This is a genomic window from Mesorhizobium sp. B4-1-4, from assembly GCF_006439395.2.
Taxonomy (GTDB): domain Bacteria; phylum Pseudomonadota; class Alphaproteobacteria; order Rhizobiales; family Rhizobiaceae; genus Mesorhizobium.
This window is the reverse complement of record NZ_CP083950.1, coordinates 6016032-6073311: the sequence shown is the minus strand read 5'-3', so window position 1 is coordinate 6073311 and position 57280 is coordinate 6016032. Positions and strand designations below refer to the sequence as shown.

The following is a 57280-nucleotide window of genomic DNA, read 5'->3' as shown; positions in this document are numbered from 1 at the left end:
TAGAGCGACGCCGGCGTCCGGACAGCGATGTCCGTCAGAGTCTCCTTGTCGAGCACTCGCTCGACCAGCCAGCGGGAGCAATCCGCGTAACTCATCTGGCGATGAAGCCGGGCACTGACGCGAGGCCAGTCGGATCCCCAGACGAGGCGCTTCGGTCCAAAGGCGGCGAGTAGTTGCGCGAACACCCAATCGGACTGCTCGATCGGCAGGCGCGAAGAAGCCGAGAGCTTCACCCAGACGCGGCCCGTATCCGCTGCACTCAGGAGAGCCTGGAAATCCGGGCTCGAGGTCGGATCGTCCGGGCTTCGCGCAATGCCCATATGCTCGACGACGATGTTTATCCCGAAGCCAAGCAGTTGTTCGAGGCTCGCAGCGACGTACCGTGCGGGAATGCCGAGTTCGGCGTGGAGGCCGAGCCTGCCTGCAACGCCCAGCATCTCCGCAAACATCTCCCAATCCGGCAGGTCGGTGTAGAAATACGGAAGGCGCAGGCCCGCGACACCGCGCGCCTTCAGTGTTTCAAGCTCTGGCCTTGAGGTTTCGGGTGGCAGCCAGACAGTCGCCCGGACGCGGTCCGGATATCGTTCCGCCGCCGCCAGGACCTCGCCGTTGTCAAAGCCGAAAAAGCTCGGCTGCGTCAGCACGATCCGCCGTGAGCCTGCCTCTTCAGCCAGCGAGAACAATTCATCGGCGGTCGAAGCATAGGCCGGCTGCCGCGGCAGCAATCCGGCGGTGAAGACATGTGCATGGGCATCGATCGCGTCTTTTGGGAGGATCGTTTCGGCCATCATGGTCTGCGCAGCCCCGCTTTGACAACCTTCGCCAGGTACGGCGAGTTTCGGCACGAACATCGTGGGAATGACCTTGCGCAGCCGGCATAAATGTTACGTTCCATCGCTTCCGATGGTTCTTGGCGCAAACGCGGGAATCGGCACCTCGCCTTCGAGAGCGAGATGAAACACAGTCCGCTCCTGATTTGACTGCCACCCTTCTCGATTGTGCAAAACCGCTCGATTATCAAAAATAACGAAATCGTTCGGTCTAAGTGCAACCTGCCACTGCTCATCGAGCGAAAAAACGGCGGCCCAAAGACGTTCGAGCAAATATCGACTTTGTTCGGCGGAATAGCTTTCAATCAGAGCATCGCGCCGCCTCGGCAAATACAGAAAAGGACGGTTCGTCGTTGGGTGAAGCCGCACAAGAGGATGCCTCGGGCCCTCGGCTCGCCTCTCTTCATCCAACGATGGCCCGGTCAAAAAATTGCTTAGATCTTGGGATCTGTTGTGAATGCTGAATACGGCGCGAAGGTTGGAAATTTCGTTCTTGAGATCCGCAGATAGCTTCTCATACAATGTGTATGAGCTCATAAAACCGGTGTGCGGCGGATTGTCGGGGGCCTTGCGAGCGTAAAGTACCGAATATGCATTTGGCGTGTCGCGGTGCGAGCCATCGGTGTGCCAAATCTGCGCAGCGGTGCCTTTATCGCCGATCGGGCGGCCATCAGGAGTAAAAGCGCTAGACAAGACCTTCAGCTCGGCTCTACCGGTTGGCTGAAGGGACGCCATCTCTTCGCTGTTTTTTCTATCCGAAAGGATCGCTCCAAAAAGGCTTGCAAATCCGACAATTTCATCATCATCGAGAGCCGGCTGTCTAAAGCGTAAAACAAGAAACTGATCGAGCGCCTTTCTAAGGCTTTTCACTACAGTTTCATCTCGTGACTCAACGAGATCCCTTATTCGAATCCCATCAACGTCGGCTCCAAGAAACGGTGACGCTGGAGCGACCACCGCAGACTTTCAATCAAAATCGTTCATTTCTTCTCCATTTTTCATCAGCGTGCTGATCTCGATCACACGGATCGCTGCCGGTCCCGGTCCTGGATGGATTTTGAAACATCGAGCGACGTTGGGACTGCTTAGGCATCTGTCTGCAATTGAAGGCGCCTCTCTCATTGGCAGCGTCGCTGGCAATATCCCTCACGCGGCTTTTAAGACTGCCGTGACGCCTTCCAGTGCCTGTGTCAGTTCCTCTTGGTTGCGCGGGCTGCCGAGCACGATGCGGATCGCCGGCGAGGCTTGTTCCTTAGAAACGGCGAACATTTCGCCGCTGCGCAGGATGACGCCCCGCTTGTCGCAGGCGGCGATGAAATCCTCCTGCGTATAGCCGCTCGGCAGGTCCAGCCAGAGATGCAGGGATTCGGGCTTTGACGCGTAACTGGCACCGTCGAGGATCGAACGGGCAATCACCTGGCGAGCCGCCGCCTCGTCGCGCACCGCTTCCAGAATGCGGGTGCCGGTACCGTTCCCGACCCAGTTCTCGGCGATCGCCGCCGAGACCGGCGAAACGAACCAGGTGGAGGTGGTGTTGAACGGCTGGAAGGCCTTTGCGGCCGCCGCCGCATCCGGCGCGACGAGATAACCGAGGCGTAGGCCGGGTGCCACGCATTTGGCAAGTCCGGTCGCATGCCAGGTGACATCGGGCGCAAGCGCTGCGATCGGCGGCGGCGCATTGCGCGGCAGGAGACCGTAGACGTCGTCCTCGATGAGGATCACGCCATATTTTCGGGCGATGTCGGCGAGCGCCAGCCGGCGTTCACGCGACATTATGATCGTCGTCGGATTGTGCAGCGTCGGCGACAGAAACAGCGCCTTGGGCTTGTCGGTCTTGCAGATCGCTTCGAAAGCGTCCGGCAGCGCGCCGTCGCCATCCATATCGATCGCCTTGATATCGATGCCGAGGAAACCGGCGAGACGGCGGAAGCCGTAATAGCTCAGCCGCTCGGTCAGAAGCAGGCCACCGCGGCCGACCATTGTCGCGAGCGTGATGAACAGCGCATTCTGGGTCCCGTTGGTGACAATAATACGTTCCGGGTCCGGCGCCGCGCCGAAACGCTGCTTCAGCCACTGGCTGCCCACGCGCCGGTCTTCCGGCGTCCCGTTGAACTTGTGCAGGCGGAGCAGGGTCGAAAGATCGCTGCGGTTGGAAAGCTCGACGAAGACTTTCGAAAATTCGCAGCCCAGCCAGTCGGGCGTTGGCGGTGTGGTGCGGATGAGGCTGATTGGTTCGCTTGACATGGGATTGACCTTGGGTCTGGTGGAGGGGAACCGCGGCCGGGAGCCCTGCCGCGACGTGTTCGGCAGAAATCAGTTCTTCGGCAGCATGGCTTCGGCTTCGCTCGCCATCAGCTTCATCGCGTCTTCCGGCGAGCGCCGCAGCGTGACGACAGCTTGCAACTGGTCCTGAATTACTTTGGTGATCTTGACAGAGTTCTCGCCGGGGAAAGAAAAGAAGCCGTTGATCTGTGAAAGCTGGGTGACCGGAACGAGAAGGTTCAGGTTCTTGGCATAGTAATCGCCGAGCAGTTTCGGATCCTGCACTGCCTTGTCGCTGATCGGAATATAGGAGGTGGCGGTGGCCATCACTGTCTGCGACTGGGCGCTGGTGGCGAACTTTATGAACTCCCAGGCGAGCTTCTGCTTGGCAGCATCCTTGGTATGGACCATCAATGCGTTGCCACCGGCCGGCAATCGCCCCTTGTCCGAGGGAACGGGGAATTGCGAGACGATGATAGGAAAGCGGCCGGCAGCCTGTTGCGTGTAGAGCGTTACATCGGAGCTCGAAGTCACCAGGATGCCTATGGAACCGGCCGCGAACGCCTGTTTTGCCTGGTCACGGCTCATGTCCTTCATGCCAGCTTCGCCAATCGCCTTCAGCAGATTGAGTGCGTCCATGCCTTCTTTCCCGTCGAAGGCAATCTTCTTCCTATCGGGCGTCATCATCTGGCCACCCGCAGCCTGCACGAGGGCGATGAAAGTCCAGTTGCCCGTCGGCGCATAATCGAAATAGATGCCGCCGCTCGGCGCTTTGATCTTCCTGGCGAGTTTGAGAATGCCATCCCAGGTCTTCGGCAGGTTGTTGGGATCGCCCCCCGCCGCTCTCACCAGGTCACCGTTGAAATAGACCGTCGGGATCGAGATCGCGAAGGGAATGCCGTAGGTCTTGCCGTTGATCTGGCCGATCTCGGTGATGGACTTGAAATAACCGAGGTTCTTCCAGTCCGGCTCCGTCTTGATGAAATCGTCGAGCGGGACGGCGAGGTTCCGGTCGGCGAAGAGCTGCAGAAAGCTCGTCCCCTGGAAGGCGACGTCCGGCATGCCGCCGGTGATCGCCGCGCGCAGCATGAGCTGCGTCATTTCCGAATAGCCCTTGACGTCCGACAAGTTGATCTTGGTACCCGGATGGCTCGCCTCGAAACCCTTGGCGATCACCTCCATCGGCGCCTTGAGGACGTAGGCGTTCGAATAGAGGACATTGAGGTCCTCGGCGGCTGCATAGGTCGAGAACAGGACAGGAAGTGAAATCGCAATAGCTCTGAATATGGTCATGGACATCGGTCGTCTCCATTCGAGTTAAGGCGGGTGTTCACGGCCGAGACGTATCGGCCATGTGATTGAAGGATAAAGGTCTAATCGACGGTCGCTCGGGCCGTCCGCCAGTCAAGCTCGCTCCAGCCCTGCTCCGGCATGTGAAACCGCTTCGGACGCGCCCCATCCGCCATCGAGGTAGACCGTGCCGCCGACATTGGTGCGCCGCAGCTGCTGAGAATAGCCGTTCAGGCCAGTCTCGAAGACTTGCGGAGCGCCGACGACGGAGATATCGACGGACCTGACGCCGCCGGCGAGCACTTCGGTGAGGGTTCTGCCGGTCATGCTGTCGGGAATGGCCATGCCGGTAAGCGATAGGATGGTCGGGGCGATGTCACAGATGCCAGAGGGCACGGCGGAGACATGGCCCTTGCCCAGGAACGCCGAGCCCGCGACGATACCGACGGAGGCAAGCTCCTTTGGGTGCAGGCCGCCGTGGACGCCAAGACCCGGCCGCCTGTCATTGTCGTAGAATGTACCGCCGATCAGCCCGAATTCGTCCACGCTATCGTCGGCGCGAAAGGCGAAGTAGACGTCCGGCGCTCGTGCATGATCGGCAAAGACCAGATGGCTGGCGAAGCTGCCCGGCGCCAGGCCTTCAACTTCGTTCTTTGCGGCCGTAAAGATCGGGCCGGCCCAAGGCTGCTCGATCAGCGTTTCGACCAATCGGGTGATCTGGTTCGGCGAACGGTCAGCGAGATAGAGCGCACCGACCTGCCCCGGCACGACGACGACATCCACGCCCGCCCCCGGTGCCGCGGCCGGGGCGAAGCCGGAAGCTTTCAAACTGCCGGCGACCGAAACCCGCGTATGAGCGGTGATGTGACCGTGATCGGACAGCGCAATGATCTGGACGCCGGCGGCCATTCCCTCGGCTTCCCACCAGTCGAGCAGCCGGCCGAACTCGGCATCGCAATGGGCAATTGCCTGGCGAGTTTTAACTCCGCCCGTGCCGTTGAAATGCGAGGCTGTATCCGGCTCCCCATAAGAAAGGACGGTTACATCCGGCGCATGCTTCGGCCACAGATAATCGAGGAATATCGAAGTGATCAGCGTCTGGGCCTCAATATCTGGCTCGCCTTGCGGCGGCACCGGTGGCAGGGAGCCGAAACGCTGCTCAACCTCCGCCAACACATCACCTGGCGTGCAGGCTTCTGGAAAATGCCCCGACAGGCGGATATGGCCGAACTCCTCAGCCTTGTGATGGAAAAAGCGGGTGGTTCCCGGCGTGTTGGTAGCCAGGACCGCCATGCTCCTGCCGGCCCGTCCCAAGATCTCGCCGAGCGTCGCGGCGCTCATCAGCGCACCGCCGCTCTCGCGGTTGATGCGATCAAGCAGGATGGCATCGGCGGTATCGACATAACGCTGCGGCACTGTGGCCCTGTCGACATATTTGTTTCCGACCATGCCATGGCGGCTGGAGGTCGCACCGGTGACCAAGCTCGGGAAGGCCACCCGGGTTTCGCTCGGATAAACGGTACGCTGTGCCGCAAGGGTTGCGCCAAGCCGCTGCAATCGGGCAATATTGGGCGTCTGAACCGAGTCAATCAGGTCAGGCCGTAGACCATCGAAGCTAACAATTAGAAATTTGTGAGAAAAGGAAGCCATTGGGTGGTCCATTGCGTTGCGGTCTAGACTACTAGTAGACTAAGCGGATGACGCTTATGTGACAAGCGGAAAATCCGGAGTGTGTGAAGTTAGATTTTTGAGGATTGTGAATGCAGAAAGAAGGAATCAATCTGTGGCGGCAGATCGGCGAAACGCTGGCAGACGAGATCACCAACGGCGTCCTATCGCCCGGCACGCGCGTGCCTGCAGCTCCCGACCTTGCGTTGCGTTTTGGCGTCAATCGCCACACCGTACTAAGGGCCCTCGCCCATCTTCAGGATGAAGGCCTCGTGCGTATCGAGCGCGGCCGCGGCGCCTTCGTCGTCGACAATCCCATCCTCTACCGAATGGGCGCCCGCACTCGTTTTGAAGAAAACCTAACCGGCCTAAACAAGGTACCGGGCCGCGAACTGACCGCGCTCGTCAACTTGCCGGCCCCCAAACTTGTGGCTGAAAGCCTTGCCATCCCACTCGGCGAAACGGTAACTTTGGTAAGCCTGCTTGGCGATGCAGACGGCATCCCGCTGAGCTATAGCCATAACTACTTCCCAACCTTCCGGCTCCCGGGCATTCGTGAAGCATTTCAGACGGCAGTGGAACAAAAAAGGCAGCGTATGTCGATCACCGCCTGTCTAAAGAAAGTGGGCGTAGCCGATTTCCGGCGGAAATCGGTGCGGGTCCGCTCTCGCCAGCCGACTGCCGACGAAGCCCGACATTTGCAAATGCCGCCGACCGAGAGCGTCCTGGAACTGATCGTCATAAATGTCGACCAGAGCGACGTCCCGATCATCTTTGCCGAGACCTGCTTCTGCTCCAGTCGCGTCGAATTCGTCATGGATATGTAACCGGCCGAGATTGAAAGACGGAATTTCAAGGTACCCTCGCCAGACCGGGGAACACTTATCAATGTCAGCGGTCCGAAAAGCTGCCGAGCTCGCGGCTATGCTACCTGCGCTCGTAGAGATCGAAGCTATCGCGGTGGCGTCGACCTAACCGTCGTCAAGACGGAGCTTGAGCTGCCAGGTGCAAGACAAGCTCGCATCCATCGGCTTGATCCCAAATTTCAATTGGGCGTGGAATCGGAGAACCGTGTTTGGATCTGGACACTAGACTAGAATGATCGTTCCCCGCCGAAAGTTCAAAGGGATTGATCTATTATTTTCGAGTTCTCGAGATGGCGACCGACATGGCTTGGGCAGCCTTGATGAATTGAACCGATGCTCTTCACGGGAAGAGGGGCCGGACTAACGCTATTACAAACTTACGAGCCAGTTTTAGAATAGCTCGCGGCGGCTTCCCCCACCTGCGTGGCCCTGTTCTGCTTGAGGAGATCCAACGGGATTTTTGCCGTCGAGCAGAAGGCATGGACGAACCAGCCAAAGCCAAGCGGAGCGTGGATCCTGTATCTCCGCCAATACCCGGCTAATGCCATCGACCGGACGACCGTCGACGAACTGCGCCAACGGGAACACGTGCGTTCGCCTGCCTTTCGGCAGTGCGATTACCTCATTGCGCCGTTTCCACAGATGTAGCGTCGATCGCGGAATGTTGAGTTCGTCCTCAATAAAGGTTTGGCCACCACCTCGCCCGCCCAGCTTCGCACTAAGGCAAACCGGCCCGGGTAGGGCTGAGGTTTGGTCTCGGCGTCGGCCCGGGCGGCAATTTTGCCCCCTGACCAGGATTGGTCGCACCGTTGCAACTCGCCCATCTCTATGGCCAGCGATAGAACAAGTCTCGAGATCGCATCGGAAAGGAGCTCGTTGGCGCTATCCAACGCTAACCGGTGCTCTGAAGGAAGGGACGTAACTGCAACAAGCACCTCGCCAGCCAGCCTGCCCGCAACGTCCAATGTCTCTCGTGTCATCGGCACATTCTGACGGCGCAGGGCAAGCTCGACCTCGACAGCCATCAGCCGTGCGGCCTCATTACGCCAATGTCAGCTCAGACGGCTCTCCTGCCGAACAGCGGCTGCCGCTGCCAGCCCGACAGCCGCCGCATCCTGAGCGGCAGGCCCATGTTCTGAGCCACGGTCATGTGCGATAAAGCGCCTAGGACTAGAACACTATGGCGACGTCGCGCCGCTCCGGCCGGACCCCGTCGACCACACGCTCGCCGATCGTAACCGAGCCGCCCATCTGCACCCAAGGCCGGCGAGAATCCGAAGCAAGGTCCAATTCCCACGGCCCCAGCAGCGTCAGAAACTCGCCGTCCGCGATGGGCAGGGATACCTCGCGAAGGATCGATGTCGCGCCGAAGGATTTCTAGACTGATTAGATCGTTATGGGTGCCATTGCGTTTAAGAATCCGTCGGAGACAAAAGATCGAGTTTGATCGTGAGCATCGTGGCCAAAACCTCGATTGCGATGAGCGCGGTAAATGCGACCACGGATTTCGATTCCGTGAGAGGAGAACTTACGCCGGCGGTCAGCAAAACCTCGTCAGCGTACTTGGCAATGGGAGCATTGGTTCGGTGGGTTATAAGGGCAGTGAATGCGCCCGCTGCTTTGGCGCGTTTCAACGCCTCAATGGTCTGTTCCGTCATACCTGATTCCGACACGGCGATCGCGACGGATGTTGGCCCCAACCCGCTCGCCACGTAGGCGGCGTAGGTCGTGTCGACGATGCCATGGGCAGGCAATCCGATCCGAAGAAGCCGGAAGGCGAGGTGCTGCGCGATGAGTCCAGAAGCTGCGGCTCCGTAGACGTCGATTCTTCGGGCCGAGATCATGGCGTCGGCAAGTCGCTCGACTGCTCCTCGATCGAGCAAGAATTCGGTTTCCCTAGTTGCATGGACGATGCGCTCGGTCAGTTCGTGCATCAGACCCGCTCCCGACCGCGTAGTCTCGTCAGAAGGAACGCGATGGGCTGCGAGGTCTCCTGCCAGAGCCAGCTTGAAATCCTGCAATCCCTCAAAACCTAAGACCTGACAGAACCGCACGATGCTTGCGCCGCCGCTGTTCGTCACGCTGCCAAGTTCGGATGCAGTCTGGCGCACGACCAGGTCCGGGTTCTCAAGAACGTATTTTCCAATCCGCTGAAGCGCGCGGGGAAGTGACTCCATATGGGCGTTGACGAGCGGAAGCGCCCTATATCTTTTCGACGTATGCCCCTCGTCCGTTGAGACTGGCAGTCTATCGATCTCCGAGTGTTCCACGCGCGCTGTCATCCTATTTCCGCTCCACTACGACATGCCAATGCCAGTAATCCGATAGCGCCGTATTGTGATAGTCTCCAACCCGTAGCCACTCAAATCCTACAAAAAGTTCGTTCAAGGTCTTCGTGTCAGAGAAGAAATGCGGATGCTTGTGGTCTTCGTCTCCATCGTCCCAGACGAACGTCTGGGACGCTACCTCGCGCCCTTTGCAAGGGGCCGTGCTGCGCAAGGACAGTAGTGTGGCGTAGAGGATGCCACCGGGTTTCAGCACGCGGCGAGCTTCTTCGATGGCGCACCTGACGATCCCCTTGTCACCATGACTAAAGACGTTGAAGGAAACCGCGAAATCAAAAGTCTCATCGGCGTAGGGAAGCTCGGTCATCGACCCTACTTTGGCATCAATTTCCAGACGTTTCTCCCGCGCAAAGGCTCGGACCTGTTCAAGTCCAACGTTCGACATGTCCGTCGCCGAAACGGTGTAGCCCATTTCTGCAAGCCCGAGAGCATGACGGCCGACACCGCAACCGATGTCTACCGCTGTGCGAGCACCTTTGTCGAACGCCTGCTTCGCAGCCGCGATGACCGTTTCCTCCGCCATGAGCCATCTTGCGCGGCCTTCGTCGGAGCCCCACAGTTCATCCCAAGCGTTATGCGCCGTATCGGTCTTGGGGTTGGTTGGCAAAATTTCATTCATCGTTTTGTATGACCACCTCCATGGGCACTCGGTTCTCAATTGCGCGGCAGCAGCGCTGAAACATCGGCACTCATTTTCCTGAGCGCGCTTTCCGGGGGAATCCTGAGCGTGATGACGCTGCGCAGATGGTCCAGGATAACGTCGCTGATCTTCACCGCATTGTCACCTGGGAAGGAGTACCAGCCACTCACGAAAGGCAGTTCGTCGATGCCCGCTTTCGCTTGCGGCGTGCGATCGTAGTATTCCTTGAGATTTTGGGCGGCATTCGCGTTTCCAGGCAAAGCTCCGGTCATCTGCGTGATCATCGCCTGTCCGACCGGGCCCGTTGCGAACTTCATGAACTTCCAGGCTGCAGCCTGCTTCCCCGGATCACTCGTGGTCAGGCTGAGAAAACCGCCGCCGACAGGAACCCGGCCACCGTCGGCGATGGGAAGCAGAGCGGCCTGGACGTTGAACCGGCCGCCTATGCCCTTCTGAAGGGTGCCGAGGCGACGGTTCGAGGTGAATATCATTCCAATGGTTCCACTGCCAAATGCTTGCATCGCCTGACTGACGGTCATATCGATCTGGCCGGCCCTACCGAAATCACGGATGACGTCCATTGCCTTCACGCCCGCTGCGCTGGTGAACGCGACGCTCGTTTCGTCGGGCGTCATCATCTTGCCGCCGAGAGAGAAGAGAAGCGCCTGATAGTTCCAATTGCCATCGGCTGTGTAGTCGTAGAACGATCCCGACAAGCCTCCACCGAGGTCCGTGATCTTTTTAACAGCTGCGGTGACGCTGTCCCAGCTCGCATTGAAGGTCTTCGGTTCGACGCCCGCCTTCTTGAAGAGATCCGGATTATAGTAGACCACCGGCACCGACAACTGGAGTGGCAGCCCCCACTGCTGGCCTTTGAATTCACCTAGATTGGTCAGCGCGTCAGTATAGCCCAGGCCCTTCCAATCTTTTTCTTTTGCAATCAGATCATTGAGCGGAATGGCTGCCTTGTTCTCGGCTACGATCCGGAGGCGGTTATATCCTTGAACTGCCAGATCGGGCGCAGTGCCCATCTTCACATCCAAGATTGTGCGCTGAAGCTGTGCGTCCCATGTCGTGGTCGGAGTCTGCATGCTGATCTCAATCTCAGGATTCGTTTCCCGGAACTTGTCAATCAGTGCCTGCATCACCGGCTGGAATGCCGCATCGAAGAAGGAAATCTGCAGCTTCATCGGCTGGACGTCCGCAAGAGCGGCTCCGCCCAGAAGATTCAAGATCAATACAGTGCCAGCGGCAAACGCCATGCCAGATCCACAGAAACGCCTTTTGTTCATCGTGAGCCTCTCTCAAAAAGGTGTCGCGTTCGATTGCAGCCGCAGCAAGCGGCTTGGTGCACTGATCCAGTATCAGAACAATATTTCACTTTTGCGACAATTTTTTGGAATGACATTCCATTCATATTCCGCTAGAGGAGAGCAACCATGCAAATCGGTTTCAGGTCCAGCCATGCCGAAGATCATTCAGGTTTCCGATCTCCATCTGACGCCCGCGGGTGTTTCTCACCTCGGATGCAATCCTCGCGTTCGCCTCGAAGCGGCCATTGACAGCATAAACAATGAGCACGCCGATGCGGATCTCGTTGTCTTCACCGGAGATCTGACGGCGCTGGGGCAAGGCGCTGCCTACGTCGCGTTGGCAGAGTGCCTCAAGGCGCTACGAGTGCCCTTTCGACTTTGCCTCGGCAACGGCGATCACCGAGGCCGCTTTCTCGAAGTCTTCAAGGAGGTACCCATCGATGAGGCCGGGTTCGTCCAGACGGCAGTGAAGATCGGCCACCATACCGTGATTTGCCTCGATACGTTGTCCTCCGATGGAGGCCACTCAGGCGAACTATGCGAGCGGCGTCTGGGGTGGCTCGACGCTCGGCTGAAGGACTGCGCTGGCGGCCCAGCCCTCCTATTCATGCATCATCCACCATTCGAGGTCGGTATGCCCTTCCTCGATTCACTCGCCCTCAAGCATCCCGAGCGACTAGCTGCGGTTCTCGCACCCCACGACATCACGCACATCTTCCTAGGCCACCTTCATCGCCCGATTGCAGGTTCGTGGCGGAGAATTCCGATGTCCGTCGTACGAAGCACCGTTTCCCAGTTCGCGTTGCGACTTGGAGGTCCGCCGGCAAGATGTCTTGAAGCACCATTTTATGCAGTGGCCTTGGTGTCCGACGAATCTGTGGTCGTCCACTTCCACGACTACATGTTCGACGGAACGGTGATGAAATACGAGCCTGTGCCTGCGGTTATCGTCGACAATGAAGCAGTTGCCTATGAATATCAGAAAGGCAGATCTTGATGGACCCATGCTACGGTCCTCGTTCGGTCGAATGCCGCAACTGCCCAGTGTCGGGGACTGCGACGGCGTCCTATCAGCTCGGAGCGGATTGCGGCACGCACTCATACCCACGTCCTGAGCCGAATCCTTGGCCTGTCGCCTGATGAAAGTGTCAGCAACTTTTCTGCTGCGAGCGACACATATCTGCGCCGCGCCTTCGAAAAGTCACTCGGGACGGTTGGGAAAGCGTCGGTTGGTTGTGTTCAACGAACCGCCCCGAATGGGCATTGAAGCTGAGTTTAAGAAATGACAGACAACAACGTCCCAAAACTACCCCTCTGGAGACAGGTTCAACTGGAAATCGAGCGCCGGATCAAAGAGGGTGATCTTTGCGCGGGAGACAGGCTGCCGCCTGAAGAGGAACTCGCGGCTTTGTTTGGTGTGCACCGTCATACCGCCCGCAGGGCGTTGGCACGCCTTCAGGACAAGGAAATCGTGACCGTCGTCCATGGGAGTGGAACTTTCGTTTCCGATACGCATATCTCGTATCGGTTCGGCGCAGAGACGAGCATGACGGCCGTCATCTTGCGAAACGGCAAAGTGCCGAGGCGCGAGCTGCTTTCGAGTGATGAAGTCGCTGCAAGCCGTGAGATTGCCTCGTTCTTGTCGCTCAGATCTGGGCGCCCCGTTTTCCGCGTCCGGACGCTACGTCTGATCGACGATCTCCCTGTCTCCCTGAACACCAACTATTATCCTCTTCCGCAGTTCGCCGGGATAGATAGGGTGATTGCCGAGACCGGCTCAATATCCCAGGCATTGCGGCGGTACGGAATCCCAAAGCTGTCGCGCAAAGAGCTTTGCGTCCGAGCCTCCCTTCCGTCAGTGCAGGAAGCTCGGAGCTTGCGGATCAGCCGGACAAAGCCGCTGATCGAGCTATTAAGCGTTAACCGCGACGAGAACGGCCTTCCTGTTCAACATGTCCATGGCAAAATCATTTCTGAGCATCTCGATGTGGTGGTCACACTCGGAGACTGAGGCTCGCGTTAGGCAAGGATCACTTCTACAGGATAATGGTCAGATCCCTTCGCATCCCGAAGTACCCGAGCCGAGACGACACGACTGGAGAGCGACTCGCTGACGAAGCAATAGTCGATCCGACGCTTGCCGTCGCCGCTGGTAGCGCTGTCCGAAGTCTCACCCGTTCCATCGAGTTCGTCATGCCCCGCCGCGCACCAGGCATCGACAAAGCCCCCGATGCGGGTAACCCGACCCCAGCGGTCCCCCGTGTCGCCCGCAAGAATGGAATAGGATTTCGTAGTCGAGAGAAAATTGAGATCGCCGAGCAGCACTGCTTTTTCTGGAACCGACACAAGCGCGGGCTCTCCGGCAAAACTCTCATCACCGGGATGAATGCCACTTAGGGCCGGGCCCTCAAGGCGAGCCCGCCGATCAATTTCAAGAAAGATTTCAAGCTGCAGACTGCGCTGTTTCTCCGAAAGATGGCAGAGGTGAGTGTTGTACACCCGAAGCGGACCTAGGGGTGTCTCCACACTTACCTCCAGCAGCGCCTTCTGGATGTCAAGCTTGCCGCCGCCAGAGCCATACTTCGGAAGAGGAAAGTTACGCACGGAAAGGATCGGATAACGGGAGAGGATCACATTCCCCGACCGCCGCCGCGGTCCGCTCACCATCTCTCCGGATTCTTTGGAGCGTTTGGCGATTTCAAATCCAGCACCATACGCCATGTCGTGCTCCGGCATGAGTTGGCGGATCAGTTCGACCTGGTCGATATTGCCGGACCGCTCCCAGAAGCTGTCAACTTCCTGGAGTCCGATGATGTCGGCATTCTTCACGGCATCGAGCGCGCGAGCGAGATCGCAGTGCCCGTCCTGACCGACACCGAAGTGAACATTGTAAGTTACGAGTTTCATTACGAGCTCCTGGCAAGTTGAACTTCCTCAGCCAGGCCGCTCTGCAGACGGCGCGTCAGTGATCATATTTCGAGCCGCCGGCTGTCGGTGACACATGCGATTGATCTGCTGGCTGCGGTATCGGCACCGACTAACTTTCCTGCCATGACACTTCGGTGACACGCTGGACAGGTTTCGTAGACCTCTGCCGGCGTCGTCCGCCATCAATATACGTCAAGCCAATCACCTGCTGCTGGGCGAAAATCTGGAACAGTATTCTAATCTGAGTGTCATAAGCATGAAACATAGTTCTATTATTTCGAGTCCAGCTCATTCAAGGAGATGGCTTCATGCCCGGTTTGCGGATTGCACTCGTAGCCGACATCCATGCAGGGGAGACGCGTTCCAATATCGAAAGCGCAAAGGCATTTCCTCTTTTGACGGACGTCGTGCAACAGGCCAACAATGCCGGTGTCGACCTATTCGTCACTCTCGGCGACAATGTAAATGCGACCAATCGTGAAGAGGACTTTCGGCATCTTTGTGCTGTGAGGGAGATCCTCGACCGTGTGAGAGCTCCTGTGGTTCCTCTATTCGGCAATAACGAGTTGAAGTTTCTTGGGGCTGAGCGGGCTGCCGAAGCTCTCGGATGCAAGGCGACGTCGGAAGTCCTGTCATTGCGCGAATGGACGCTGATCTTCTGGCGACCAACATGCGAACTCTCACTTTCGAATGGCTTGTTGCTATCCGACGAAGACTTTAGTTGGCTGAGGGATGCGGTGAAGGAGGCAACCTATCCGTCGGTTCTGTTTCTGCACGCTCCGATCGATGGCAATGCAATGGTGGGCAATTATTATTTTTCAGAACGGCCGGACCTCGCCTCATACCGAAATGCTGCTGAAGCCCGCTCAATCATCGAAGGCTCCGGGAAGGTGGTGCTCGTGCTGGGCGGGCACGTTCACTGGCATTCTACATCGACCATTGATGGGATCCATCACAAGACGATACCGTCGCTGACAGACACTTTCAAAGCCGATGACAGCGCGTCGGAAGCATGGGCCATTCTCGAACTTTCGCGGGAACGGATTTCATTGGACGTTTTTGGTCGCGAGCCGATGTCGTGGGCGGCGGCGCCACGCTTAGCCGGCACGAGATGGTATCGTCCCCTCACGAAAACCGAGTTCGAGGCACGCATGGGCGGCCTCTGGTCTCAAGGTCCGACTTCGTAACCACTGAAATCGAACTGTCGCCATTTCGAGAGGCGCTAGACGCATACCACCACCCAAGACCGGCTTTCCACGTCAACCGACATACGCCGCAAGCTCCTAACCCGAGGATTTCTCACAGGAGCCACCTGCCCTAAGTCGAAGGAAAAAACATGAAGATCACCAAACTCAGCACGGCGGCGTTATTGGCAGCGCTTAGCTGGTCCACGTCAGCTTTGGCCGAAACCAGCATAAACGTCTTGTATGCCTTTCCGAGCCAGTTCAAGGAGCTGCAGGAAAAGCTTGCCACCGAATTCCACCGGCAGCATCCAGACATCAACATCACCTTCCGTCCACCGGCGCAGACCTACGACGATGGGACTGCCGAGGTGCTGAGATCTTCTATCGTCAACGATGCGCCCGACGTCTACTTCAATGGATTGAACCAGCTTCGCGTGCTGGTCAAGCAGGGTAATGCTGTCGCTCTTGATGGCTTCGTGGACGATAAAGGCGAGTGGGACCGTTTGGGCTATATCCCTTCGATGATGTCGTTAGGGGAAGTCGAAGGTCGCTCCTTTGGCCTTCCGTTCTCCATCTCGACGCCTATCATTTACGTCAACGAAGACCTGCTGCATAAAGCCGGAGGTACCATCGAGAATTTTCCGCACGACTGGAAATCAATCATCGAGCTTAGCGGGAGGATGAACGACGCGGAGCACCACGTCACCGGACTGGTGTACGCTCACGACGCCTCCGGCAACTGGCTGTATCAGGCCCTGGTCACAAGCGACGGAGGCTCCATGGGGAGTGCTGATGGTTGTAGCGTGAAATTTTCCGACGAGCACGGCAAGCGAGCTCTCGAGCAGTTGCAAGCCTTTCACGATGCCGGAATGCCGGACATGGAATGGAAGTTGGGTCGTCAAGCATTCGCAGCGGGAACAGTCGGCATCTACGTCGAATCCAGCTCGGTGGTCACCCAAATGGAGAAGAACATCGACGGCAGATTTGAGATGGCCACCATGCCATTCCCGATCACCTCCAAGGATGGACGTCTTCCAGCGGGCGGATCGGTTGTGATGGTGCTTTCCAAGGATCGCGTCAGGCAGAAGGCGGCATTCGAATACGCGAAGTTCGTTACCGGCCCGCAAGGTCAGACGATGATGGCAAACATGACCGGTTATGCACCGGGCAACCAGAAGGCGCTTGACGACCCTAAACTACTGAAGGACTACTACGCGAAGCGGCCGAACCTGACCACAGGCATCAGCCAGCTCCCGCTGATGACGGGCTGGTACAACTGGTCAGGCCAGAACAGCGTCAAGATTGTCGGCGTGATTCAAAATTATCTCAACGACGTCGTCAGTGGTCGAGACACTGCTGATAAGATCATGCCGGCAATGGCAAGGGACGTACAGCAACTTCTATCTTCAAATTGCACTCCGACCTCAAAGTGACTTGGCAATCAAAGGTGCGCCGATATTGCGCGGCGCCGTTGATGCGAACGGTGATCGAATGAGAACAAGTATAAGCGCGGATCGCCCATCATCCTGTCGCGATCCCGAACCGGCCATCACTGCGGCAACCCGCAACGACGTCATTCTGTCTGAAAATGGCTCATCTGATGATCGGTGAAGTGGCGGTGCCGGGCACGCAACGCACTCAGACTGTGTCCGCCAGACGTAACATGACTGCGACCGGGCCGAGCGCACTTATACGCTAAGCTTTCGATGACCTATTCGGTCTGTCAATTCCGTTATTTCTCTCTTCAGCCAGGCCGTTGCCTGCGACAGACGGATGATCGCCTCGGCAGTCCTTCTCGCGCCGCGCTCGCCGACGAAGAAGAAGTGATTGCCCGGAACGTGCTCAACGAGCGTGTGGTTGATAGTCGTGACTAAGTTGCACAAATAGTGCCAACTGTCCGCGGATAGGGCCGAGAGGTCGTAAGGTGCGAGCCAGTCCTGCCAGATCTTTTCCGTATTGAAAAACGACCAGCGCGCCTGATCGCCGAGCGCATGGAAGGCGTCCAGTGGTGAGGTCGAGACAATCGTGCCAACGATTGGCCACTCCGCGAAGTCGAACGTACCCATGTCCGCAACGGCTTCCCCCGGTGAAATGTGGAATTCACCGTTGGCAAATCGCGTCGATTCACCGCGTATTGAAACTGGAGTCTCTGAAAGGTATTCGCGTAAGTAAAGTTCGGCGGGAACGATGGAGCGGCCCTCTTGCTTGTCACACATGGCCAAACTGTCGAGGTAAAGATCGGCAAAAGCTCTAGCAGAGCCGTCCGATGGGGTTCGTTGGTCGATGAAGCCGTTGGGTCGAATTGTGAAGGATGGTGACCGGATTGCTGCGAAGCCGGGTACGGCGGGCGTCCCGGCAACCGAGATGAAGGTTTCGAGGTCGATTGACCGCGCGCGCAAAGCCACATTCAACGATCTGGCGATCCGTCCTCCCATGCTCCAGCCACAAGCGATCACGCAGCGCTTGAGGCCGTCGTCGCAAATCGTTCGGTCGATAGCCGCCGCGGTAATTTCGCCCCATTCGGTCACTGTGAGATCACCCGAGGCCGAACCCTCGTCGTCGCCAGGATATGAGACACCAAGCATGGCATACCCCAGCTCGCCCAACCAATGCGCAAGAAAATCGGAACGCCTTCCCTCGGGGTGACCGTACGAAATCCGCGCCAGGTGGCCGGCGCCTGGAATAAACACGACGAGCGGTGGCTCAGCGGATTTTGCCGGCTGTTGGTGGACAAGAAATTTGTGGCGACCCACTTGGAAAATCTCTTCGCCAGGATAGAGACGAAAATCGCCATTGCTGAGCCTGTTCAAACGTATCCTCCAACTCGTCTCGAGCCTGGGATCAAGCTCGTAATGTGTTCCCTTCTCGCCCCGCATCCGTCCGCTGCAGCTGTATTGGGAGACGAGTGTTGCTCTGAAAAATCGCCGCTTCCATTCCAGTATCGCAATTGGAAGGGATAGAGCCTGCGCGGGTCGATGACCCGCGCTTGATCGCTGTGAGGATCGAGGAAGCGGATGTAACCAGTCACGTCTTGGGAAGAAGCCGGCTGACGGCGCCCACCATTTCAGGCATCACCTCAGATGGAGAACGCTTGAGTGTCACCACGCTCTGAAGATGATCTCGAATGGCCGTCGTAATCCTCGGCTCATTATCAACAGGATAGGTGTTCATGGCCTTGATGCGAGGCAGTTCATCAACGGCGACCTTATAGTTCGGCCTGGTCTTGTAGAACTCGCCGAGGAATTCGTTTGAGCTTGTGGCCTTTTCGTTGACAGGAGTGAAGCCAGTCTTGGTCACCATAATGGTCTGAGCTTCCGGCCCAACTGCGAATTTCATGAACTCCCAGGCGGCTTTCTGCTTTTCTGGATCCTTGGTGATCATGACGATGCCAAATCCACCGGAAGGAATCTTTCCCCCGGGTGTCGGCTGGGGAAATTGAACAGTACGCATTTCAAATTTGTCCTTGGCTCCGGTCGTGAAGATGTTCAGCAGGGAGCTTGAACCAACATAGATTCCTGACTTTCCCGAAGCAAAAGACTGGCGCGCCTGATCGGCGGTCACATCGATCATTCCTGCCTCCCCGACGCGCTGCAGAATTTCGAGAGCTTTCATCCCTGCTTGGCTATCAAAGGCAATCTTTCCGTTCGCGTCAAAGACATTGCCGCCGAAGCTGTAAACCAAAGCGTTGAAGGACCAATTCATGGCGTCCGGATAATATTCAAAGGATATCGGCATCGCATCTTTGTCCGTCTGTCCAACGTCCTGCGCCAGCTTCAGAATACTATCCCAAGTCGTGGGCAATTCTTGAATATCGGGGCGGGCTTTGAGGACAAGATCCATGTTGTAATAAACAATCAAAGTAGAAATCGCTTCAGGAACGCCAATAACAGAACCATTATACATTGTTGAATTGAGCGCCGCCGAGGATATGCCGACACCTTGCCACGTGGTGTCGCTCGAAATGAAGTTGTCGATTGGCGAGAGAATCCCACGATTTGCGAGCGTTCGCATGTGCGGATAACACACGGACTCAAGAACATCCGGCAAATCACCGGTCACCGCCGAACGTAATGTCTGTTCAAGAAGCTCCGGGCAACCAGGGGCATTTGACTCGAGCTTGATCTGGATGTCGGGATGGCGCCGCATAAACTCATCGGCGACTCCCTGTCTGTAGGCGGCATCGCGATATGCAAATGCGTATCCGACCCGCAGCGTAACGGGTTCTGAGAAGGCTGTGGTGGCCATGCCACCCACCATCATCAAGGCCGCAAGAATGGGCGTAAGATTGCGCATACATTTTCTCCTATTCGCGGTTAAGTGATTTGGAGCTTTACTTGACAGCCCCGCCTGTGAGGCCCTCGACGAACCATCGTTGAGCGCAGAGGAATGCGATGATGAGGGGGGCGACGACGATGGTGGAGGCGGCCATGAGCGGGCCGTAGTCGTTGCCGGCCTCCTCGTTCTTGAAGGCCATGATGCCAAGCGGCGGCGGCATCAGGTTCTGGTCTCTGACCGCGATCAGCGGCCAGAACAGGCTGTTCCAGTGGCCGACGACCGAGAAGATGGCGAAGGCGATGATGGCCGGCAGCGCCATCGGCACCATGATCCTCCAGACGATGGCAAGCTCCGAGAGCCCATCGAGGCGGGCGGCCTGGACGACGTCGTCGGGGATGGTCTTGAAGAACTGCCTGAACAGGAAGATGCCGAAGGGCGAGACGATGTAGGGGAAGATCAGGGCGGCATAGGTGTTGAGGATGCCGAGCTGGTAGCCGAGGATGAACAGCGGCAGCGACAGCACCTCGTGCGGCAGGATCAGCGCGATCAGCACCAGCGCGAACAGCAGCTTCTTGCCGGGGAAGTCGAGCTTGGCCAGCGCATAGGCCGCCGGCGCGCAGACGAGGATCTGGGCGATGACGATCATGGCGCAGACGAAGAGCCCGTTCAGCATGTATTGCGGCAGCGGGGCCGCGGTCAGCGCCCTGGTGTAGTTCTCGATGCCGTAGAACTGCTGCGGCCAGAAGGAGAAGGAGGCGCGGAAGATCTCGCCCGGCGGTTTGATCGACAGCGACACCATCCACACGAAGGGGACCAGGATCAGCGCGCCGGTGGTCAGCAGGGCGGCATGACGCAGGATGGCGGACGGGGCGGAGAGCCCAGGGGTGGCGTGGTGCGTGCTCATTGATAGTGAACCCTCTTGTCCATCACGCGGGCCTGGATCAGCGTCAGCGCCACCACGATGCAGAGAAAGACGACGGCGACCGAGGCGCCGTAGCCGGTGCGCAGATATTCGAAGCTCTCGCGGTAGAGCGTGTAGAGCAGCATCTCGGAGGCATGCCCCGGCCCGCCCTGGGTGAGGATCTGCACGGTGTCGAAGGTCTCGAAGGCTTTCAGCGCCACGACGATGAAGACGAACATGGTGACCGGTCCGAGCATCGGTAGCGTCACGGTTCTGAGCCGGTCGAGCCACAGGTCGGCGCCGTCGATGTCGGCGGCGTCGTAGAGGTCCTGCGGGATCGACTTCAGCCCGGCCAGGAACAGCACCATGGCATAGCCGAGGTTCTGCCAGATGCCGATGACGGCGAGCACCGGCAAGACCGTGTTCTCGTCCCGCAGCCAGTTGGCGGTCGGCAATCCGATGGCGACGAGCGTCTGGTTGACGAGGCCGATGGTGGGATGAAGCAGCGCCTCCCAGGCGATCGCCATGGCCGTCAGCGTCGCCATGAACGGCAGGAAGTGGACGGCGCGATAGAAGGCTCGGCATGACTTGCCGCTTTCGATCAGCAGCGCGATCGCCAGGCCGAGCACGATCGTGCCGGGCACGACGATGACGACGTAAAGGATGGTGTTGACGAAGGAAGCGCGAAAACCCTCGTCGGAAAGCACCTCGCGGAAGTTGCCAAGCCCGACGAAGGCGAGCGAGCTGGCGCCGAACTGCCAGTCGGTGAGCGCAATCAGGAAGACGGCGAAGACCGGCAGGAAGAACAGCGTGACGAGCAGGACGAGCGCGGGCCCGGCCAGCGACCAGGCGGCAAGGGCTTCGGCAATGCGCCGGTTGCGCAGCGCCTTGCGGGCCGAAGGGCTGATGGCGGCATTGGGGCTTGGGGAAACAGCCCGATCCGATGCCGCCGATGTGGAAACGCTCATTGCTGACGCTCCTTCATGCGCAGCACGGTCGCGCTTGCAGGGTCATGCGACCGCAGGCGCCCGCCATCGGCGCCGAACATCAACAGCCGCTCCGGCTTGACGCCGAGATGCAGGGTCTGGCCCGAGGTGATGTGCGGGGCGCGTTCGGCAAGCAGACGCGCGATGATGGGATGATCGGCGCCCGGAACATCGAGATGGACGAAGAGGTCGGAGCCCATGTGCTCGACCAGACGCACCGACCGGTCAGCACGTTCTGCCCGGCGGCCTCGACGAGGTGGAAGGCTTCCGGCCGGATGCCGAGTGTCAGGGTTGCGCCTTGTGCAAGACCGGAAGTCACCGAGAAGCTCGTGCCGGCCGCATCCGCCAGCGCGCCGTCCTTCAGCTTCGCCTCCAGGAGATTGATCTTCGGCGAGCCGATGAACTCGGCCACACGCCGGTCGTCCGGGTCGGCATAGATCTGCTGCGGCGGCGCCACCTGCAACAGCTCGCCGTCGAGCATCACCGCCACCCGGTCCGACATGGTCATGGCTTCCGCCTGGTCGTGGGTGACATAGACGAAGGTGACGCCGAGGCGCTTGTGCAGCTCCTTGATCTCGGCGCGCATCTGCACCCTGAGCTTGGCATCCAGGTTCGACAGCGGCTCGTCCATCAGGAACACCGCCGGCTGGCGCACCATCGCCCGTCCCACGGCGACGCGCTGGCGCTGGCCGCCCGACAATTGCCCCGGCTTGCGGCCAAGCAGGTGCCCGATACCGAGCGCCTTGGCGGTGCGGGTAACCTCCCGCTCGATCTCCGCGCCAACCGCTTTCGTGCTCGGCAGCAACCGGCCGACCAGTGGCAGCCGCTGCCAGGCCGACAGCCGCCGCATCCTGAGCGGCAGGCCCATGTTCTGCGCCACCGTCATGTGCGGATAAAGCGCATAGGACTGGAACACCATGGCCACGTCGCGCCGCTTCGGCCGCCGCACCCCCCGTCGACCACCCGCTCGCCGATCGCGATCGACCCACCCGTCTGCACCTCGAGGCCCGCCAATATCCTCAGCAACGTCGACTTACCACAGCCCGACGGACCCAGCAGCGTCAGAAACTCGCCATCGGCAATCGCAAGCGATACATCGCGAAGCACCGACGTCGCGCCAAACGATTTTGATATGACATTGATGGTGATGCTGCTCATGTGTTCCTCCTTGCGAGGCATCACAGCCTTGCTCCGGGCCGCCATCACCGGCGGCAGGTGATCGTTATGGTCCACGATGAAGCTCTGGATCCGAATTCTGCGCGCCGGATCAGGAGAAGGAGACCGGAATCCGGTCGCGTTCGCAGAGCTTCAAAAGCACGTCACGCAAAGTGGCTTTCACCTCTGAAAACTCCGGTTCCGGCAGGAAATGCGACTCGATCAGCTTGCGGTCCAGCGTCCAGATTGAGTCCTCAGGAAGCGGATCGGTGCCGTAACGCGGAATGATGTTCCAATGCACGTGCGCAAATGCATTGCCGAAGAATGCAACATTCATTTTCTTGGCGCCAAAGGCTAACTGTACTGCCTCGGCGACCAGCGCCATTTCCATAAGATGTTTCGAGCGGATTTCGCTCGGCAGATCGTGAAGTTCACGTGCCTTTCGCTTTGCCGAAAAGAAGCAGTAGCCTTTGAAATATTGGCGATTGCGGCTGAGCGTGACAATGCCGGTCTCGAGTTCGGCAAGGAAATGGCGCTCATCTGAATTGTCGATCAACCGCAGGACGTCAGCCCGCGAGTAGGTTTCATGAACCATTCTTTTGTCTTTCTCTACGGAGGTTCCTTGGCCGTCCTCACCCCGGGACGGCCAATCGTCGATATCAGGATTTCGGCAGAAGGCTCTTCACGTCGCGGACCATCGCCGGCATGGCCTCTTCGGGCGTCTGCTTGAGGGTCACCACACTTTGCAGGTAGTCACGGATGACGGTCGTGATCCGCTGGCCGTTCGGCTCCGGATTGGCGTTTTGAACCTTGACACGGGGCAGTTCCTTGATGGCGGTGAGCGCGTTCGGATTTTCCTTATAGTAGTCGGCGAGAAAGGCGGGATCGTTGACCGCAACCGTGTTGACCGGTACCAACCCGGTAGCCTTAACGATCAATGTCTGTGCCTCTGGCCCGGAAGCGAACTTGAGGAATTTCCATGCGGCTGCAATCTTTGCGGGGTCTTTGGTTGTGATGGCCATGCCACCCCCGCCGGACGCCAATTTACCGTCCTTGGCCGACTGTGGGAACACTCCCGTACGGATATCCATCGTCGGTCCCGTGTTGGCCGTCAGCGTCTTCAATCTCGAGGTGGAAGCGAAATAGATGCCAATTTTGCCTGATGCGAAGGCCTGACGGGCCTGCTCGGCGGTCATGTCGACCATACCGGCTTCGCCAAACCGCTGCATCAGTTTCAGTGCGTCTCGTCCAGCCTGCGAGTCGAAGCCGATCTTGGCGTCCTCGGTGAACACATCTCCGCCATGGCTGGAGACGAGACTATTGAAGGACCAATTGCTGGCGTCCGCGTAGTATTCAAAAAACAGCGGCATCACATCGGGTTCAGCTTTCCGTAAGTCGGCCGCGATCGAGAAGATTTCGTTCCATGACAGGTCAAGGTTCGTAAGACCGGGGTGAACCTTTCTGATCAGGCTCATATTATAGTAAACAATGCTAGCGGAGACGGACTGTGGTATCGCCACGACATGTCCTTTAACAGTCGTTGGGCCGAGCGAGCTCTGCTCGATGCCTACGCTTTTCCAGTCGGGGTCGCTCGACATGACATCGTCCAGTGGCGTGAGGACATCGCGTGCCGCAAGGACAGCCATGTCGCCGTAGCAGACCGAGGAAACCATGTCTGGCAGGGCGCCCGTCACCGCGTCCCGGAGCAACTGCTGAAGCAGTGCGGGGCAGTCGGTGGCGTTGGCTTCCAGCTCGATCCTTATATCGGGGTTGTCCTTCATGAAACGGTCCGCGATCGGCTTCAGGAAGAGCGCGTCCCGGCTGGGAAAAGCATGGGTCAAGTGAAGTGTAATTGGTTCGGCGTAAGACGCAGACGCGCTCGCGATCCAGCTGATCGCGCCGACAACCGACAAAAGTATTCGTTTCATTCTTGGGCTCCTTATCGGATCGCTTTGACGCTGAAGCGCTGCCGGACATGCCAGGCTTCGGATTGGCGCACGTTTTCGTACAATGGCGTGCTAGGCCGCTCGGATGAAGATGATCTGACAGGTTCGGATCAAGTGAGCCACCTGTACCTGACTCCCACGGATAACGTCCTGCAAGCAGCTGATGTGGGAACAGACCGAAGAGGCAATTGCCCGCCGGGACTGGATTGCAGTCGAAATACTACCCAGCATACGAGATACATCTCGTATGCATCACGCCAGCATGTCGCGGCTCAAGGGCTCGACTGCAGAGGCCGCCTCGAAATGCCCATGGCGGAACGGTCTCGTGGTCACTACGAAAGGACCTCTGTGGCTGTCGTTCCGCGAGCCGACTGGCAGCGGAGACAGTCGGGGGCGAAAGCATCTTATCTTATAGCAGCCCAATGTCGGGCAGCAGGGGTAGAGAAACACCTCCTTGAGCCGGCATGTCTCAACGTGATGTCACCTGAAATTCACAACCAATTCCATATATTGCGGCAATATTCGCTGACGCGACCAAATAATCGGCTGCCCATCAACGTCGATATTGATGTTCGTCAGGATGGTGACGGGCTGCCCGCGAGGCCTCCCGAAGAGCTTTGCATCAGCACTGGAGAGAGCAGCTGAGGTGATCCTGGTTTCGAGGCGCTGGTATCGCGTGACCCCATATTCCCTCCAGGCAGACGTGAAGCTGCCGCTTTCCTTGATGAACTCTTCGATCCCCTCGAAACGCGGGAGGGGAAAGTAGCTTGAGGTTGCAGATATTATAGTGCCCTCCACGACTGTGACCGTGTTTACTTGTCGGGCGAAATGATGAAGGGTCAAGCGAAGGTTTCGGGCGAGGTCTTTATCCAAGCGCACACGATCCGAACCGATATATTGTCGCTCTCCCACACGATGAATGCTCCCGAGTGTTGCACTCAACCGCGACGTCGCCCCGATGGTATGCACAACAAGGCGTTCCTTGACGAACGCTCCTTTGCCTTGCTCAACCCTGATGATGTTGCGCTCGCGAAGCACTGAGAGGGCGCGCCGAACAGTATTCCTGTGCACATCGAAACGGGCGGCGAGCTCGAACTCGCTCGGCAATCGCGCACTCGGTGGCCATTTACCTTCTTGAATTTCGGTTTCGAGGGCGCGCGCGACCATGCGCCAGAGCGTGGTAGCTCCGCGTCGTTCTGACAAACTGGGGCGATCTGACGATTTCATTGGTCGCCTTCAGAGTTAGCGTTTTGCTTGATACGTACTCCTATAGCGTATGAGACCTGTCCAAGTTTTACGTTGTCGGTACAAGTTGGATAGAGGTCCATGCATTGTCATCACTTCGTCTCCTAACGGGCCGCCGTCACTGTTAAGACCGCTCAGTTGATGAATAGAGCGGAGCTCCATCCCATGAAAGTTATCGAGGCTTGGCCCGACCAGGATTGCCTAAACGAAAGCGGACGTTCGGAAACAATATTAGCAAACGCTAGAATAGTCACGGGATCGGAATGCTTTTGCGGAACCGTCAGGATCAGGAACGGCGTGATCGCTGATATCTCCCACGGCACATCGGCGGCTGCCGAGGCAGTGGATATGAACGGCGATTTCCTGATCCCCGGGATTGTGGATGTTCACACCGATCATCTCGAAAAGCACGTCCTGCCCCGCGCGGGAATGATGTGGGATCCGACGAGTGCGGCAATCGCTTATGATGTTCAGATCATCGCTGCTGGCACGACGACCGTGTTTGACTCCCTGACCGTAGGCGCAGGCGCCAGCACCGAACGGCAGCGTCTCTTGCCGGTCATGCTCAAAGGAATTCAGCAAGCACGAGCGCACCAGGCGTTGAAGGCCGACCATTTCCTTCACCTTCGATGTGACGCAGAGGATCCAAGCCTCCTCGATATCGTGCCGCAATACCTTGATCGCTCGGATCTGCGCTTTGTGACGATCATGGATGACGGTCCCCACCGCAACCTCGAGCGTTTCCGCCGTATTCAGGTCTACAAGGGCCGAAGTGCGGCCGAGATCGAAAACATGATCGCGGCAAACAAGGCCTCCTTCGCGCGCAACCAATTCAACAGGACGCGGCTGCTTGAACTGTGCCGGGAGCGAAGGATCGCTTGCGCAAGTCACGACGACACGACCGCTGCCCATATCGAGGAAGCCGTCGCGGCCGGGTCAAACATCGCGGAATTTCCCATTTCCATGGAAGCTGCGCGAGCCGCACGCGCCGCGGGCATGACAGCCATTGTCGGCGCACCGAACATCGTCGCCGGGCGGTCGCACATTGGCAATGTTTCCGTGCGCGAACTCGCCGACCTCCGCCTCTTCGACATTATTTGCTCTGACTACATCCCAGCGAGCCTGCTGCGAGCGATTTGGTATCTTCCAACTATGCCCAATGGACCATCGCTTCCGGAAGCTGTGGCAATGGGGACCCTCAATCCAGCAAGAACTTTTGGTTTCCCGGACCGGGGCGAAATTGCGATCGGCAAACGCGCCGACCTTGTAAGGGTCGCCGACATAGAGGGTCCAATCGTCCGGTCCGTTTGGCTTCGTGGCAGGCGGATGCTCTGAAGCACGTGCCGCTCATGGACAAGCATTTGGAGATATCAATGAACCGCAGCCGTGAGGCTTGGATGACGACGTTCGCCAAAGCGCCGCTCGCCGAAATCGAATGTCATTGGGCAACGATTTCCCCTCCCAAATTCGAATGGGTCCGCCGTCCCGAAGTGGGAATGATCATGCTCAGGGGACGGATCGCAAAAGGAGATGCGCCTTTCAATGTTGGCGAGGCAACGATCGCCAGATGCACCGTGCAGATTGAGAGCGGGGAAATCGGCGTCGCCTATGTGCTCGGAAGAAGCAAAAGGCATGCAGCGCTGGCGGCGTTGCTTGATGCGCTCATGCAGCAGGAAACGTTGAATGGGGCTGCGACGGTCACGTCAATCGTGGATGCCCTCAATGAACGCATTCGGGAAACCGAAACCCGCGTCAAGCGTGAGACCTACTCCAGCAAGGTCGACTTCTTCATGTACGGACAGGGAGGCTGACCCGGATGCCTATGCGATCCTTAGCACAACAATTCGAAGATCCCATCCACGACGCTCAACTGGCGTTTCGGGAGCTACTGACGGCTCTTTCCCGCCCGGGGACAGTGGTAAAGCTCCGTCAGCCATTGGGCTCGCCCCATCCACTGAACGGCACGATGGCGGCGATTGCCTTAACCCTTGTCGACGGCGACTGCCCCACCTGGCTGAGCCGGTCGATTGCGATGAAGGAAGTGCGCGATTACCTTCATCTTCACACCAACGCGCTGCTAACAGCTGCGCCGGAAACTGCGAGCCTGGCTTTTGTAGGGGATGCAGCCGACCTTCCGTCGCTCTCGTGCTTCCATCCCGGCGAAGCCGCATGCCCGGATAAAGCCACGACGGTGGTCATCCGCCTGCCTTCGCTGTCGGGCGGTCGAACAATTACGCTGAGCGGGCCGGGGATAGAGGCAACCGCAGCTATTGATCCTGCTGGCCTGCCTGACTGGTTTTGGCCGGAGTGGAAGAAGAACGCTGCCACGTATCCGCTTGGCGTGGACGTCTTCCTGATCGATGACGCGCAGGTCATCGGCCTTCCCCGCTCAACAAAGGCTGACTGGTGATGATGATTACCTCCATCAAGGGCGGTGAAGTCGCGATCGCAGCGTCACACAAGCTCATTTCGAAACGCCGGCGTGGCGATGGCGCAGTCGCCGAACTCACCGTCGAACAGATTAGTCAGCAAATGTCGCTGGCAGTCGACCGCGTCATGAGTGAAGGTTCGCTTTATGATACGACCCTTGCGGCGCTGGCGATCAAGCAGTCGGAAGGTGACCTGCTCGAAGCAATCGCCCTCGTAAGATCGTTTCGGACCACGCTGAACCGTTTCGGATATACCGAACCGGTCAACACCGGCAAGATGCTGGTCCGCAGGAGAATTGCGACGACCCATAAGGACGTTCCGGGTGGGCAGTTCCTCGGGCCGACCTACGACTACACGCATCGCATTCTCGACTTCTCACTTTTGAATGGATCAAGCCAAGCGCCATCCTCTGGCGAGATAAGCACTGAAGAGGAACTTTCCAGCCTAAGCGAGTTGGACGAGGAGAGTGGCATCCTCGCAAGGTCGGACATTATCGAAGCCGTCGAGGGAAATGCTTCTTCCGCCGTCAATGACATAACGAGGGAACCCATCGCCTTTCCGTCGAAGAGAGACGAGCGTCTGCAGACGTTGACCCGTGGTGATGAAGGGTTTCTCGTTGGCCTGTGCTATTCGAGCATGCGCGGCTACGGACGAAACCATCCATTTGTAGCCGAGCTGCGCTATGGCGATGCAGAGGTGCTCTTCGACATCCCTGAAATCGGCCTGACGGTCGGGGTCGGTACCGTGCGCCTGTCGGAATGCCAAACCATCCATTTGACACCCGGTGACGGCTCACGTGTCCCGCAGTTCACGCGAGGCTATGGGCTGGTATTGGGTCAGGGAGAGCGTAAGGCAATTGCCATGGCCATTCTCGATCGTTCGCTCAGAGGTGAGGAGTTCGGCGAAGAGGTCGAATATCCGGCTCAGAATGAGGAGTTCGTGTTGTCTCATTCCGACAGCGTCGCGAGCTCTGGTCTGGTCCAGCATCTGAAGCTTCCGCACTACGTCGACTTTCAGGCCACCATGCAGTTGCTCGAACAGATGCGCGACGAACAGGCGAAGAGGCAGCCGCAAGGCTTCGTAAACGGCGGGATCAACGAGGAGACCGAAATTGCAGAGTGAAATCATCCTCGACGAAGGTGCCGGCTACAACTACGCCTATCTTGATGAAGCGTCCAAGCGGATGATCAGGCGCTCCATCCTGAAGGCAGTCGCTGTTCCGGGATACCAGGTGCCCTTCGGCAGCCGCGAAATGCCCATCCCGCCGGGCTGGGGCACCGGCGGGATGCAGGTCACTGCAAGCATCATCGGTTCGCGCGACCGGTTGAAAGTGATCGACCAGGGCGCTGACGACACCGCAAATGCCGTGTCGATCCGACAATTCTTCAGGCAGGTTTCCGACGTAGCCACGACCGAGAGAACAACTGACGCCACCGTCATTCAAACACGACATCGGATTCCGGAAGATCCGCTCACCGAAGAGCAGATCATCGTGTTTCAGGTACCGAACCCCGAGCCTCTCCGGCGGCTGGTAGTTCAAGAGGCGTTGACGAAGAAGATGCATTCCTTTGCGCGCTACGGAGCCATGTACGTGCACCTCTACGAGGATATCGCCCGTCATGGAGGCGTGTCGATCGTCACCGACTATCCGGTGATGGTCAACGGCCGCTACCTGGCCTCCCCTTCACCGATCCCGAAATTCGACAATCCAAAGCTCAATCGAAGCCGTGCACTAGCGCTGTTCGGGGCAGGACGCGAACGAAGAATCCATGCCATCCCGCCTTTCACAGATGTCAAAAGCCTGGATTTCGCCGATCACCCGTTCACGGTCCAGCGGTGGAATGAGTGCTGTTCACTCTGCGGAGCGGCGGACAGCTACCTAGACGAGGTCTTGCTGGATGACAACGGGACACGCGCTTTTGTCTGCTCCGACACGTCGTATTGCACGGACAGGCGCGAAAGGAATCAGCGATGAAACAATCAGCGATGCAGGTCCTGACAGTAGAGTCTCTCAGCAAGAACTTTGGAGCCATGTCGGCATGCTGCGACGTCTCGTTGTCGTTGCGCAGAGGCGAGGTGCTCGGGATTGTCGGAGAAAGTGGCTCGGGAAAATCCACCCTTCTGAAGTGTATGGCCGGCGCTGTGCGACCGAGTTCCGGTACCATCCATATTGGCAATGGGGACGGATTGGTCGACCTTTGGGCTATGGACGAGGCTCTGCGGGAACAATTTCTACCCACCTCCGTTTCGCTCATCCATCAAAATCCGAGAGACGGAATCCGGCTCAACGTCAGCGCCGGTGGCAACATCGCCGAGCCATTGCTGGTAAATGGTGAACGATACTATCGCACCTTGCGCGACACCTCCCTGCAATGGCTCGAACGGGTCAACATCGATGCTGATCGGATTGAACACTTGCCGAGGACATTCTCCGGCGGGATGCAGCAGCGCCTTCAGATCGCGCGCGGACTGGCGACCCACCCGCGGCTGGTCTTGATGGACGAACCGACAGGTGGTCTCGACGTCTCCGTGCAAGCAAAGCTGTTAGATCTCATTCGCAAGCTGGTGCGCGAGCTGGGTCTCGCCGCGATTATCGTGACACACGACATTGGTGTGGCGCGGCTTCTGGCGGATCGCCTGATGGTCATGCAACGGGGCCGGGTCATTGAGGAAGGGCTCACCGACCAGGTCCTCGACGATCCCCATCATCCCTATACACAGCTCCTCGTGTCGTCCGTCCTGCAAGCCTGAAAGGAAAACTGATCATGGCTACAGTCATCAGCGCGCGCGGGCTGTCGAAGACCTTTACGCTTCATACCGAGGGCGGAACCGTGCTTCCCGTGTTCTCCGATGTCTCGCTGGATGTCGCAGCAGGAGAATGCGTCTGTCTGCACGGCCCGTCCGGTGCTGGCAAGTCGACGCTTCTGCGCTCACTTTATGCCAACTACAAGCTCGATGCCGGCGAGATCGTTTTTGATCACGAAGAAGGACCAATCGATTTGGCCAAGGCGGAGCCTTGGGAAATCATCGAACTGAGGCGGCGTACTGTAGGTTATGTCAGCCAATTCCTGCGGGTTATCCCGAGAGTGCCCACCTTGGATGTTGTCGCCGAAAATGCGATCGCAATCGGAATGTCGGTTGAGGAGGCACACAGCAAAGCCGCTCGCCTCCTGACCCGGCTGCGTATACCGGAACGTCTGTGGTCTCTCGCGCCAGCGACTTTCTCCGGGGGCGAGCAGCAGCGTGTCAACATCGCTCGCGGCTTTATCATCGACTATCCTATCCTGCTTCTCGACGAACCGACGGCATCGCTGGATGCCGCCAATCGGGCAACTGTCATTGCGCTGATCAATGAGGCCAAGGCGTGCGGGTCCGCCGTCGTGGGGATTTTCCATGACGAGGAGGTCCGCAATGCTGTCGCCGACCGATTGTTTGAAGTCGGGAAGCGCTCGGTAAGCGACGCGATGCAGGAGCGGACCGAACGGAAGGTCGCAGTCTGATGCCGGAAGCACGCATCCCCCGCTATTCGATATATTACACGCCGGTGCCGGAGCACCCACTGACGGTAGCGGCAAGGACGTGGCTGGGGCGAGACGCCTTTGCGCCTGGAACAGGCGCTTCCCCTATCGCCGGTGAGGCCGAGATGATTTCGGAACCGCGGCGCTATGGATTCCACGCAACGATAAAGGCGCCGTTCCGGTTGCGGGAGGGAACCTCCGTCGAAGCGCTCGAACGGGCGCTGCGCGGTTTTACAGCAAAAATGCCGGCCTGCCCCATCGGTCCCCTGCGGATCGACTTGCTTGCCGGCTTCTTCGCCCTTGTTCCGGCCGAGCCCCTGCCGACGCTTCGAGGATTTGCCAGGCGCGTGGTCGAGGATTTCGATGTGTTCCGGGCGCGGTTGGATGGCGATGACCTCAAGCGGCGCATGAACAGTCGACTCGATGAGGTCGAGATGACCAATCTCGTCGCCTGGGGCTATCCTTATGTCGCCGACCGGTTCCGCTTTCATATGACGCTGACAGGCCGTGTTCCGGAAGAACAGCGCCCCGCAATACGAGCGCGTCTGCAGGAGGTCTTCGAGCCATATCTGTGCGAGGATTATTATGTCGATGCTCTGTCGCTCTTCGTGCAGGAACACCGCAACGCCGATTTCGTGGTCCGGTCGCAGTTCGCGCTGAGGACCGGCGCGGCCCTCAAGGCGGCGGTCTGACAGCCGTGGTGTTGCCTGGACATCTTGTCCTTGTCGTCGGTCCGAGCGGCGCGGGGAAGGACACCCTGATCGACTATGCGCGCGAGAGGCTCATTGCCGACCCGCAGGGTCATTTCGTGCGCCGGGCCAACAGCTGACCGGTGAGCGCCGGCGCGAGGACCATACGCCTGTCGACCGGCAGGATTTCGACCGCCTCGTTTCCTAAAGCAATTTGCCCTTCAGTGGCAGGCGCAAGGACTTTCCTATGGCGTCCCGTCTGAGATTGACAGCAGGCTGGCACGCGGCGGCGCCTTCGTCGCCAACGGTTCCCGCCCGATCCTGTCGGACGCGCGGCGGCGATACCCGCAACGGATCGCCGTCAATGTCACTGCGCCATGGATATCCTCACCAAGCACCCAGTCGAACGGGGACGCGAAATCGCGGAAAACGTCCGGCAGTGATTGATCCGCATCCCTCCCCTCGATCCTCAGCTCGGGGAGCGGTTGGTGGTGAGCCCTATACGGGGCTTCTGTGGAACCTCTCAAGCCCTGCCACGCTGTAGTTTCGGAGGCGATGTGGTAGTATAAGATAGACGGCTAGCAATCCATCCAGTTTCTGTACCATGTGTACGAGATGCACCTAATGTACAACTTTGGTACTCTGAGTGTCTTTGTGGGTACATGCCGCAATTTTGGATGATTTTCCAGTTCGCTTCTCCCTGTTTTAATTTGCTCTATCGCGCATAATTCTAGAACAGACATCTGCGACGGACGCCTTGTGGCCTTCGTTCCATAGTGGGGATGGAAGATTGACCGGGAGTACCCCCGGTCGGCTGCGTCCCGTTTTCTTTTGATGGGGAGACAGTAAATGAACATCAACAGCCTTCTTCTCGGCTCCGCCGCAGCCCTGATCGCCGGATCAGGTGCCTATGCAGCCGACGCCGTCGTTGTCGCCGAACCGGAAGCTGCCGAATATGTCAGGATCTGCGATGTTTACGGTGCCGGCTACTTCTACATACCCGGGACCGAAACCTGCCTGCGCATCGGCGGCTACGTGCGCTACGACGCCAGCGTTGGCGACGCCGGTCGCGTCTTCGACGGCGCAACGACGCATGATCGCATGGACGGCGACCAGCAGCAGACCTGGAACAAAAACGCTCGCTTTACGCTGAAAACATGGACGGGCCAAGAGACCGAGCTCGGCACGTTAAAGACATATGCCGAAACGCGATTCAATTTCGGCAACGTCAGCGTGAATGAGGGTGGAGTGGCCTTCAGCGAGGCCGGAAATAAACCAGTCACTCTTAACTACGCCTGGATCCAGCTGGGAGGGCTGCGTGTCGGAAAAGATGACACAGTCTACAACCAGTTTATCGGCTACGCAGGCAATGTCATCCAGGACACGATCATTCCGTACGGGATCAAGGAAACCAATCTGATCAGCTACTATTTTGGCAGCGGAAATGGCCTTACTGGGGTGGTCTCCTTCGAAGAAGGCTCAAGCACCGACACGATCGACAGCTATGTCCCGCATGTCGTTGGAGGTGTTAAGTACAAGGGCGCCTGGGGATCCATTACTGCTGTGGGTGCCTATAACAGCAACTGGGAAGAATGGAGCGGTAAGGTTCGTGTTGACGTCAAACCCATGGACAAGCTGACCCTGTTTCTCATGGCTGGCTACGGGACCGACCACAACGCTTTGACCAGCTTCTACAAGCCATGGGGTGGCAACTGGGCAGTCTGGGGCGGCGGCAGCTACACTTTGAACGCCAAGATGGCGTTCAACACCCAGATTTCATATGCCGAAAACAAGGATTTCGGCGTAGCGGCGAATGTCGCCTACACCATTGTGCCGGGCTACACGATTACGGCGGAACTCGACTACTACGACAATTTTGATAAAAGCAACTCCAGCGCTGTCGGCGGCATCTTCCGCTTTCAACGCTCGTTCTAACGAACCGAAAAAACCTATTGAGGTGACCCGCGGCCGCAATGCGGGCCACCTCACTTGCCATGCTCTCGGACCTCAACCACGAAATATCTAAGAAGATCGCCAGGCCGCCTGTGCATGATGCTCGCTCTGCGGCGACCATCCGGCCACTCGTTGAGAATATCTGCAGTGCAACGGATGCCATGGCCTGCGAAACGTAACAGCAGGATTTCCGAACGCGGTTTCAGGAAAAACTGCCAGCCTCAAGCCTCCTGGGCGGCGGACTTCACGCTCGGGACACGCCACGCAATTGCCGGCGGCGATAAGATTGTGGTCACGGCCGCAGCGCTCTTTACCGCCGGATCGCCGCGCGAACGAAGAGCAAGATCCTTTGGGCCATCATTCCTGCACTACAGGCCAGATCTGCTCGGCGATCGTCATGGGGCGCGAGGTATCTTCTCGCCCCGGCACTGGCGCGGGCAGGCCTCGAGCCCCGACCCCGCGGTATAGGTTCGCTCCGGAAGCGACAAGATCAACGCTCGTATAGATCGAGGAAGGCCAGCATCACCGTGAGCGTGACGGCAAAGTGCACGGACAAGGCAGCTCATTGCGGGGACATTTGACACTCAATAAGCATACCCTCTAGGCGAACTACCTCTGTGTGGAGCTCCCTCAAGAGATCGGCGGTACGTTTAGCTCCGGTCTCTCCAACAAAGAAAAAGTGTCCGCCAGAAAGATAGCGAGTGAGCCGTTTGGGCGATTCGATCACGAACTCGCGCAGCCAAGCCCATTGCTCTTCCGAAAGCCCAACGATTGCGCCGGCATTCATACGGTTGTTAACCAGCCCTTTGACAGTAATCTCCCCCCAAACAGCCTGGTCGCTTAGTGCGTGCCGAAAGTCGCTCCTGTCGAGCGGCACAATTGCGGCGCAAACCGGATAGTCCTCGCCGGAAAAGGAACCCGCGAGGAGAAGCGAGTTCAACCGGTCCTGTTGCGGCTCGTTCCCGAAATACGGTTCCAGTTCCGGCCCCCAGAGGCCGTGCGGAACGTTGACCCTGTACGCATCGGCAAAGGCTGAGGGGGATATGACCGCTCTCCCTTCTCTTTTTGCGGCCACAGCAAGCTCGGCCAGCCAGCGTTCGTCTCGAGAGGTTCCGTCGCGCCTTCCACTTGCAAGGTCCCACAGACCGTTGGGGAGCAGCCGCTCAGGTGGTGTTTCTTCCTTTGTTAGTCGAGGGAAAGGCGGTGTACCACAAAGCGATACGAAGCAATCGAGGCGCAGGCCGTGCTGGCGCAACGCACGCGTGAGGGCAAAGACCAACCTGCCCCCCATACTCCACCCCGCGGCAACGATCGGTCGTTGGCCATACATATCAATCGCCTCGGCAACGAGAACCGCTTGCATCCGCGCCCATGTATCAAGCTGCAATCCCGCGCCCAACTGGTCAAAAAGCGGATGGTCGCAAGGATACGAGGCTGCGATCAAGCCCCATCCGAGGTCGGCCAGCCAATGGTCAAGGAAATCATGCGCATTTCCATCGGGATGACCATAGGCGATCCTGGCAAGAATGCCTCCGCCTGTCAGGAACACGACAAGCGGCGTCGCCGCCAGGCCCGTCCTGCGATAGGCAAGGACGGGCAGACCATTGGTCTCGATGAGCTGCTCTCCCGGAAAGAGCTCTGATCGCTTGGTGCGGTCTGTCATTTTTCAGTCCTGTCGATTTCAGCTCGTCAAGTCGCGCAACCTATGTGCCCCGGAGATCCGCGCGGCTCCGCGGTGATCGATCTCCAGCCAGTCTCCTGGGCGCATTACAATTGCTTCAGGCACCGCCTCTCCCCGGGACCGCGCCTGATCGATCCGCTTGGCAAACTCCTCCACCTGGTGATTTCCCGGATCGGTGTAGTGACATGGCAGTACTGTGCGCAACCCGAGCCACTGGGAGGCCAGTACGCCTTCAGCCGGCGACATGTCACTGGTCAGCTTCTCGCCAGGCCCTGGCGACGATACGCCGTCCGGATTGGCAATGCCGATGGAACCGATGGTAGGCCGGTAAAGTTGGCCCTGCAGCTTCATGTCGGAAAAAAGGGAGGTATCGCCCGGATGATACAGACGGACATTGTCATCGAGCATAACGATATAGGCAAGCGGAATGCCAGAAACGAAGGTCCCGTCGGGCATGGTCATATGTGAGCAGTGGCGGCATTCGATCGTCTGCACTTCAACCCCGGCGACCGAAAGGCGCATCCCCCAGGCTGTGACCCTGATCTGCTCAGAAGGAATCCCTTGAGCTGTCAGGAACGCCTTCACCTCACCCCCACAGATAACCGAAGCGCCGGTGCGGCGAGCTAGAATTTCTGTGTCACCCAGATGATCGCTTGCGGCATGGGTGACAATGATGAGATCGACCTGGTCGAAGTCCTCGGCCGTTAACGGGGAAGCGGGGTTGCCGCGAAGAAACGGATCCAGGAGGACGCGGCGACCGTCGCGCGTAACTACTTCATAAGCCGCCACGCCGAGGAAGCGAATGCGTGTGAAGGGAGTGCGTGACATCTTCGTCATCTCGGCAAAAGACTCTGAACGTCGTTGGTCATCAATTTTATCGTCTCATCCGGATTACGTTGCAGAGTTGCGACCTGCTGGAGATACGAAGTAATGACTTCTGTGATGCGTAAGGAGTTGTCTCCCGGGAAGGACTGCCACTCGCCGGATCTGGCAGACGCGCGCACGGATGTCATCCGCGGATCGGCCGGATCGGCCGTCTTTTCAAGATCCGCTACAGCCAGGCGATTGCCGGGAACATAACCTGTCGTGTCGAACATCAGCTTCTGCGCCTTGGCGCCGGCCATGAACTTCATGAACGTCCAGGCGGCCTTTTGCCGCTCAGGATCGCTCGCAGTCATCATCATGCAATTGCCGCCTGCGGGTAACCATCCATTTTCCCCTATTGGGATGGCCGCCGTTCGGACCTCGAACTTGGCCTGTTTGAGGAGACTTTTCAGGAAGCCGCTGGAGGTCAGCAGAACACCGATCGTGCCGGACGAGAAGGCCTGATAAACCTGATCTCGAGCCATGTCGACCTGCCCCGCTTTCGCGAACATCTGTACGACGTCGAGCGCTCTCATTCCTTCCGGGCCGTTGAATGCCACGTGGCGGCCGTCAGCGGACATGATCCTTCCGCCTTGCGAATTAAGGACCGCCATGAAGGTCCAATTTCCGGCGGCTGCGTAGTCGAAGAATCCCCCGATCCGATGACCGCCGAGTGCTGTTATCTTTGCTGCCAGAGCAGCGATCTCCTCCCATGTTTGCGGTAGGTGATCAGGGTCTTCACCCGCTTGGCGCACGAGTTCGGTGTTGTAATAGAGAACGGGCACGGAAATAATGAACGGCAGTCCATAGACTCTGTCATTGTGGCGGCAGAGATCATCTGACGTCGCTTGGTAGCTGCGGTCTACCCAGTTTTTGTCTCTCTCGATAAATGAAGACAGAGGTACCGCAAGTCTGCGTTGGACCGTCAAGCCGGAACGATTGTAGCCTTGGAAAATGACGTCGGGCAGCGTCCCCGAAATACCGTCCCGCAACAAACGCTGCGTGAGATCGTCATAATCGGTCACCGGCGGACGCAACTTGAGTTCAATCTCTGGATGCTCCGACTTGAACGCATCGATGAGCTGGGGTGGTGTAGAAAGTGCTCCAGCAAGGACCTCGACGGTGACCGCATGGGCGTTGCTGCTCATCACGCCGAGCAGCAGGCAAAGGGAGAACACTAGCCGTTCCAACATAAGAAGAGATCTCCATGTGTTTCATGCTGCCAGGGCGGGAAGTCGATCCAAGATCCGAGAAGCGCCAGAGGCAGCAAGGCGCTGGAGCTTCCTTTTTTCAGGCTCTCGGCAAAGCAGCTAGAAATTGCGCAGCACTGCGGATAGCCTCATTGGCCCGGGGGACAAGGCGAGCCCGATTGGCGAATCCATGAATATGTCCCTCATATCGGTGAAGCTCGAGCGGCACGCCCGCTGCTCGAAGACGGTCGGCCATTTCCAGTTGCTCGTCGCGCAGCACGTCCAGTTCAGCCACACCCATCCAGACTGGCGGCAAGCCATTCAGATCGGCATGCAAAGGGGCAAGGTAGGGATCGGTCGGAGACGTGCCTGCGGGAACCAATGCAGGAATATAATAGTTCTGGACGCGCGCTTTGGACATTCCGAACTCGCCGGTCCCGAATAGGCGATAGCTCTGCCTTTCCGTGTTGGTGATGTCGTATGCGCCGTAAAAGAGGGCCATGCCGACGGGGAGCCGTGCGCCAGCATCGCGGCGGCGCAGAGTGGAGGTCATGGCAAGCATTGCTCCCGCCGAGCCACCGCAGACTGAAACCCGGTCGGCATCGAGCCCGTAATCGCCTGCTGAGGCGAACATCCAGTCCATCACCTTGACGATGTCTTCGACAGCGGCGGGAAAGGGATGTTCCGGAGCGAGGCTGTATGTGGTGGAAACCACGGACAGTTGGCTATCGGCAACCATGCGCCTGCAGATACTGTCGCAGTGATCAAGCGAACCGCGAACGAAGCCGCCGCCATGCATGAAGAGCGCTACCGGCGTGTGTTCCGGGCCGTTCTTGTAGAGGCGAGCCTGAAGCGGCCCACGCGCGCCTTCGATCGTCAGGGGTATTATCGAGCCTACGTCCGGAGAGCCCTCATTCCAGAAAGGCGCGAACCTTGCTTGTTGCTCGCGATCCCCTTCAATCGTTGTTGGGACCCCTCCATCGGCTGCGACCATATCCGCCAGTTTTGCCATTGCCAGCGCCATGTCAGGGTCGATGAGGTCGGTGGATGCTGCTTCGAGGCTGCCTGGATTTGTCTTGGACATAAGAGGTTTCCTTACAATCGATGAGCGGCGCGCCCGTTCTGTCGCACCAACGGGTAAGACGTCGTGAGCAAGCATCAAGTGCCTGCACACATTACGGACTGTGCTTCTAGGCGGACATGGGATCCCAATCTCGGCCCAGGGCGAACAGGCAATCGCCGAGACCGGTACGAGCTGGAATGCGGCGACATAGGACGACACCGCCGGCTGTCGCGATTACGGGTTCAGGTTCGCGCCACGGAACTGTTGTGAAGTGGATTCGCCCCACCACCTGCCCTGCGCGGATTTCCTCGCCAAGCTTGACTATTGGCTCAAACAAGCCACGCTCCGTGTTGGCGGCATAGATGTAATTGGCTGCGGGTACGCGGTGCAATATGCGTGTGGATGGCGCCGCTTGCTCAGTCATAGGCTCGCTTAAAATACCAATATGGTGCAGCAGGCGGGCAAGGCCGTGTTCGGCGAGCGAAACGGCATCGGGCAAAATAGTACCACCGCCGCCGAGTTCGGTTGACAGGTGGTAGACCCCTGCTCTGCGGCAGGCACCGATCAGCGCCCCGTCACCACCGGTCGAATGTTGGATGACCATGCTGACAGGCATTCCGAATGCTTTTAGGTAGTCGAGCGAGTGAGCGAAACGAGCGGGATCCGGCGAACGGGCAATGACCCCGACGGGTAGATATTCCGCACTAAGGCTGCCGGAATGGAAGTCAAAGGCATATTGTACCCGCGGCAGTATTTCACTTTCGATCAGATGGGCGATCATCGCCGTCGGAGACCCGTTCGCATCACCGGGGAACTGCCGGTTGAGATTACCATCGTCGATTGGCGAATTGCGGCGATCGGCTCGCACGGCAGGTGCGTTCGCGGCCGGAAGAATGATGATCCGCCCGCGAATATCCTTCGGCTCGAGGAGGCGGATCAGCTTCATCAGCAAGACTTGCCCCTCATATTCGTTGCCGTGGTTGCCCGCCATCAGCAACACGCTCGGCCCGACTCCGTTGCGGATCGTGACAATCGGGATCGGCTCGTAGTTGTAACTCGCGTCATCTCCCGATCGATCGTGAACAGCGAGAGGCAGGCGAAAATATCCCACCTGCTTGCCGACAGCGTCGATATCAATTTCAGTCCAGATCTTAGTCCGCGACATTGAGAGCTCCCTCATGGATGTAGTCGCAAGTGGAGATCACGAACCGGCGGATTTGGCCTGTGCTGCGATTGCCTCCTTGCGGCTGCGGATTTCGCCGACGATGTCATTGTAGAAGGCGACAACCGGCGGATCGAAATCCTGGGTCGGTTGCGGTTCGGTCAAGAAATGGCCGTATCGGTCTATACCCCGCACCAGAGTCGCGCTGTCCTTGAAGCCGCTCGTCTGGCGGACGTGCGCGGCAACATAGCGAATGGTGATCCCAAGGCGACGCGTATCGGAGTGGTTGGGCTCCGATCCATGGATCAACATTGTATGATGTAGCGAAATCTCGCCCGGCTGCAGTTCGAGATCGACGGCTCTAGCCTCGTCGACCTGGACTTCAACATCCTGACCTCGGCTGAGAAGGTTGTGCTGGTTGACCGTATCTTTATGCGGCAACTGCCCCGTGGTATGCGTGCCTGGAATAACACGCATGCAGCCATTTTCATGTCGGCTTGGCGTCAAAGCCACCCAGGCGGTCACGACACTGGGCTCCGAGAGGCCCCAGTAGGTGGCGTCCTGATGCCAGGAAACGAAACCCGGATCACGTGGTTTCTTGTCGAAATGGCCGGTTGCCCAGGCAAGAATGTCTGGACCGAGCACATCCTCGACGGCGTCAAGGATCTTCGGATGGCGGATCAATTCGTTGAACCATGTCATCATCAGGTGCGGCTTGATCTTGGAGCGGCTCCACAGATCCGGCTCACTCGCTTCCAACGCGTCCATCCTGTTGCGGAAATTCTCCGCTTCTTCGGGCGTCAGGGCGCGGATGGGGCAGACATAACCATCGTTGTTGTATTGTTCGACTTGCTTATTGCTCAAGAGTTTCGGCATCGTTTCACCCTATATCCTGATAGACCTGCGCGATCGCATCGAGCCCGCGCTCGAATTCCGCGCGCGTGGGTGGCGTGCCTGTGCCGAAACGGATGATGTTCGGAGCCTGACCTTGTCCGAAATAGTAGCCCTCTGCCGTGCTGATCGAGATGCCGCGATCGCGCAATCTGTTGGCGAATTCATTCTTGGGATGTTGCGCCGGCAGGGTCATCCAAACCTGCAGCCCCTCTGGAAGCGCACGATAGTCAGCGCGGGAGAGCCGATTGGCGACCATCTGCTGGCGGATACGTGTCTCGGACCGTACGGCGTCGATAATCCGGTCCACGCCGCCATCTCCGATAAGCTGGCTAAGCGTGGCGGCGTTGATGGGAGCGCACATCCAGTACGTGGAACGGTCTCCCGGCCAAAAGCGGGCCTTAGCGGCTTCTGGGGAAGGCGCAACGACATAGGCAACCTTGAATGCGGCGGCCAGGCTTTTTGCGGTGCCAAGCACGTACCAGGAAAGCTCAGGCGCATAGGCCGAAAGCGGTGGCGGCAGATTGGCCGGCAACAGGCTATAGATGTCGTCCTCGAAGATTGCGACGCTAAAACGGCGAGAAATTTCAGCGATCTTTTCACGCCGCTCGACGGACATGGTGCCGGTCGTCGGATTGTGCATTGTCGGCTGGGCATAGAGAGCAGCCGGGCGAGACGCGCGGCAGACAGCTTCATAGGCGTCCGGCAGAATGCCTTCGTCATCCATTGCCACGCTGCAGATTTTGAGATTCAGCAAATCGGCTATCTGGCGAATAGTAGGATAAGTATATTCCTCAACCGCCAATGTGCCGCCGACCCCAACGATATTGGCGATCAGCATATTGAGCGCGCTCTGGGTACCATTGGTGACGATGATCCGGTCTGCATCCGGCACCGCCGGCAGGCGGCGAGCCGTGAAGACCGCCCCGGCGGACCGATCGCGTTCAACGCCGCGAAACTGGTGGGCTCCAATGAGGCTCATCGGTGAGTTAACCGCAAGCACGGCCTCGATGGCGGCTCGATATTCACTGTCGAACACGTGCGCCACCTGAGGTGGCAAGTTGCCACTCATATTCAGCAGGCCAAGTGGAGGAATATAGTGCTGTTCCAACCTGGCGATTGGCAATTCAACTGACTGAAAGTTCATTTTGTTTTCCTCAAACGAAGAGAGTGAGGAGCCCGCAGGCGGGCTCCCGACCTTAGCGGTCTTACTAGCCCAGTAGCTTACGAGCTTGCGTCGCCATTCGATCCAGAGCCGCCTCTGGCTTGGTCCGATGCGTCACGACATCGTGCATTTCGTCTGCCATCATTTGCACGATTTTGACCGTGTTATCGCTGGGAAAGGCGAACTGGTCACCCGTGATCGCCAGCCGCTCGACGACCGAACGGTGGAACGGGTTGATCTTGAAATACTGGTCGAGGAAGCTCGGATCATTGAGCGCATGCAGGTTGATCGGCATGTAACCGGAATTCTTAGCCAGGATCATCTGCCCCTTAGGGCTTGCAGCATACTTCATGAACTCCCACACGACCTTCTGCCTGGCTGGGTCTTTGGTAAACATGAAGAAGCCGTGCCCGGCGCCGACAAGACGACCTTTCGGGTTTGGCAATGGAAATTGCGCCACGGCGAGATCAAAATGACCAGCCGCAGCCTTGGCAACCGATGTCGTTCCGCTTGCGGTGCGGACATGTATGGCCGTCACACCGGCATTGAAGGCCTGGCGCGCCTGGTCGACCGTCATGTCGGTCGTGCTGATATCGCCGAAACGAGAGAGTGTTTGAAGCGATTCCAATCCTTCCGCACTATCGAAAGCGACGGCATTCTGAGCATCGTTCATCATTCGCCCGCCATAAGAGGCAAGCAAATTCTGAAATATCCATGCGTTGGTGGAGGTATACTCGATGTACCCGCCATTAATATTCCCACCCAACGCCGCGGCTTTAAGGCCGATCTCGTGAATTTCGTCCCAGCTGCTAGGCGGCTGCGGCTTGGAATAGCCGGCCTTGCGGAGCAGATCCATATTGCAATAAACGATCGGGATCGTTGTTCCGTAGGGCAGGCAGAATACATTATCGCCGTGCGTCGTCGCCTCGATCATCGGTCGCGAAAGACCCATGGCCAGAAGATTCCCGATTTCGTTTTCGAAAAACGGATTGAGCGGTTGAGCAATCTTGCGGTTGGCAAGAATTCCAGCGTAAGTCAGCGACTGCCAGGTCGCGTCCGGAAGAGATCCGACAACGGATGCACGTAGCGTATTGTTGAGCAGCGGATCCCAATTGTCGCCATCAGCGGCGAATTTCACAGCTATCCCGGGATTGTCAGCGGCAAAATTGCCGCTGAGCTCGGCGAGCAGGGCCAGGTAGAGTGGCGCTCCGTGGCTGATCGTTATGGTCAGTCTCTCTTCGGCTTTGAGAATACCAGGCGTTGCCAAGGCGGCCGCCGAGGCAACTCCAGTCGCCATCAATTGTCTGCGGGTCAAATGCATGGTTGATCTCCATTAAGGTGAATTCACGCTTCTGCAGGTCGCTTCGTCGAGGAAGTGGTTCCGGATCTCGTTTCGGCCCATCCGCCATCGAGGTAGACCGTGCCGCCGACATTGGTGCGCCGCAGCTGCTGAGAATAGCCGTTCAGGCCAGTCTCGAAGACTTGCGGAGCGCCGACGACGGAGATATCGACGGACCTGACGCCGCCGGCGAGCACTTCGGTGAGGGTTCTGCCGGTCATGCTGTCGGGAATGGCCATGCCGGTAAGCGATAGGATGGTCGGGGCGATGTCACAGATGCCAGAGGGCACGGCGGAGACATGGCCCTTGCCCAGGAACGCCGAGCCCGCGACGATACCGACGGAGGCAAGCTCCTTTGGGTGCAGGCCGCCGTGGACGCCAAGACCCGGCCGCCTGTCATTGTCGTAGAATGTACCGCCGATCAGCCCGAATTCGTCCACGCTATCGTCGGCGCGAAAGGCGAAGTAGACGTCCGGCGCTCGTGCATGATCGGCAAAGACCAGATGGCTGGCGAAGCTGCCCGGCGCCAGGCCTTCAACTTCGTTCTTTGCGGCCGTAAAGATCGGGCCGGCCCAAGGCTGCTCGATCAGCGTCTCGACCAACCGGGTGATCTGGTTCGGCGAACGGTCAGCGAGATAGAGCGCACCGACCTGCCCCGGCACGACGACGACATCCACGCCCGCCCCCGGTGCCGCGGCCGGGGCGAAGCCGGAAGCTTTCAAACTGCCGGCGACCGAAACCCGCGTATGAGCGGTGATGTGACCGTGATCGGACAGCGCAATGATCTGGACGCCGGCGGCCATTCCCTCGGCTTCCCACCAGTCGAGCAGCCGGCCGAACTCGGCATCGCAATGGGCAATTGCCTGGCGAGTTTTAACTCCGCCCGTGCCGTTGAAATGCGAGGCTGTATCCGGCTCCCCATAAGAAAGGACGGTTACATCCGGCGCGTGCTTCGGCCACAGATAATCGAGGAATATCGAAGTGATCAGCGTCTGGGCCTCGATATCTGGCTCGCCTTGCGGCGGCACCGGTGGCAGGGAGCCGAAACGCTGCTCAACCTCCGCCAACACATCACCTGGCGTGCAGGCTTCTGGAAAATGCCCCGACAGGCGGATATGGCCGAACTCCTCAGCCTTGTGATGGAAAAAGCGGGTGGTTCCCGGCGTGTTGGTAGCCAGGACCGCCATGCTCCTGCCGACCCGTCCCAAGATCTCGCCGAGCGTCGCGGCGCTCATCAGCGCACCGCCGCTCTCACGGTTGATGCGATCAAGCAGGACGGCATCGGCGGTATCGACATAGCGCTGCGGCGCCGTGGCCCTGTCGACATATTTGTTTCCGACCATGCCATGGCGGCTGGAGGTAGCACCGGTGACCAAGCTCGGGAAGGCCACCCGGGTTTCGCTCGGATAAACGGTACGCTGTGCCGCAAGGGTTGCGCCAAGCCGCTGCAATCGGGCAATATTGGGCGTCTGAACCGAGTCAATCAGGTCAGGCCGTAGACCATCGAAGCTAACAATTAGAAATTTAGGATCGGTCATATGGGTCATTTCGCGTACGTTAGTGTTCTAGAACACTAGAAAGCACGAACATATGAACCTTATATGACAGCGAAGGCATTCTGGAGTTTGGAATCAATGGAACGAGACGGCATCAATCTGTGGCGGCAGATCGGCGAGACGCTTGCAGAGGAGATTGAAACGGGTATTCTCGCAGCGGGTGACCGGCTGCCCCCCAGTACCGACCTCGCTGGTCGTTTTGGGGTCAATCAGCACACGGTTTTGCGTGCAATATCACATCTGCAAAGCGAGGGGCTGGTTCGCATCGAACGTGGTCGGGGCACCTATGTTTCCGATATTATTCCGTACCGCCTCGGGCGTCGCACACGGTTCGAGGAGAATTTGAGAGATTTGGACCGGGCGCCGAAACGCGGGCTGCTTTCTGTTGCCGAAATCAAAGCGCCGCCAACTGTTGCAACCAACCTTGGACTTCAGCCGGGAGAGAGCGTGGCACACATTATCGTTCTCGCCATCGCGAACGATGTACCCATTAGTGTCAACAACAATTTCTTTGCCGTCTCGCGGCTTCCGGGGATTGCAGGCGCCTACAAAGCTGAGGCAGCTCGTCCCAATTCGGATCTCGCAACGCAATCGATCCTGGCCGGTTTTGGCATTACCGATTTCGAGCGTCGCAAGATCCGTATTCGCGGCCGGGAAGCAACCCTGGACGAAATGCGTCATTTACGCATGCCACCGGAGGAACGTGTCTTCGAGGTCGAGGTCCTCAATGTCGATGCTACTGGGAAGCCGATTGTGTTCGGTCAGACGAGTTTTTGCTTGAGCCGCGTGGAGTTCGTATGGGATTTTGGGGCGGGCGATCTTTCCTAGCTTTGCACTTGGGCAGGTATTCGATTTTATGGCTTCCCCCGAAGCGGGCGCCTCGGCGGCTTGCTCATGTGGGCCGGATTTCAAGAAGATTGCTGTCGGAATAGCAGCTTCATTTGCTAAGCTCATATGAGGGATCCTCCGGAGAACAGGAAACAAATTCGCCACAGGCGGTACAGATTTCATGCCCGATGCGCAGCTGCCCCAATTTTCAGGACCGTGCGCGGCTTTAATCCGCCGAGAGTGACAGTTCCTGACGCAGCCGCGAGCCTGGATAAAACCGACAAATATGGATGCGGACTCGAGAAGGTTCACAGCGCCTCTCATTGGCGATGTCACACCCTCTCAAGCCGTGTGGCCGGAGCCGACGCTTTTCCTGGGGACTTCTTGGCGAAATGTGTGGGCAAGGCCGAGGCCAGGCCTTTGGGAAAGAACAGGAGAACGATGACCATGGCGGCCGCAACCACCATGAAACGGCCCTCGGCGAAGTTGTTGATGTTTGCGAGGCCTTCCGAAAGGAAGGTCAGCAAGAAAGCCGCAACTATGGGGCCATAGATGCTGGAGATGCCTCCGACCAGCACCATGCTCAAAATCAGCGATGAGGTCGAGAAGTCGAAGATTTCGGGCGAGGCCACGCGCAGGTAGACTGCGTACAATCCCCCGGCCACCCCAGGGAAGAAAGCGCTGGCGACCAAGGCTTTCAGTCTCTGCCAGGCGATTGGGATTCCACGCGATACGGCGTAATCCTCGCTATCGCGCAGGGCCTTGATCGAAAGCCCGAAATTGGAGCGAACCAGCCAACGCAAACAGATGGTCGTGATCACCAGAAGGCCAAGGGCAACGTAGTAGTAGCCAAACTTGTAGTCGCGCAGGAAGTTATAGCCGGGAAGCCAGAGCGTCGGAACTCTGACCATGCCTTGGGTTCCCCCGGTGACTTGCGACTGGCTGATCACCAGCTGGAGCACGAGCTGGCTGAAGGCGAAGGTGACCAGAACCACATAGACGCCCTGGAGCCGGACGACCGGAACAGCAACTATGACCGCGGCGGCGGACGCGGCGACTCCTCCGAACAGCATGGCCAGCCACGGATCGAGGCCAAGAAGCTTTGCCGTCAGCCCGGTTGCATAGACGCCGATGCCGAAGAATGACACGTGGGCGAAGTTGAAGATGCCTCCATACCCCAAAGTGACATCCCAGCTCGCCGCGACGACACCATAGATGAACGCGATGATGAACAGATGCCGAATGTAGGTGTCGTGGACGACCATGGGCACGAGAAGCGCGGCGATCACCAGGGCAACCAGAAACCATGCCCTGCCGTTTTGAAGGTTCGGCATCAGCGAACTACCTTTCCAAGAAGGCCTTGCGGCCGCACCAGAAGGACGATGATCAACATCAGGAAGATCATGGAGGGCGTCCAGTAGATGCCGATGAAGAAGGTGAGCGCTGCCTCGACCAGCCCCATCAGATAAGCCGCGGCGATCGTTCCCGCCAATGAGCCGAGCCCGCCAAAGATGACGATGATCAAAGCCTTCACCAAAGGATCGGATCCGAACTCTGGTGTCAGCAAGCGAACCGAGCCAAGCAGCACACCTGTCAATCCGGCAAGCACGGCTGACAGCGCGAAGGTGACGATGAAGAGCTGCGAGACATTGATCCCGATGAGCCGAGCAGCGTCAGGATTTTGTCCGACCGCCCTTATGCCGCGCCCAATGCGCGTGCGGCTAAGAAACAGCCATAGCGCACCCAGCAACAGCGGCGCCACGACGATAACCAGCGTTTCCTGAGCCGAGATCGTGGTGTTCAGGATGCGCACATTGCCTGCCACGAGCGGTTGAAGCTGCTTGAGCCTTGCCCCCCAAAGGAGTTGAATCCCTTTTTGCAGGAAGATCATCGCTGCAAGCGTGGTCATCACGGTGATAAGCAGGATGTCGCGGTTGCTGTAGAAGGGACGAACGATGACGCGCTCGATCAGGATACCGACGCCGATCAGAGCAGCGACGGTGACGGCAATACCGGCAGCCAGGCCCAGATTCAGCCCGGCTGAGTCCGACACCGTCCATGCTACATAGGCCCCCAGCGTCATCAGCACGCCATGCGCAAAATTGAAGATGCCGAGTGTTGTCCAGACGAGTGACAGTCCACTCGCCATCAATGCGTAACCCGAACCCAGCACGATCCCACTTACAAGGATGGCGCTCAGCGTGTCGGCGGTCATGATACGCCCTCCGAACCGAAATACATGTCCATGATTTCCTGATGGTCGACTTCCGCACCCCGACTGACCTCGCGGCTGATCTCACCGTGGTCGACGAGATACATGCGATCCACGAGCGACAGGATGAAAGCGATGTCCTGCTCGACCAGCAGAAGCGGTATGCCGCGCCCGGATATTTCCGCAATGGCTTCAGCGAGCTCGTCCTTGAGCTTGGGCGACAACCCCAGCGTTGGTTCGTCGAGCATCAACATGCGCGGTGCGCACATCAGCCCAACACCGATCGCGAGCATCTGGCGCTCGCCGCCAGAAAGGGTCTTGCACTGCTGCTGCCGGCGTTCGGCAAGCCTGGGGAAGAGGTGGAGGACGTAGTCGAGGTTGGTCTTCTGCTCATGTCTGGCGCGCTCGGTGAAGGCGGCAAGCTCAAGCGTTTCCATGATCAGCATATCGGGGAAAAGCCAGTTTGCCTGCGGTACGTGGATGAGGCCGCGCTCCACGATCCTGTGGGGTGCCAGACCTTCAATCGCCTCACCCATGAAACGCACGCTGCCTGAGCGTGGACGGATCACGCGTGAGGCAGCGTTGAGCAGCGTGGTCTTGCCGTGGCCGTTCGGCCCGAACAGCCCGACGCGTTCCTTCGCTCCGACGTGAAGACTCATGCCGACAAGCACATCAGACGCATCATAGCCGGCATGCAGATCGACGATGTCCAGGGCGTTTGCAGCGTCGTTCATAGCCGCGCCTCCCGTTTTCCAAGATAGGCTTCGACGACTTGCGGATTGCGCACCACCTCCTGCGGCTTGCCGGAAGCGATGATGGCGCCGTGGTTGAGGATCATCAGGTGATCGGAAACCTTGAGAAGTAGAGGCAAGACGTGTTCGATGAGAACGACGGTGATGCCCCGCTCATGCACTGTGCGGATGAGAGCGGAAAGGTCGGTTACCTCAGGCTTGGTCAAGCCGGCGGCCGGTTCATCCAAGAGCAGGACCTTGGGTCGGCCGGCAATTGCCGAAGCAATCATCAGCTGCTTGCGCTCGAACACCGACAGGTCGCAGGCCGCTCTCTCGCGCCGGTCTGGCGCCAGCGACACATCGTCAAGCGCTTGCTCGGTGGCATCTGACGCCTCCTTCGACGTCATCTGCGCGCAATAGACGGCGCTGGCGTAGACATTGTCGCGCGCGCTGAGCGTGGCGAACTCGGCGTCCTTCTGGAACGTGCGAACCACGCCGGCACGGCTGATTTGATGTGGCTTTAGGCGGTGGATGGGTTTTCCTTCCAGGAGGACCTCGCCCGCGCTCGGCGAAAAGGGAATGCCGGTGATGATGTTGAAGAGTGTGCTCTTGCCGCTGCCGTTGGGGCCGGCGATCCCAAAGATCTCACCCTTCCCAACGTCGAACGATACGTTATCGACGGCAACCAGCGCACCGAAGCGTCGGGTCACCTCGCGGACCTCGAGCAGCGGCGGGTATTCAGTTCGTTCAGCCATAATGCTGTCTCTGCACATCGAGAGAAAAAGGGTGGCCACACGCCGTCAAACGCATGGCCACCAGGCTTGGGAGTGCTACTGCTTCATCCAAGGGGGCGTGCGGAATTCACCGTCCGCATACTGACCCGGGTAGAACAAGACCCGTTGTCCGTCCCAGATCTGGAAGAATTGAATAGGCAGCGCCTCGTCGCCCTGAACGGCAAGATGCGTCTTTGGATCGAAGGACAGCACGCCGCTGACGATCTTCTTGTTGGTCTCGCCGAGCGCCTTGCCGATTTCGAGCCTCTTGGTGGGATCGCCGACCTTCTTCAGTGCATCCGCATAGGCATAGACTTCCTCGTACAGCAGCGGTCCGTAGGTGCCTGGCTCGTTGCCATACTTGCCCTTGTATTTGGCAATGACCTCGGCGGCGCGAGGATTTTTGGGCGTAATCAGCGAACCGCCAAGCAGATCATAGACAATTCCGGTCGCCTTCTTTCCCGACAGGTTGAGAAACTCCGGCACCGAGGGCGCATATTGAATGAAGACCAGGCTGTCGGTCGGCTGCTCGAGGAACTGGGTCAGGAACTTCGCCGCATTGCCAGGTTGGTAATCGGTGTTGATGATGAGCGCCGGATTTTCCTGGCGGACCTTGGCCAGGAAGGTTCGCCAATCGGAGATTTCGCCGAACGGCAGAAGGTCGGCTGACGTGACGGTCCAGCCCGCATCCTGGAAGCTCTTCTGCAAACCCTCCATGATGCTCTTCGAATAGGGATTGTCGGAGGAAATGAGCGCCACCTTCGTATTCGACAGCTTCAGTTTCCCACTGGTCTGAAGGCCCTTCAGAACGGGCACCATGGCCGTGTGTTGTAGGCATCATAGGAAGGGGTGAGCGACCAGACAGTCGGGAACTTGTCCGGCTCGGGCGCTATGATGTCGCGCGTCTGGGAGGAACTCGCCGCAATCAGGTACGGCATCTCCTGCTCCGCCATGGTCTGGATTTCGAAGTTGCTGCCGCTGGCGTAACCGGTGATGACGGCATTCAGATCAGGATCGCCAACCAGCCGCTCGACGGCACTCGTCACGGCGTCGGCTGACTGGTTCTGCGTGTCGCCAACCACGACCTCAAACTTGTAGCCGGCCACCCCACCTGCTGCGTTGATCTCCTCGACGGCTAGCTTGGCACCGTTGACCATTTCGTTGCCGTCGGCCGCGGTCCCTCCTGTCAAAGGTGCCAGGACGCCTATCTTGGCGACCTTGTCTTCGGCACGCGCGGGTAGCGCCATCATCAGGGCTGCGAAGGCAGCGGTGGTCCAGAATTTTACGTATCCCATGTTCGTGTTCCCTTTTTTGTTTGAGTTATTGCTTCACACCACACCAATCGATGATCGAGGCCGCGAGCGTTTTGGTCGTCTCTTCCAGCGAGGCGATATCCACGTACTCATCGACGCCGTGAAAGCCGTCGCCCGTGGCCCCGCAGATCACCGAGTCCACACCTGCGCCAGCGTAATGGGCGCCGTCGACGACCGCGATCATTCCCGAAACTTTGGGTTTGCCTCCCAACTGGGCGCGACGATGCATCAGTGACTGCACGATCGGGTGATCGGGCGAGGTGTCCATGGGGGGGAAATGCAGCCCGCCAAGTTCCCACGCGACCTTGATCGGGTTCTCTCGAAGCCACAGGTCCTGCTGGCAGAAATGGTGCACGAATTCCTCGAACTCGGAGCGAATAAATTCCTTCGTCTGGTTGGGCAGGAACTTGTAGTCGAGATCGATCACCGCGACGTCCGGGATGATTGCCGGGTTGGTCATGATCAGCGGCAGCCCGTCTGGTCCAAGACCTGCGCCAGCGCGCATCGCACCGACGTTGATCGTGTTCATGCCGGGCGGGAGCAGCGGATGCTGGCGGTTGCGGCAGCGCGAGCTTTCGAAGTTCTTCAGAGCGTCGAGGAAGCGCGCCGCGATGTCGATGGCGTTTACGGCTGGCCGGAGCCGGTCAGGTCCATCGCGCTGCGGCCAGAGTTCATTGTAGCGCCAGGCCGAGTGACCTTGCCGGCCAGTGACGGTGATGCGGATCCATTCCAGTCCGCCCTCACAGACCAGGATCTCTCCCCAACTCGGTTCGGTGATGATGGCGGCCTTGGCAAGATGCCCGCGCTTGACGGCATCAATCGCGCCGAAGCCGCCAGCCTCCTCATCAACGACGGAATGGATCGCGAGCCGTCCGCCGAGCTCGATGCCGGCTTTGCGGATGCCGCGAACCGCAGCAATTGCCGCGGCCACACCGCTCTTCATGTCGACAGCGCCGCGGCCATAGAGCCTGCCGTTCTTGATCTCGCCGCCAAAGGGATCGACGCTCCAGGCACTCCTCTCGCCGACGGGCACAACATCGATATGCCCGCACAACAGCAAGCTGCGTTCTTCCGAGCCAGATAATTGACCGATGACGTTTGGTCGATCGGGAAAGACATTCCATCGATCAATCGACATTCCGATCGACGTCAGCTCGGATTGAACGAGGTCCTGGACCGCACTCTCCTTGTTCTGGTCCGGGTCGACCACGAACTTCGGATTGACCGACGGGATGCGCACAAGCTGCTGGGTGAGTTCAGTAACATACCCATGCTCCTCATCAATTGCCTTCCAGGCAGCTTTCACTGCGGCTTCTGAACTGGCCACATCGCTTGAGGACTTCATGACGGTGTTCCCTTCTTGATTTGAGTACCGACTATCTGACCCCACACCAGTCGATGATTGAAGCCGCCAGGGTCTTGGTCGTCTCTTCCAGCGAGGCGATGTCGACGTATTCATCGAGACCGTGGAAGCCATCGCCCGAGGCTCCGCAGATGACCGCATCGACGCCTGCGCCGGCGTAGTGCGCGCAGTCGGCAACAAAAACGACCCCGGAGATCTTGGGTTTTCCGCCGAGCTGTGTGCGACGCTTCATCAGCGACTGCACGATCGGGTGATCGGGCGAGGTGTCCATGGGCGGGAAATGCAGCCCCCCTAGTTCCCACGCGACCTTGATCGGGTTTTCCCGCAGCCACAGGTCCTGCTGGCAGAAATGGTGCACGAATTCCTCGAACTCGCGGCGGATGAATTCCTTGGTCTGGTTGGGCAGGAACTTGTAGTCGAGGTCGATCACCGCGACGTCGGGGATAATCGCCGGGTTGGTCATGATCAACGGCAGCCCGTCTGGTCCAAGACCTGCGCCGGCGCGCATCGCGCCGACATTGATTGTATTCATTCCAGGCGGCAGCAGCGGATGCTGGCGATTGCGGCAGCGCGAGCTCTCGAAGTTCTTCAGAGCGTCCAGGAACCGCGCTGCAATGTCGATAGCGTTTACGGCTGGCCTCAGCCGGCCGGGTCCGTCGCGCTGTGGCCAGAGCTCATTGTAGCGCCAGGCCGAGTGACCTTGCCGGCCAGTGATGGTGATGCGGATCCATTCCAGACCGCCCTCACAGACCTGGATCTCGCCCCAGCTCGGCTCGGTGATGATGGCGGCCTTGGCAAGATGGCCGCGCCTGACTGCGTCTATCGCGCCGAAGCCGCCTGCCTCCTCGTCCACGACGGAATGAATGGCGACACGCCCGTCAAGCTCTATTCCGGCTTTGCGGATGCCGCGAACCGCAGCGATTGCCGCGGCCACGCCGCTCTTCATATCGACAGCCCCGCGCCCATAAAGCCTGCCGTTCTTGATCTCGCCGCCAAACGGGTCGACAGTCCAGGTTTCGCGCTGACCAATCGGCACGGTATCGATGTGACCACATAACAGCAGGCTGCGATCTTCCGAGCCCGTGGTCTGCCCAATCACATTCGGCCGATCTGGGAAGACGTCCCAACGGTCGATCGACATGCCGATAGACGACAGTTCCGGTTCAACCAGCTTCTGAAGCGTTGCTTCCTTGTTCTGATCCGGGTCGACTACGAATTTGGGATTGACCGTTGGCACACGCACAAGCCTCTGAGTGAGGTCGGTTGCGTAGTCCCGCTCCTCATCGATCGCTGTCCACGCAGCGTCGATTGCCGCTTCTGAGTTGGCCATGTTGCTTCTTCCTCCCTTCCTAGTTCGTTCATTTATCCAGCCGTGTGATGGTGATTTCATCGATGAGGGTTGCCGTATCGACCTGCCGGCAATAGCCCTTGATCGTCTTGAGACTGTTGTCGTGGCGTTCCTGGCTGTAGGTCGCGCAGGCATCCGGCACGAGCGTGACCAGGTAGCCGAGATCGCACGCATCGCGGACGGCGGATTCCACGCACTGGTCTGTGACCAGGCCCGCCAGCACCAGCTGTCTGACTCCGAGGTTGCGCAGCAGGTAATCGACATGCGTCGAGAGAAAGACGCTCGAAGACGATTTCGGCAGCACGATCTCGTCCTCACCTGGGGCAATCTCATCGACCACCTTTCCGTCCCATGAGCCCTTCGGCACATGGAAGCCTGTGATCTTGTAGTCGAGGCTGCGGTCGCGACCGTCGAGCGTGAGGCTCTCGATGGTGGTGTAGAGCACCTCAATTCCGGCGTCGCGAAAGGCCGCTTGCAGACGTCTCATGTTCGGGATTGCGAGGGCTTCCAGCCGATCGAAATAGTAGCCGTACTTGCCGGCTATGTCGGCGTCAGAAACATCCTTGAATTCGCCCCCGTCTCGACGAACGCAAAAATTTTGCACATCGATAAACAGGAGCGCCGATTCCTTGGCGTTGAGCGGTAGCTCGCGTGTCGCGGGAAAGTTTGCCATCTAGATTTCCTTCGCTGGGGTATTTGCCGCGACCAGCGCCTCGCCGATCAGGCTAGCCCACGCGCTCTGGCCATCGGTTTCGCCAATCAAGTCATTACGGATTTCGAGCAGGAGGTGCGGGAGACCGCGAGCTTCGCCATGCACCGGTATGGTGTAGTCCGACTTATCGTCGACCATATACGGCTGGTTGTGAGCAGAGGTTACCGTCGGGTTGCGGGCCTGAAAGCACGAAAGGAACCGTTCCGCGAAGCTGCGATCACGGTTCGACAGCACGCCGATCTTCCATGGTCGTTCGGGCCCATTCATCAGCCGTGGCGTGAAGCTATGCACCGCCACCAACGTCGTGGGCGCACGAGCGTCCCCGCGGCGATCCAGGAATTCGGCAAGTTCGTGATGAAACGGCTGGTGTATCTCGAGGTATCGTTGCCGGCGCTCACGTTCGGCAAGCTGCAGGTTGGCGGGCACGACCGTTTGATCGCTGACCTCGGCAATGCAGTCCGGCGCATCAAAAGGACGGTTGCAGTCAATGACGAGCCGGCTGTAGCGCTGGAGGAAGAGAGGCGCATCGAGTATCCGGGCAAGGTGGCGCGCCACGCCTTCGGCGCCAATATCATATGCGATATGCCTGTGCATTTCGGCGGCAGGAAGCCCGAGCCCATCGAGGCGCTTCGGGACAGCGGTTCCGGCATGCTCGCAAACGAGTACGATGCTTGAACGGCCGTCAGCATTCACCGTCTCGACTGGCGTCGGGTCCGTGGGCGACAGCACATTCGTCAGAGTTTCCAACACGTCACCTACGCTGCAAAGACGGCAGCCGCCATCGGGGCTGATGTCGCCGAGTGAACGAAAATAATTTATCAGAGTCAACATGAATTTTGTGTTTGACGAATTTTTTTCATCACGGTATTTGCGTTATGGTGCTAGCCGGTTCGATCAACCAGGTTGCGAAAAACATGACAGTACGTGAGACGATAAGGCGCCAAAGCGCGCAGTTGACAGCGAGCGAGCGCAAGATCGGCAATGCGGTTCTGGCGGATTATCCGTTCGGAGCGCTGCAAACCATTCAGGAACTGGCCGAGCGGACCGGAGTCAGCGCTCCCTCAATCACGCGCTTCGTAAGCAAACTGGGCTTTGGCGGCTATCAGGAGTTCCAACGTCAGCTCATAGCGGAGCTGCGAGAAAGCGGCAGTTCCCCCTTGGAACTCAAGGCCACCGAGAAGCTCGGCAATGGCAATGCGTTTCTGGCCGACTACGCGCTGCGCGCTTCTCAGCGCATTCAAGAGATGAGCGAGAGCGTGCCGCAGGAGCAATTTGACCGCATATCGGCGCTAATCGCCGATCCGGCCCGAGCTGTTTTCGTGATTGGTGGCCGCGTAAGCGACAGCATTGCAACTTTCCTGTCTGTTCATCTCAAGCAGATTCGGCCGAAAGTTCATCACCTACCGCCCAATCCGGAGCATTGGCCCGACCTTCTCTTGTCCATCCGCAAACAGGATGTGCTGATCATGTTCGATTTCCGACGTTATCAGGGCGACTTGGCGTTGCTCGCCGAGATCGTCGCCAGGGATCGCCAGCCTTCGATCGTGCTGATCACCGACAAGTGGATGTCGCCGATCGCCCGCCATAGCGACCATGTCATCGCTTTGCCCATCGAGATCGAGACCGCCTGGGACACGGTGATCTGCGCGATCGCCTTCGTTGAAGCACTGATCGTCAAAGTTTCGGAAGCCGATTGGCCGGCGACGCGCAAGCGTCTCGAGGCCTGGGATAAACTTCGCCTGGCGCGGCCGGGCCAGAACCTGGAGGAAAATGATGATCGCTGAGGAGATGATCGTCGCCTGCTGCACCGACCTCGCCGGAAAGGTTCGAGGGAAGGCATTCCCGGCAGCGCAATTCGACAAAAGGACGAAACGCGGGATCGGCTGGACACCGACCAACGTCCAAATCACGTGCTTCGACACTATCGCCGAGAGCCCGTTCGGCGCGCTCGGCGACCTGGTGCTCATCCCTGATGAAAAGGCGAAGGTTCGGGTCGATTTCGGTGAGGACGCGCCGGTGGAGCATTTCGCGCTCGGCGACATCCACTATACCGACGGCCGGCCCTGGGAGTTCTGCACCCGATCGATCCTAAAGGGTGCCCTCGAGCGCCTCGACAGAGTTTCGGGCCTGACGTTGTTCGGCGCTTTCGAGCACGAGTTCCAGTTTCGTAACCACGCCACCCCGATTGGCGACGCCTATAGCCTCAACGGTTTCCGCGCTGAACGTCGCCTGGCGGAAATGCTGGTTGCTTCCATGCGCGAGGCAGGCTTGGAGCCGGATACGTTCATGAAGGAGTTTGGCAGCGGCCAGTATGAAGTCACTATGGGCCCCTCGCGCGGCGTTGCCATCGCCGATCACTCGACCATTCTTCGCGAGTTGGTTCGTTCAGTCGCGGGCGTTTCAGGGAAGGAGGTCACTTTTACCCCGATCCGTGACCCCGCCGGCGTGGGAAACGGCGTGCATGTCCATCTCAGCTTCCTTCGTGACGACAAACCGGCAACATGGGATCCGAAAGGCGAGAACGAGCTATCGAAAACCGCTGGGCACTTCGTCGCCGGCATCCTGAAATATCTCGATGCGATCGTCGCGCTAACGGCGCCGAGTGTGGTCTCCTATCTGCGGCTGACGCCACATCGCTGGAGCGCTGCCTTCAACAATTTGGGCT

The 57280-nt window shown here is 58.6% G+C and carries 53 protein-coding genes and 1 pseudogene (2 of these 54 only partly in view); 17 read left to right on the top strand and 37 right to left on the bottom strand.

Annotated elements, in window-relative coordinates:
- From FJW03_RS29065 to FJW03_RS29045, 5 genes are all read right to left on the bottom strand, one after another.
- Positions 1-788, bottom strand: the 5' portion of a protein-coding gene (locus tag FJW03_RS29065; RefSeq protein WP_226890499.1) for an amidohydrolase family protein. It extends 19 nt beyond the left edge of the window; the window shows 788 of its 807 coding nt (coding positions 1-788); it begins with the start codon at positions 786-788; its stop codon lies beyond the left edge, outside the window.
- A gap of 96 nt (positions 789-884) precedes the next feature.
- Entirely contained in the window at positions 885-1787 is a 903-nt protein-coding gene (locus FJW03_RS29060) for a TauD/TfdA dioxygenase family protein (protein ID WP_140767433.1), read from the bottom strand.
- A 189-nt stretch (positions 1788-1976) separates the two neighbouring features.
- The gene (locus tag FJW03_RS29055; protein ID WP_140767434.1) at positions 1977-3074 is read right to left on the bottom strand and encodes a PLP-dependent aminotransferase family protein; all 1098 of its coding nucleotides are present in this window, start codon (positions 3072-3074) and stop codon (positions 1977-1979) included.
- Positions 3075-3143: 69 nt separating this feature from the next.
- Entirely contained in the window at positions 3144-4391 is a 1248-nt protein-coding gene (locus tag FJW03_RS29050) for an ABC transporter substrate-binding protein (RefSeq protein WP_140767435.1), read from the bottom strand.
- A 105-nt stretch (positions 4392-4496) separates the two neighbouring features.
- Positions 4497-6032, bottom strand: coding sequence for an alkaline phosphatase family protein (locus tag FJW03_RS29045; protein ID WP_226890498.1), 1536 nt, complete (start codon positions 6030-6032; stop codon positions 4497-4499).
- Between the two features lie 110 nt (positions 6033-6142).
- Between FJW03_RS29045 and phnF (FJW03_RS29040) the strand changes: the two genes are divergently transcribed.
- Complete coding sequence (phnF, locus tag FJW03_RS29040) at positions 6143-6877, top strand: phosphonate metabolism transcriptional regulator PhnF (RefSeq protein ID WP_140767368.1); 735 nt, start codon at positions 6143-6145, stop codon at positions 6875-6877.
- A 656-nt stretch (positions 6878-7533) separates the two neighbouring features.
- Here the strand turns inward: phnF (FJW03_RS29040) and FJW03_RS29035 are convergent.
- The 4 genes from FJW03_RS29035 to FJW03_RS29020 all read right to left on the bottom strand — a co-directional run bounded on the left by FJW03_RS29035 (position 7534) and on the right by FJW03_RS29020 (position 11163).
- A complete protein-coding gene (locus FJW03_RS29035; RefSeq protein WP_140767367.1) occupies positions 7534-7941 on the bottom strand; it encodes a hypothetical protein in 408 nt (135 codons plus the stop codon).
- A 387-nt stretch (positions 7942-8328) separates the two neighbouring features.
- Entirely contained in the window at positions 8329-9198 is an 870-nt protein-coding gene (locus FJW03_RS29030; RefSeq protein WP_140767366.1) for a MurR/RpiR family transcriptional regulator, read from the bottom strand.
- Position 9199: 1 nt separating this feature from the next.
- Positions 9200-9880 carry a class I SAM-dependent methyltransferase gene (locus FJW03_RS29025; RefSeq protein ID WP_140767365.1) on the bottom strand — a complete coding sequence of 227 codons (681 nt, stop codon included), beginning with the start codon at positions 9878-9880 and terminating at the stop codon, positions 9200-9202.
- A 35-nt stretch (positions 9881-9915) separates the two neighbouring features.
- On the bottom strand, positions 9916-11163 hold the full coding sequence (locus FJW03_RS29020) for an ABC transporter substrate-binding protein (protein ID WP_181173398.1): 1248 nt from the start codon (positions 11161-11163) through the stop codon (positions 9916-9918).
- On the opposite strand from FJW03_RS29020, the gene FJW03_RS29015 reads away from it, so the two are divergent.
- Complete coding sequence (locus FJW03_RS29015) at positions 11162-12211, top strand: phosphodiesterase (protein WP_181173397.1); 1050 nt, start codon at positions 11162-11164, stop codon at positions 12209-12211. The genes FJW03_RS29020 and FJW03_RS29015 overlap by 2 nt on opposite strands.
- Positions 12212-12496: 285 nt before the next feature.
- On the top strand, positions 12497-13225 hold the full coding sequence (phnF, locus tag FJW03_RS29010) for a phosphonate metabolism transcriptional regulator PhnF (protein ID WP_140767362.1): 729 nt from the start codon (positions 12497-12499) through the stop codon (positions 13223-13225).
- Positions 13226-13233: 8 nt separating this feature from the next.
- Here phnF (FJW03_RS29010) and FJW03_RS29005 read toward each other — a convergent pair whose 3' ends face one another.
- The gene (locus tag FJW03_RS29005) at positions 13234-14121 is read right to left on the bottom strand and encodes an endonuclease/exonuclease/phosphatase family protein (protein ID WP_140767361.1); all 888 of its coding nucleotides are present in this window, start codon (positions 14119-14121) and stop codon (positions 13234-13236) included.
- Between the two features lie 329 nt (positions 14122-14450).
- Here FJW03_RS29005 and FJW03_RS29000 point away from each other — a divergent pair, with 329 nt between their 5' ends.
- A complete protein-coding gene (locus tag FJW03_RS29000) occupies positions 14451-15329 on the top strand; it encodes a metallophosphoesterase family protein (RefSeq protein ID WP_140767360.1) in 879 nt (292 codons plus the stop codon).
- Between the two features lie 149 nt (positions 15330-15478).
- Complete coding sequence (locus FJW03_RS28995) at positions 15479-16759, top strand: extracellular solute-binding protein (protein WP_140767359.1); 1281 nt, start codon at positions 15479-15481, stop codon at positions 16757-16759.
- 255 nt (positions 16760-17014) lie between these two features.
- On the opposite strand, the gene FJW03_RS28990 is transcribed toward FJW03_RS28995, so the two are convergent.
- The 8 genes and pseudogenes from FJW03_RS28990 to phnF (FJW03_RS28955) all read right to left on the bottom strand — a co-directional run bounded on the left by FJW03_RS28990 (position 17015) and on the right by phnF (FJW03_RS28955) (position 25816).
- The gene (locus tag FJW03_RS28990; protein ID WP_140767358.1) at positions 17015-18136 is read right to left on the bottom strand and encodes an alpha/beta hydrolase family protein; all 1122 of its coding nucleotides are present in this window, start codon (positions 18134-18136) and stop codon (positions 17015-17017) included.
- A 214-nt stretch (positions 18137-18350) separates the two neighbouring features.
- Positions 18351-19619, bottom strand: coding sequence for an ABC transporter substrate-binding protein (locus FJW03_RS28985; protein WP_140767357.1), 1269 nt, complete (start codon positions 19617-19619; stop codon positions 18351-18353).
- Between the two features lie 37 nt (positions 19620-19656).
- Positions 19657-20505, bottom strand: coding sequence for a carbohydrate ABC transporter permease (locus FJW03_RS28980; protein WP_226890497.1), 849 nt, complete (start codon positions 20503-20505; stop codon positions 19657-19659).
- Positions 20502-21470 carry a carbohydrate ABC transporter permease gene (locus FJW03_RS28975; RefSeq protein WP_226890496.1) on the bottom strand — a complete coding sequence of 323 codons (969 nt, stop codon included), beginning with the start codon at positions 21468-21470 and terminating at the stop codon, positions 20502-20504. The genes FJW03_RS28980 and FJW03_RS28975 overlap by 4 nt, the downstream gene beginning before the upstream one ends.
- Positions 21467-22646: pseudogene (locus FJW03_RS28970) on the bottom strand (ABC transporter ATP-binding protein). The gene FJW03_RS28975 and the pseudogene FJW03_RS28970 overlap by 4 nt, the downstream one beginning before the upstream one ends.
- 109 nt (positions 22647-22755) lie before the next feature.
- Entirely contained in the window at positions 22756-23238 is a 483-nt protein-coding gene (locus FJW03_RS28965; protein WP_140767185.1) for an HIT family protein, read from the bottom strand.
- A gap of 64 nt (positions 23239-23302) precedes the next feature.
- On the bottom strand, positions 23303-24571 hold the full coding sequence (locus FJW03_RS28960; RefSeq protein ID WP_140767184.1) for an ABC transporter substrate-binding protein: 1269 nt from the start codon (positions 24569-24571) through the stop codon (positions 23303-23305).
- Positions 24572-25069: 498 nt separating this feature from the next.
- Positions 25070-25816 carry a phosphonate metabolism transcriptional regulator PhnF gene (gene phnF, locus FJW03_RS28955; protein ID WP_140767183.1) on the bottom strand — a complete coding sequence of 249 codons (747 nt, stop codon included), beginning with the start codon at positions 25814-25816 and terminating at the stop codon, positions 25070-25072.
- Positions 25817-25975: 159 nt separating this feature from the next.
- On the opposite strand from phnF (FJW03_RS28955), the gene FJW03_RS28950 reads away from it, so the two are divergent.
- The 9 genes from FJW03_RS28950 (at position 25976) to FJW03_RS28910 (ending at position 34406) form a co-directional block, all read left to right on the top strand.
- Positions 25976-27169 carry an alpha-D-ribose 1-methylphosphonate 5-triphosphate diphosphatase gene (locus FJW03_RS28950; protein ID WP_140767182.1) on the top strand — a complete coding sequence of 398 codons (1194 nt, stop codon included), beginning with the start codon at positions 25976-25978 and terminating at the stop codon, positions 27167-27169.
- A gap of 38 nt (positions 27170-27207) precedes the next feature.
- On the top strand, positions 27208-27645 hold the full coding sequence (gene phnG / locus FJW03_RS28945; RefSeq protein ID WP_181173374.1) for a phosphonate C-P lyase system protein PhnG: 438 nt from the start codon (positions 27208-27210) through the stop codon (positions 27643-27645).
- A 5-nt stretch (positions 27646-27650) separates the two neighbouring features.
- Positions 27651-28244 carry a phosphonate C-P lyase system protein PhnH gene (phnH, locus tag FJW03_RS28940; protein WP_140767180.1) on the top strand — a complete coding sequence of 198 codons (594 nt, stop codon included), beginning with the start codon at positions 27651-27653 and terminating at the stop codon, positions 28242-28244.
- Positions 28245-28246: 2 nt separating this feature from the next.
- Positions 28247-29386, top strand: a complete 1140-nt coding sequence (locus tag FJW03_RS28935) for a carbon-phosphorus lyase complex subunit PhnI (RefSeq protein ID WP_140767188.1) — start codon at positions 28247-28249, stop codon at positions 29384-29386.
- Positions 29387-29447: 61 nt separating this feature from the next.
- Entirely contained in the window at positions 29448-30239 is a 792-nt protein-coding gene (locus tag FJW03_RS28930; protein WP_140767187.1) for an alpha-D-ribose 1-methylphosphonate 5-phosphate C-P-lyase PhnJ, read from the top strand.
- A complete protein-coding gene (gene phnK, locus FJW03_RS28925) occupies positions 30236-31015 on the top strand; it encodes a phosphonate C-P lyase system protein PhnK (RefSeq protein WP_140767179.1) in 780 nt (259 codons plus the stop codon). Before FJW03_RS28930 ends, phnK begins: the two co-directional genes overlap by 4 nt.
- A gap of 14 nt (positions 31016-31029) precedes the next feature.
- The gene (gene phnL, locus FJW03_RS28920; protein ID WP_140767178.1) at positions 31030-31764 is read left to right on the top strand and encodes a phosphonate C-P lyase system protein PhnL; all 735 of its coding nucleotides are present in this window, start codon (positions 31030-31032) and stop codon (positions 31762-31764) included.
- Positions 31764-32474: a DUF1045 domain-containing protein gene (locus FJW03_RS28915; RefSeq protein ID WP_140767177.1), complete on the top strand. Its 711-nt coding sequence runs from the start codon at positions 31764-31766 to the stop codon at positions 32472-32474. The genes phnL and FJW03_RS28915 overlap by 1 nt, the downstream gene beginning before the upstream one ends.
- A gap of 846 nt (positions 32475-33320) precedes the next feature.
- A complete protein-coding gene (locus FJW03_RS28910; RefSeq protein ID WP_140767176.1) occupies positions 33321-34406 on the top strand; it encodes a porin in 1086 nt (361 codons plus the stop codon).
- Positions 34407-34986: 580 nt separating this feature from the next.
- Here FJW03_RS28910 and FJW03_RS28905 read toward each other — a convergent pair.
- The 9 genes from FJW03_RS28905 to FJW03_RS28865 form a co-directional block, all read right to left on the bottom strand.
- Complete coding sequence (locus FJW03_RS28905; RefSeq protein ID WP_140767175.1) at positions 34987-36087, bottom strand: alpha/beta hydrolase; 1101 nt, start codon at positions 36085-36087, stop codon at positions 34987-34989.
- 18 nt (positions 36088-36105) lie between these two features.
- Positions 36106-36942, bottom strand: coding sequence for an MBL fold metallo-hydrolase (locus FJW03_RS28900; protein WP_226890495.1), 837 nt, complete (start codon positions 36940-36942; stop codon positions 36106-36108).
- Positions 36939-38162 carry an ABC transporter substrate-binding protein gene (locus FJW03_RS28895; RefSeq protein WP_140767174.1) on the bottom strand — a complete coding sequence of 408 codons (1224 nt, stop codon included), beginning with the start codon at positions 38160-38162 and terminating at the stop codon, positions 36939-36941. Before FJW03_RS28895 ends, FJW03_RS28900 begins: the two co-directional genes overlap by 4 nt.
- A 97-nt stretch (positions 38163-38259) precedes the next feature.
- Positions 38260-39243 (bottom strand): alpha/beta hydrolase, encoded by a 984-nt coding sequence (locus FJW03_RS28890; RefSeq protein WP_181173373.1) that lies wholly within the window; start codon positions 39241-39243, stop codon positions 38260-38262.
- 106 nt (positions 39244-39349) lie between these two features.
- Positions 39350-40387 (bottom strand): succinylglutamate desuccinylase/aspartoacylase family protein, encoded by a 1038-nt coding sequence (locus FJW03_RS28885; protein ID WP_140767172.1) that lies wholly within the window; start codon positions 40385-40387, stop codon positions 39350-39352.
- A gap of 36 nt (positions 40388-40423) precedes the next feature.
- On the bottom strand, positions 40424-41248 hold the full coding sequence (locus FJW03_RS28880) for a phytanoyl-CoA dioxygenase family protein (RefSeq protein ID WP_210240621.1): 825 nt from the start codon (positions 41246-41248) through the stop codon (positions 40424-40426).
- A 16-nt stretch (positions 41249-41264) separates the two neighbouring features.
- Positions 41265-42422 carry a PLP-dependent aminotransferase family protein gene (locus FJW03_RS28875; RefSeq protein WP_140767170.1) on the bottom strand — a complete coding sequence of 386 codons (1158 nt, stop codon included), beginning with the start codon at positions 42420-42422 and terminating at the stop codon, positions 41265-41267.
- 64 nt (positions 42423-42486) lie between these two features.
- Entirely contained in the window at positions 42487-43761 is a 1275-nt protein-coding gene (locus tag FJW03_RS28870; RefSeq protein ID WP_140767169.1) for an extracellular solute-binding protein, read from the bottom strand.
- Positions 43762-43784: 23 nt separating this feature from the next.
- On the bottom strand, positions 43785-45317 hold the full coding sequence (locus FJW03_RS28865) for an alkaline phosphatase family protein (protein WP_226890494.1): 1533 nt from the start codon (positions 45315-45317) through the stop codon (positions 43785-43787).
- Positions 45318-45380: 63 nt separating this feature from the next.
- Here FJW03_RS28865 and phnF (FJW03_RS28860) point away from each other — a divergent pair, with 63 nt between their 5' ends.
- Positions 45381-46163: a phosphonate metabolism transcriptional regulator PhnF gene (phnF, locus tag FJW03_RS28860; RefSeq protein WP_140767527.1), complete on the top strand. Its 783-nt coding sequence runs from the start codon at positions 45381-45383 to the stop codon at positions 46161-46163.
- A 332-nt stretch (positions 46164-46495) separates the two neighbouring features.
- Here the strand turns inward: phnF (FJW03_RS28860) and FJW03_RS28855 are convergent, their stop codons facing one another.
- The 10 genes from FJW03_RS28855 to FJW03_RS28815 form a co-directional block, all read right to left on the bottom strand.
- Positions 46496-47452 (bottom strand): branched-chain amino acid ABC transporter permease, encoded by a 957-nt coding sequence (locus FJW03_RS28855; RefSeq protein ID WP_226890493.1) that lies wholly within the window; start codon positions 47450-47452, stop codon positions 46496-46498.
- A 44-nt stretch (positions 47453-47496) separates the two neighbouring features.
- Positions 47497-48378 carry a branched-chain amino acid ABC transporter permease gene (locus FJW03_RS28850; RefSeq protein ID WP_140767488.1) on the bottom strand — a complete coding sequence of 294 codons (882 nt, stop codon included), beginning with the start codon at positions 48376-48378 and terminating at the stop codon, positions 47497-47499.
- Positions 48375-49109, bottom strand: a complete 735-nt coding sequence (locus tag FJW03_RS28845; RefSeq protein ID WP_140767489.1) for an ABC transporter ATP-binding protein — start codon at positions 49107-49109, stop codon at positions 48375-48377. The genes FJW03_RS28850 and FJW03_RS28845 overlap by 4 nt, the downstream gene beginning before the upstream one ends.
- On the bottom strand, positions 49106-49861 hold the full coding sequence (locus FJW03_RS28840; protein WP_140767490.1) for an ABC transporter ATP-binding protein: 756 nt from the start codon (positions 49859-49861) through the stop codon (positions 49106-49108). Before FJW03_RS28840 ends, FJW03_RS28845 begins: the two co-directional genes overlap by 4 nt.
- A gap of 75 nt (positions 49862-49936) precedes the next feature.
- Entirely contained in the window at positions 49937-50698 is a 762-nt protein-coding gene (locus FJW03_RS30150; RefSeq protein WP_264296501.1) for an ABC transporter substrate-binding protein, read from the bottom strand.
- Positions 50683-51174 (bottom strand): ABC transporter substrate-binding protein, encoded by a 492-nt coding sequence (locus FJW03_RS30145; RefSeq protein WP_264296500.1) that lies wholly within the window; start codon positions 51172-51174, stop codon positions 50683-50685. The genes FJW03_RS30150 and FJW03_RS30145 overlap by 16 nt, the downstream gene beginning before the upstream one ends.
- Positions 51175-51199: 25 nt before the next feature.
- Positions 51200-52537: a M20 family metallopeptidase gene (locus tag FJW03_RS28830; RefSeq protein ID WP_140766361.1), complete on the bottom strand. Its 1338-nt coding sequence runs from the start codon at positions 52535-52537 to the stop codon at positions 51200-51202.
- Between the two features lie 31 nt (positions 52538-52568).
- Positions 52569-53885 carry a M20 family metallopeptidase gene (locus FJW03_RS28825; RefSeq protein WP_140766362.1) on the bottom strand — a complete coding sequence of 439 codons (1317 nt, stop codon included), beginning with the start codon at positions 53883-53885 and terminating at the stop codon, positions 52569-52571.
- Positions 53886-53913: 28 nt separating this feature from the next.
- Positions 53914-54576, bottom strand: a complete 663-nt coding sequence (locus FJW03_RS28820; RefSeq protein ID WP_140766363.1) for an isochorismatase family cysteine hydrolase — start codon at positions 54574-54576, stop codon at positions 53914-53916.
- Complete coding sequence (locus tag FJW03_RS28815; RefSeq protein ID WP_140766364.1) at positions 54577-55446, bottom strand: N-formylglutamate amidohydrolase; 870 nt, start codon at positions 55444-55446, stop codon at positions 54577-54579.
- Positions 55447-55457: 11 nt separating this feature from the next.
- Between FJW03_RS28815 and FJW03_RS28810 the strand changes: the two genes are divergently transcribed.
- Together FJW03_RS28810 and FJW03_RS28805 are read left to right on the top strand one after the other, a co-directional pair.
- A complete protein-coding gene (locus FJW03_RS28810; protein WP_226890492.1) occupies positions 55458-56399 on the top strand; it encodes a MurR/RpiR family transcriptional regulator in 942 nt (313 codons plus the stop codon).
- A protein-coding gene (locus FJW03_RS28805) for a glutamine synthetase family protein (protein WP_140766404.1) crosses the window boundary here: on the top strand, positions 56389-57280 show its 5' portion. 419 nt of this gene lie beyond the right edge of the window; the window shows 892 of its 1311 coding nt (coding positions 1-892); its start codon is at positions 56389-56391; its stop codon lies off the right edge, out of view. The genes FJW03_RS28810 and FJW03_RS28805 overlap by 11 nt, the downstream gene beginning before the upstream one ends.

Excerpts from the sequence above, each read along its gene's own strand:
- FJW03_RS29055 (WP_140767434.1), bottom strand. The coding sequence starts at position 3,074 with ATGTCAAGCGAACCAATCAGCCTCATCCGCACCACACCGCCAACGCCC.
- FJW03_RS29050 (WP_140767435.1), bottom strand. The coding sequence starts at position 4,391 with ATGTCCATGACCATATTCAGAGCTATTGCGATTTCACTTCCTGTCCTG.
- FJW03_RS29045 (WP_226890498.1), bottom strand. The coding sequence starts at position 6,032 with ATGGCTTCCTTTTCTCACAAATTTCTAATTGTTAGCTTCGATGGTCTA.
- phnF (WP_140767368.1), top strand. The coding sequence starts at position 6,143 with ATGCAGAAAGAAGGAATCAATCTGTGGCGGCAGATCGGCGAAACGCTG.
- FJW03_RS29035 (WP_140767367.1), bottom strand. The coding sequence starts at position 7,941 with ATGGCTGTCGAGGTCGAGCTTGCCCTGCGCCGTCAGAATGTGCCGATG.
- FJW03_RS29030 (WP_140767366.1), bottom strand. The coding sequence starts at position 9,198 with ATGACAGCGCGCGTGGAACACTCGGAGATCGATAGACTGCCAGTCTCA.
- FJW03_RS29025 (WP_140767365.1), bottom strand. The coding sequence starts at position 9,880 with ATGAATGAAATTTTGCCAACCAACCCCAAGACCGATACGGCGCATAAC.
- FJW03_RS29015 (WP_181173397.1), top strand. The coding sequence starts at position 11,162 with ATGCCAGATCCACAGAAACGCCTTTTGTTCATCGTGAGCCTCTCTCAA.
- FJW03_RS29020 (WP_181173398.1), bottom strand. The coding sequence starts at position 11,163 with ATGGCGTTTGCCGCTGGCACTGTATTGATCTTGAATCTTCTGGGCGGA.
- phnF (WP_140767362.1), top strand. The coding sequence starts at position 12,497 with ATGACAGACAACAACGTCCCAAAACTACCCCTCTGGAGACAGGTTCAA.
- FJW03_RS29005 (WP_140767361.1), bottom strand. The coding sequence starts at position 14,121 with ATGAAACTCGTAACTTACAATGTTCACTTCGGTGTCGGTCAGGACGGG.
- FJW03_RS29000 (WP_140767360.1), top strand. The coding sequence starts at position 14,451 with ATGCCCGGTTTGCGGATTGCACTCGTAGCCGACATCCATGCAGGGGAG.
- FJW03_RS28995 (WP_140767359.1), top strand. The coding sequence starts at position 15,479 with ATGAAGATCACCAAACTCAGCACGGCGGCGTTATTGGCAGCGCTTAGC.
- FJW03_RS28985 (WP_140767357.1), bottom strand. The coding sequence starts at position 19,619 with ATGCGCAATCTTACGCCCATTCTTGCGGCCTTGATGATGGTGGGTGGC.
- FJW03_RS28980 (WP_226890497.1), bottom strand. The coding sequence starts at position 20,505 with ATGAGCACGCACCACGCCACCCCTGGGCTCTCCGCCCCGTCCGCCATC.
- FJW03_RS28975 (WP_226890496.1), bottom strand. The coding sequence starts at position 21,470 with ATGAGCGTTTCCACATCGGCGGCATCGGATCGGGCTGTTTCCCCAAGC.
- FJW03_RS28965 (WP_140767185.1), bottom strand. The coding sequence starts at position 23,238 with ATGGTTCATGAAACCTACTCGCGGGCTGACGTCCTGCGGTTGATCGAC.
- FJW03_RS28960 (WP_140767184.1), bottom strand. The coding sequence starts at position 24,571 with ATGAAACGAATACTTTTGTCGGTTGTCGGCGCGATCAGCTGGATCGCG.
- phnF (WP_140767183.1), bottom strand. The coding sequence starts at position 25,816 with ATGAAATCGTCAGATCGCCCCAGTTTGTCAGAACGACGCGGAGCTACC.
- FJW03_RS28950 (WP_140767182.1), top strand. The coding sequence starts at position 25,976 with ATGAATAGAGCGGAGCTCCATCCCATGAAAGTTATCGAGGCTTGGCCC.
- phnG (WP_181173374.1), top strand. The coding sequence starts at position 27,208 with ATGAACCGCAGCCGTGAGGCTTGGATGACGACGTTCGCCAAAGCGCCG.
- phnH (WP_140767180.1), top strand. The coding sequence starts at position 27,651 with ATGCCTATGCGATCCTTAGCACAACAATTCGAAGATCCCATCCACGAC.
- FJW03_RS28935 (WP_140767188.1), top strand. The coding sequence starts at position 28,247 with ATGATTACCTCCATCAAGGGCGGTGAAGTCGCGATCGCAGCGTCACAC.
- FJW03_RS28930 (WP_140767187.1), top strand. The coding sequence starts at position 29,448 with ATGATCAGGCGCTCCATCCTGAAGGCAGTCGCTGTTCCGGGATACCAG.
- phnK (WP_140767179.1), top strand. The coding sequence starts at position 30,236 with ATGAAACAATCAGCGATGCAGGTCCTGACAGTAGAGTCTCTCAGCAAG.
- phnL (WP_140767178.1), top strand. The coding sequence starts at position 31,030 with ATGGCTACAGTCATCAGCGCGCGCGGGCTGTCGAAGACCTTTACGCTT.
- FJW03_RS28915 (WP_140767177.1), top strand. The coding sequence starts at position 31,764 with ATGCCGGAAGCACGCATCCCCCGCTATTCGATATATTACACGCCGGTG.
- FJW03_RS28910 (WP_140767176.1), top strand. The coding sequence starts at position 33,321 with ATGAACATCAACAGCCTTCTTCTCGGCTCCGCCGCAGCCCTGATCGCC.
- FJW03_RS28905 (WP_140767175.1), bottom strand. The coding sequence starts at position 36,087 with ATGACAGACCGCACCAAGCGATCAGAGCTCTTTCCGGGAGAGCAGCTC.
- FJW03_RS28900 (WP_226890495.1), bottom strand. The coding sequence starts at position 36,942 with ATGACGAAGATGTCACGCACTCCCTTCACACGCATTCGCTTCCTCGGC.
- FJW03_RS28895 (WP_140767174.1), bottom strand. The coding sequence starts at position 38,162 with ATGTTGGAACGGCTAGTGTTCTCCCTTTGCCTGCTGCTCGGCGTGATG.
- FJW03_RS28890 (WP_181173373.1), bottom strand. The coding sequence starts at position 39,243 with ATGTCCAAGACAAATCCAGGCAGCCTCGAAGCAGCATCCACCGACCTC.
- FJW03_RS28885 (WP_140767172.1), bottom strand. The coding sequence starts at position 40,387 with ATGTCGCGGACTAAGATCTGGACTGAAATTGATATCGACGCTGTCGGC.
- FJW03_RS28875 (WP_140767170.1), bottom strand. The coding sequence starts at position 42,422 with ATGAACTTTCAGTCAGTTGAATTGCCAATCGCCAGGTTGGAACAGCAC.
- FJW03_RS28870 (WP_140767169.1), bottom strand. The coding sequence starts at position 43,761 with ATGCATTTGACCCGCAGACAATTGATGGCGACTGGAGTTGCCTCGGCG.
- FJW03_RS28865 (WP_226890494.1), bottom strand. The coding sequence starts at position 45,317 with ATGACCGATCCTAAATTTCTAATTGTTAGCTTCGATGGTCTACGGCCT.
- phnF (WP_140767527.1), top strand. The coding sequence starts at position 45,381 with ATGACAGCGAAGGCATTCTGGAGTTTGGAATCAATGGAACGAGACGGC.
- FJW03_RS28850 (WP_140767488.1), bottom strand. The coding sequence starts at position 48,378 with ATGACCGCCGACACGCTGAGCGCCATCCTTGTAAGTGGGATCGTGCTG.
- FJW03_RS28845 (WP_140767489.1), bottom strand. The coding sequence starts at position 49,109 with ATGAACGACGCTGCAAACGCCCTGGACATCGTCGATCTGCATGCCGGC.
- FJW03_RS28840 (WP_140767490.1), bottom strand. The coding sequence starts at position 49,861 with ATGGCTGAACGAACTGAATACCCGCCGCTGCTCGAGGTCCGCGAGGTG.
- FJW03_RS30150 (WP_264296501.1), bottom strand. The coding sequence starts at position 50,698 with ATGGTGCCCGTTCTGAAGGGCCTTCAGACCAGTGGGAAACTGAAGCTG.
- FJW03_RS30145 (WP_264296500.1), bottom strand. The coding sequence starts at position 51,174 with ATGGGATACGTAAAATTCTGGACCACCGCTGCCTTCGCAGCCCTGATG.
- FJW03_RS28830 (WP_140766361.1), bottom strand. The coding sequence starts at position 52,537 with ATGAAGTCCTCAAGCGATGTGGCCAGTTCAGAAGCCGCAGTGAAAGCT.
- FJW03_RS28825 (WP_140766362.1), bottom strand. The coding sequence starts at position 53,885 with ATGGCCAACTCAGAAGCGGCAATCGACGCTGCGTGGACAGCGATCGAT.
- FJW03_RS28820 (WP_140766363.1), bottom strand. The coding sequence starts at position 54,576 with ATGGCAAACTTTCCCGCGACACGCGAGCTACCGCTCAACGCCAAGGAA.
- FJW03_RS28815 (WP_140766364.1), bottom strand. The coding sequence starts at position 55,446 with ATGTTGACTCTGATAAATTATTTTCGTTCACTCGGCGACATCAGCCCC.